Raw genomic sequence first — 55,790 nt, 5'->3', positions numbered from 1 at the left:
CGGCCTGCCGGATGGCGATCAATGCGACGCCGTTCCTACTGCCTCTGCTGTTCCAGCTCGGCTTCGGCCTGAGCTCGATTGCCGCCGGCACCTATCTGCTCGTCTATTTCCTCGGCAATTTCAGCATGAAGGCGGTGACGACGCCGCTGCTGCGCTTCTTCGGCTTTCGCACCGTGCTTGGGGTTAACGGGCTGATCGCGGCGCTTTCGATCGTCGCCTGCGGTTTCCTCTCGCCGGAGACGCCGCCGTTTTTCATCCACGCGCTGCTTTTTCTCGCCGGCCTTTCGCGGTCGATGGAATTCACCGCGTTGAACACGCTCGCCTTCGCCGATATCGGCCCGGCGCAGCGAAGCTCGGCCTCGACGCTGTCGAGCATGCTGCAGCAGGTATCGATGCTGCTCGGCGTGGCAGTGGCGGCGGCCGTGCTCAACATCGCCTCGGCTCTCAGGGGCGCCGACAATCCCGTCCTTGCCGATTTCCGCTGGGCTTTCATCGTGGTCGGCGTGATCGGCGTCGTCTCGTCGCTGCGCTTCCTGCAATTGCCGGCGGAGGCGGGAGCCGAAGTATCAGGCCATCGGAAATTCCAGAAAAGTTAGCTTGCTGCGGAACCAATCGGGCCGCTCGGCGTTTATGCATCTCATTTCAGGTTCTTCGTTTCCCTATCTCCTTCAACGGCTTCCATGGGATCCTCCCCAGGCCAGGGTCATGTTCTGAAAATGCCGGATTCCCGACATCCTTCTTCCGCGCCGCCTGCAACAAGAGCGAGGGATGACCGCTGTTTACCCCAGGCGGCCAATACAATACGACATTGCCATGCGGACGACTCGGACGCTTGCGGGCGGTCGTCGCTGCGAGAGAACGCCGGGAGACCGAATGAATAATTCTAGCGGCGATGCGGATGCCCTGATCCACATCCTCTATATCGACGACGACGAGGGGCTTGCCCTGCTGATGCAGAAGAACCTGCTCCGGCGCGGCTTTTCGGTCGAGTGGGCCGAGAGCGGCGCTGCCGGCCTTGCGAGACTCGGCGAAGGCGGGATCGACGCCGTCGTGCTCGATCATGTCCTGGCCGGCGAAACCGGCCTCGATATCCTGCCCTGCATCACGGCGATGACGGATCATCCGCCGGTCATCTATGCGACAGGTTCGGACGATACCAGCATCGCGGTCGCGGCATTGAAGGCCGGCGCCGACGATTACATGCTCAAGGGGATCTCAGCCGATTATTTCGACCTGCTCGCCGCCGCCCTCGAACAGGCGTTGGAGCGGGCGCGTTTCCGCCGCGAGACGGCGCAGGCGCAGGAGGTGATCCGCCAGCAGCGCGACCTTGCCGAAATGCTGCTTGCCGAAGTCAATCACCGTATCGCCAACAGCCTCGGCCTCGTCGGCGCGCTGATCCGCATGCAGTCCTCGATGACCACGGACCAGGTGGCGATCGACGCGCTGCACGAAACGCAGATGCGTATCAACGCCATCGCCAGTGTGCACCGCCGGCTCTACACCAACCGTCAGGTCGGCTCTGTGCAGGTCGACGAATATCTGGACAGCCTGCTCACCGAACTCGAAACCTCGATGCGTGACGACAAGCGGCCGCACCGAATCGTGCTCACCGCGCAGCCGGTCAATCTGGCGACAGACAAGGTGATCACGCTCGGGCTGATCGTCAGCGAGCTCGTCACCAATGCCTTCAAATATGCTTATCCGGACAGCGTGCCGGGCGAGATCCGCGTCATCGTCGACCAGACGGACGACGCATTGCGTGTCGTCGTCGAGGATGACGGCGCCGGTTTCGACCCGTCGAGTCCGGCCAGGGGAACCGGCCTCGGCACACGCATTCTGACGGCAATGGCCGCCAGCCTGAAATCGGATTTCGCCTATGACCCCGGCCACGACGGAACCAAGGCGACGCTGGTGTTTTCGTTGCATGAGGTGAAGTAGGAAGTGCAGCGTAGGGTGTGCCGTGTGGCCCCTCATCCGCCCTACGGGCGCCGATCGGGGTCGAGCCACTGGTCTCGACCCGTCCTTCGGACCCCCGAGGGGAGAAGGGGGAATCGAGACGTTGCCGCGAATCTCTTCTCCCCAGCGGGGAGAAGGTGGCGGCAGCCGGATCAGGGGGCTACCGGCACGGTGTTATCCCTTTTCCTACAATAATTTACCGAAGCTGCATCATCAAGCCTAACGCTAGGGAAGAGGAAATATGACGACCATCCGCACGCCACGCGAAGTCTATGATTTCTGGTTCGTGAGATGCGGCCGGGAGCTGTGGTTCCGCGCGACGCCTGACCTCGATGCGGAGATCAGCACGGTCTTTCGCGATACCCATCTGGCCCTTGCCGCGCATGTTGGCGCCGAATGGCGGGCGGATGCGGAGAGCCGGCTGGCGGCCGTCATCGTGCTCGACCAGTTTCCCCGCAACATCTATCGCGGCACGCCGCTCGCCGTTGCGACCGATGGGCTGGCGCTTCGGGAAGCCAAGCTCGCGCTGGCATCGGGCGCCGATCAGGCGGTCGAAGCCGCATGCCGTACCTTCTTCTACATGCCGTTCGAACATGCCGAGGACCTTGGCGAGCAGGAGCGATCGGTAGAACTGTTCACCGCGCTCGGCGATGCGGAATATCGCGATTATGCAATCCGCCACCGCGACGTGATCGCCGCCTACGGCCGCTTTCCGCACCGCAATGCCATGCTTGGACGCGAGTCGACGGCGGTGGAGCGCGACTATCTCTCCAGGCCTGATGCCGGTTTCTGAGGGTTTCCAGGGAGCTTCCGCCTTTCTGTCGCCTTTGTTTACGATGACAAGCTGGCATTCTATTCCGATGACAACCTTTCCCGGAGGCGCTTTTGCGGCTGAGACCGATCCTGCTTCGCACCATTCTTCTGCTGACGCTGGCGGTTGCCGGCGCGCATTTCAAGGGTGCTGCGGCCTTGGCGCAGGAGCCGCAGGCACCGGCGTCCGCGCAGGCGCCGCTTGCCGATACGCCGCTCGACCAGGCGACGAAGGAGATCGACAAGGCGAAGGTCCAGTTGACGGCGCTTCAGGACGGCGTCAAGCAGAATGCCGACAATGACGATGCCCTGGTCGGGCTTGCGACCAAGGCCGATGAGCTCAGCCGCGCCGTCATCACCATATCGGTCAATCTCAGGCCGCGTTTCGACCAGATCAAGAACCGGCTTGCCGAGATCGGCGATCCACCGAAGGACGGGCAGCCGCCGGAGGCCGAGATCGTCACCCAGGAGCGTAACGCGCTCGCCGCCGAGCGCGCGCAGATCAACGCGCTGACGGGCGACGCCGAAAACCTGTCGATCACGGTGACGAAGCTCGTCAACGAGATCACCGAGATGCGGCGGCGGCTGTTTGCCGATACGCTGCTCAGGCGTACCGAGATTTCGGTCTCGGTGCTCGACGATGCCGGCAGCGCCTTTGTGCACGAGGCCAGCGAATTCTCGCAGGCCCTGTCGAGCTGGGCCACCTTCGTCTGGAAATTCAAGCGTTTCCCGATGTTTGCCGCGATCTTCCTGTCGCTTGCCGCGGCGCTGATTCTGCTCTCCGGCAGCTACCGGCTGTTCGGCTCCTACCTGCAGCGCGACGAGGCTGTCGAGAACCCGTCCTATATCGGCCGGCTGTCGATCGCCTTCTGGTCGACACTGATCCGCACCCTGGCGCTCTCGGTGCTGCTCGTCACCTCGTTCTTTTTCCTTAACGGGTTCAATGTGCTGAGGCCCGACATCGCACCTGTCATCGGCGCGCTGTTCGGGGCGATCGGGCTCGTCTATTTCGTCGGCCGCTTCGTCAATGCCATCTTCGCACCGCACGAACCGCGCTGGCGCCTCGTTCGGCTTTCCAATCTCGGCGCGCGCTCGATCGGCTACTGCTTGCTGGCGATGGCGATCGTCAACGCGCTTGATTATCTGTTCGGCACGATCGGCGAGGCGATGGGCTCGCCGCTGGTGCTGACCGTGGTCAGAAGCCTGATCGCCGCGCTGATCATCGGTCTGATCCTGATCGCGGTCTCCTTCGGCAAGCCGATGCTGGCAAAGAACGGCGATCCCGATGCGCCGGGAAGGCATTGGCCGCGCGGCATGGCGATCATCCTGCGGGTCGTCGGCGCCGGCCTCATCCTCACCGCGCTGACCGGCTATGTCGGGCTCGCGCGCTTCGTCGCCACGCAGCTCATCATCACCGGCGCCGTCGTCGTCACCATGTATATCGGCCTACTCTCCGGCAAGGCGATATCAAGGCAGGAAAGCTTCGGCGACACCTTCTTCGCAAGCTTCCTGACGCGCCGTTTCAAGCTCGGGCCGGTGGCGATCGACCAGGCCGGCCTGCTTGTCGGTCTTGCCATCTATGCGGTGGCGCTTCTCGTCGGCATCCCGCTGATCCTGCTGATGTGGGGCTTCCATGTGCAGGACCTGCAGATTCTTGCCTATAGGCTATTCACCGAGGTCAGGCTCGGCGGTATCAGCATCTCGCTGCTCGGCATCTGCACCGGCATTCTCTTGTTTGCCGGCGTCTACCTGCTGACGCGCTGGCTGCAGCGCTGGCTCGACGGCAATGTAATGGCCAGAAGCCATGTCGATCTCGGCGTGCGCAATTCGGTCAAGACGGGCATCGGCTATCTCGGCGTCGGCATCGCGGCGATCATCGGCGTTTCGGCGGCCGGCATCGATCTGTCGAGCTTCGCGCTCGTCGCCTCCGCACTTTCGGTCGGTATCGGTTTCGGCCTGCAGAACATCGTCTCCAACTTCGTCTCCGGCCTGATCCTGCTCGTCGAACGGCCATTCAAGGTCGGCGACCATGTCGTTTCCGGCACGGCTGAAGGCATCGTCAAACGCATTTCGGTGCGCGCCACGGAGATCGAGACCTTCCGCAAGCAGTCGATCATCGTGCCGAATTCGGAGTTGATCAACGGCCTCGTCGGCAACTGGACACACCGCAACAAGATCGGTCGCTCGGAAATTCCGGTTTCCGTCGCCTACAACGCCGATCCGCAGCAGGTGATGGACATCCTACTGGAACTGACGGCCAAGATACCGCTCGTCATGCGCAATCCCGAGCCGCATGTCGAATTCCTGCGCTTCGGGCCCTATTCGCTGGATTTCGAGCTGCGTTTCTTCCTCGCCGACATGGGCGATGGCATGGCGGTGCGCAACAATCTCAGGATCGAGATCCTTAAGCGTTTCAGAGCCGAGGGCATCGAGATCCCGCTGCCACAGACCGATCTTACCATCCATCGAGAGGCTCGTCCCGCGCTTGCCGATGCGGGCAGGGATCAACCCAACGAGCAGGAAAACTCTGCGGACACACCCATGGAGGAGGAAGAGCAGCCGGTGCGGCAATTGCGCAGCAAAACGGCAGACGGCAATCGGAAAGGCTGAACGGGTCATTCAGCCATCATTCACAGCTATATGTGCATGATCTCCACTATCGGGATCGCTGCCGGGGGCAGCACCGATCGTTCGAGGGGAGGGCGCGCCAGCGCCGCCGCACATGATGGCAAGATTTGCCGCCGTTCTGCTTGTCCCGCTGCTTGCCGCACCCGCGGCTGAAGCGGCATCCATCACCAACACCGATCCAGCCGCCGTCGTGCTTGTMATCACCGAGAGCGGCCAGCGCGTCGAGGTTGTGGTCGATGCCGGCGCTTCGGAAAACCTCTGTGCTTCCGGCTGCTTCATGACGACGCCCGACGGCGACCGCATCGGGCTCGACGGCGGCGAGACGATCGACATCGTCAAGGGCTCGGCCGTCGTCAAGTAGCGCCTGTCCTGATTAATGCGCTCAAGCTTCTCCGGGATTGGGAACAGTTTCCGGCCGGGCAATAACCGGGCGCGTCAGCCGCATGATGGCGAAAAATGCGGCAACGGCGACGGTGCTGAGCAGTGCAGCGATCGACAGTGACCACGATGCGCCGAGATTGCCCATCAGGAAAGCGAGCGCGAACGGCGCCAACGAGGAGACGACGAGACGCACCGACATGATTTGTCCTTGCCGCCGGCCGTAGCCATCGCTTCCGAAGAGCGCGAGCGGCAAGGTTCCGTAGACGATGCTGTTAAGCCCCGAGCCGAGGCCGAAGACGACGGCGAAGACCAGCGCACCGGGCACCGAGGGTGCGGTCGCGATCAGGATGACAAGGGCTGTCGGCAGCAGGATGGCGCAGATGATCGCGAGCATCACTTGCGACAAGCTCTCGCCAAAGACCATGTTGATGAGGCGGCTCAGCACCTGTGACGGGCCGAAGAGCGTTCCGACCACCACTGCCATGGCGCCGAGGCCGAGGGCCGACATCACAGGCACCATGTGAACCAGAAGCGCCGAGTTCACGAAGCTTTCCAAAGCAAAGCCCGTCACCATCAGGATAAAGGCCGGCCTGCGCACCGACGGCGGAAGGCTCGGCTCGACGCGTTTTGCAGCCTCGTCTCCGGTCCGTCTCCTGGTTTGGCTGACGCCACGGGAGAGCCAGGCATGAATGGGAAGGCAGACAACGAGATTGATCGCGGCGAAGATCAGATAGACGTTCTGCCATGAGAGATGCGCATGCAGCGCCGTGGTGATCGGCCAGAAAAGGGTTGAGGCGAAGCCGGCGATCAGGGTCAGATAAGTGATGCTGCGCTGGGCGACCTGCGGCCTGATCTGCACGAGCAGGGCGAAGGCTGCGCCATATTGCACCAGGTTCGAGGCGATCTCGATGCCGATCAATGCCGTGACGAAAGCGATCTTTCCCTGCGCGAAGGCGCAGGCGACGAGGGCGGCGGCGGCAATCGCCGAGCCCGACGTCATGATCCTGCCTGCTCCGAAGCGATCGATCCACGTGCCCATGAGAGGTGCGGCCAGACCGCCGATCAGTAGGGCCGCAGAGAGCGCGCCGAAGATCCATTCCGATGACCAGCCCAGATCACGGGCCATGTCGGGGGCGAGGATGCTGAAGCTGTAATAGAGCGATCCATATCCGATGATCTGCGTCAGCCCGAGCGCGGCGATGGCCGCTACCGGCGGTCGTTCGGTGCTGACGATTGTCATAGGGATCTGAGGCTCACGCGCTGTTCGAGCTTTTCGACTTCTTCCTTCCGCTCGCTGTAGCGGTCGGTCAGATAGTTCGAGGCATCGCGGGTCAGCAGCGTGAACTTCACCAGTTCCTCGCAGACGTCGACGACACGGTCGTAATAGGACGAGGGTTTCATACGGCCGTCCGCGTCGAATTCTTGGAAAGCTCTGGCAACCGAGGACTGATTGGGAATTGCGATCATCCGCATCCATCGGCCAAGGATGCGGAGCTGGCTTACCGCATTGAAGGACTGGGAACCGCCAGAGACCTGCATCACCGCCAGCGTCTTGCCTTGCGTCGGACGGACCGAGCCGACCGACAATGGAATCCAGTCGATCTGCGCTTTCATGATGCCGGTCATCGCGCCATGACGTTCGGGGCTGACCCACACCTGGCCTTCAGACCATGCGGACCATTCGCGCAGCTCCTGAACTTTTGGGTGGCTCGCCGGCGCCGCATCAGGCAGCGGCAGACCTTCCGGGTTGAAGATGCGCACTTCGCAGCCGAAATATTCGAGCAGCCGCGCCRCCTCCTGTGCGAGGAAGCGGCTATAGGACACTGCTCGCAGCGAGCCATAGAGGATCAGGATGCGCGGCTTGTGCGTCGAGAACGCCGGCCTGAGCGCGTCCATATCCGGTTGACGCAGATRCATCGGCGATATGGCCGGCAGATCAGACAATGCGCTTGCGTCCGGCATCGAGCACCTGCTCGCCGTCTTCCTTGGTGAAGGCGCCCTGATGCGTTTCCGGCAGGATTTCGAGGACAAGTTCCGACGGCCGCGACAGGCGCGTGCCGAGCGGCGTGATGACGAAGGGTCGGTTGATCAGGATCGGGTCTTTCAGCATCGCGTCGAGCAATTGCTCGTCGGTAAGATCAGGGTTGTCGAGGCCGAGCTCCGCATAGGGCGTATCCTTCTGGCGAATGGCATCGCGAACGCTCAAACCTGCATCCGCAATCACCTTGCTTAGCTGCTCGCGCGACGGCGGGTTTTTCAGATATTCGATAACGTTGGGCTCAATGCCGGCGTTGTGGATCATCGCAAGCGTGTTGCGCGAGGTGCCGCATTCGGGGTTGTGATAGATCGTAACATCTATGGTCATGAGGCGGATTCCGTCTTGGTGAGGGTTTCAGGATCGCGGGCTTCCCTCAGCAGCCATCCCGCAAGCATCAGCGCCAGCAAGGCGCCGAGGACTTCAGCGGCGATAAAGCCCGGTAGATCGATCGGGCGGATGCCGGAAAAGGTGTGCGTCAGCGATCGAGCAATCGCGACGGCGGGATTGGCAAAGGACGTGGAGGCGGTGAACCAGTAGGCGGCGGTGATATAAAGGCCGACCAGCCATGCCACGGCATCGGCGCGAAAGCGCACACCGGCTAAGATGACGAAGACGAGGCCGAAGGTTGCCGTCACTTCAGAGAGCCATTGCGCGCCGCCGGTGCGCACGGTTTCCGAAGCCTGCAGCACGGGAAGGGCGAACATCGCATGAGCGAGCATCGTTCCGGCAATGCCGCCGACGATTTGCGCGGCGATATAGGCGGGAACGGAGGAGGCAGGCAGTTCGCGCCGGAGCGCAAACACCAGCGACACGACCGGATTGAAATGAGCCCCGGAAATCGGGCCCAAGATCGTGATCAGGACGACGAGGATTGCCCCCGTTGCCAGCGTATTGCCGAGCAGCGCAAGCGCCGTATCGTCCGTCAGGCTATCCGCCATGATGCCCGAGCCGACGACGGTTGCTACGAGCAGCAGCGTGCCGAACGCTTCGGCGACCAGTCGTCGAGACGGGGGGAACACCGGCGCGCTCATGCCGGCAGGCTCCGGACCATCAGGGCGGCCGATGCCGGGCACAGGCTTGCGGCCTGCCGCGTCGTCAGGATCTCGGCCGGCGCTTCATCGCGAGCGATCGGACGAAAGCCGAGCGATTGAAAGAAGGGGGCGGCTGTTTCTGTCAACAGATAGGCGGCAGTTGCGCCTTTCCTTTGGGCCTGATCGAGCAGGCCAAGGGTGATCGCATGGCCGAAGCCAAAGCCTTGCTGATCGGACAGCACGACAATGGAACGCAGGAGTACAGTCTCGCCATAGAGTTCCAGCCCGCCGAAGCCGACCGTCTCGCCGCCACGTGAAAACCGATAGAAGCTTCGGCCGGCGTCTGTGAGGTCATCGACCGGAAGCCCGGCGCCTGCGAGAGCGCCGCGAAGTCTGTCGTCGTGCCCTTCCAAGGCCTGCTGGTTCAAATCGAAACCCATCAGCTCGCCTTGGACTGTTTGATGCTGGCGCCTTCCATAGTGCCGATCTGGCGCAGGTGCGATTCCAGGGCGAGCTTGTCGATCGAGGAAAGAGGCAGGCTCAAAAAGGCGCTGATCCGGTTTTTGAGGAAGCGGGCGGCCTGCGCGAAAGCGCGGCCTTTGTCGACTTCGCTGCCGTCGACGACAGCGGGATCCTCGACGCCCCAATGGGCGGTCATCGGATGACCGATCCAGACGGGACAAGCCTCGCCGGCAGCGCTGTCGCAAACCGTAAAGATGAAGTCCATCTCCGGAGCGCCCGGCTCGGCGAATTCGTCCCAGCTCTTTGAGCGGAAGCCGACTGTTGGGTAGCCCTGCGCCGCAAGCTCCTTCAGCGCATAGGGATTGACTTCACCCTTCGGCTGGCTGCCGGCCGAATAGGCCTTGAATCGACCCTTGCCTTCGGTCTCCAGGATGGATTCCGCCAAGATCGAGCGGGATGAATTGGCGGTGCAGAGAAAAAGCACGTTGTAAACGCGGTCTGTGGTCATTGCAGTTCCTCCTTGGTTGCAGGTGCACAGCATGCGGCGACGGCAGCAGCCGGCGCGCAGATCTCAGGGTTCCCGCCGCAGCAGTCCTCCATCAGGAAACGGATCAGATCGCCGAGCGCCTCGTAATTGGCGGTGTAGATGATCGAGCGGGATTCGCGCTGCTGCGTAATCAGGCCCGACCGTTCCAGCTCTTTCAGATGGAAGGAGATATTAGAGGGCGAGACCTCCGCCTTCTCAGCGATCGCGCCTGCCGCCATACCGTCGGGACCCGAAACCACGAGCATGCGAACGATGTGAAGGCGGGTTTCCTGCGAGAGCGCGCCGAATGCGATGAGGGCTTGACGTTGATCCATATTTCAATAATCCTTGAATCATTGAAACGAGGATTAGCGCAAATGAACGTCATCGACAACAGCAAAATTCAAGAGAACGACATCGATCTCGGCCTGCTGCTCAGTGTGCTTACCGGCGCCAAGGATTCTCCGCTGATTTTCTATTATGACGGCAAGGCGGTGAAGCCTGGCTATCATGTCACCGAGGTCAAGGCGGGCCAATTCTCGGCGTTGGATTGCGGCGCCAATCCAGAAGCGTGGGCGGAAATCTTCATCCAGCTCTGGGATATCGAGGAAGGCGACCGCACGCGTATGCCGGCCGGCAAGTTCCAAGCAATCATCCGCAAGGTTTCCGATTATGTGCAACTGGATGGTTCGGCGAAGCTGACCTTCGAAGTCAGCGACGGCGTGCGGCCAATGCAGCTTTATTGCGCGGCGATGCCGATTCTTCGCGCCGGCGCCGTCCATGTTACGCTTTCGCCGCGGCCGGCGAGCTGCAAGCCGCGCGATCGCTGGCTGGCACAGGAAAACAGCAAGGCGGCGGCCTGCTGTGGGCCGCAAGCGGCAACGAGCGGCTGCTGCGCTTGAGGACACAGGAGATCGCGCGGCAGGGCAGGGTGGCGGCGAGATCAGAATCATATTGACTGACCACCAGTCAGTCATAGGTGCATTTCCTGCAGGCGCTGGGTTTGCCGTCAGGCATTGATTGAGGGCTGGGTATCCCACCATCTGAGCACCCGCATCGCCCGGAGCGTCACCCACCGCGAGGGCTTGCCTTGCCCATCATCGACCTCGAACCACACCCGACCTGCGGGGCTGTCGTCGAGCGGCCAACTGCCGTCCTGCAAGCGTCTGGAACGAAGGTGGTCAATTGCCTCGCCGAGGCGCGGATCGGGGTCGGTGCCGGCCAGGATTGCGCTGGAGCGGAAATAATCGAGCGCGCGCAAAATGTCGTAGCGCCAGCGGTTCGGATGCAGGAGGCGCAGGAAGCGCTTGTCGGCCGGCTCGCCGGTGCCAAGGCGGCGGAAGAGGTTGCGGGCCAGCAGAAACTCCTCACCCGTCCTGCGCGCCTCTCGAGACCGATGCGTGCCGCCGGTCGCTCTCTGGTATTCCAGCAATCCTTCCAGCACGTTGATGGTGCTGGCGAAAGACGAGCGGACGGAGCCGTTGATCCGCTCGCAGTTCCAGCCGCCGTCGTCGAGACGCTCGCCGGCCAGCGTGTCGACGATGGGCGAGACGTCGATCCCAAAATAGGCGCCGTCGGCAACGGTGCGGCCGTTGATGCACTCCTCGACTTCGCCTTCCCAATAGGGTTGGCCGCCCTCTTCCCAACGGGCGTTGGCGCCGATCAATTCGACGGTGCGCCTGGCGCAGCCGCAGGCGGGATCGAGACCGAACTCCCGCAATTGCGACAGCGAGAAGGTTGTGGCCGTCCACGGCTGGCCATGCTCCTTCCACTCGCGCGGGTCGAAATCGGCGGGCAGGAAGGCGCCGCCTGCCCATTGCCCGTCCTCGTCCTGGCAGGAGAACAGCCTGGCGCCCCAGCCCTCGGTCTCGATTTTGGTTCGCTCGGCCATCCATTCCCGCTCCGGGGCGTCAAGCAGGTCGCGCATCACCTGCCACCGGATCGACGGGTCGGAGTCGAGAAGCCATTCGATCACCGGGTCGGATTGGATCATGGGGCGAACCTGTCGGCGAGTGGGGGTGGATGGTTTGTTATAATCGCTTCGGCCAAGCGGTGCCACCCGAAGGGGTGCGCGGGAAATCGTCTAAATCCGACATGGTCGCGGCAAGCGCTGGCGCTTGCCATGTTGCGGCCGGACTAGGCCAGGGAAGGCACGAAGTTGAAGATCGAAATCCCTCGGGTCGACCTATAATGCGACGGTTGTCGGCGAAAGCGCGTTCGATGCCGAGAATGCGCGCTTCGCGCCTGATTTCTTAATCATATCCGCAAAGAAATCGGAGGCGACCCCATCGGGCCGCCTCTTCATTTATATCTGGGCGCGCCGATTAATAATTATTCAAATCAATTGATGTATCAGTTTGATCCGGGGACAGATTTTACATCAAAGGTTTGCTATGGCGTTTCTAGGTATTTCGGGGATGCAATATTCCGGGGAAATGTTTGCCGGTGCGCGTATTATTGTCGCGGAAGATTCCAACGTATTCACCTCGATGATCAGCAAACGCCTCAAGGAGCTGTTCGACATCGATGTCGAGATCTGCCGCAGCTTCGAGGATCTGCAGGTTTCCTACGACAAGTCTTCCGATCCGATCACGCTTGCGATCTCGAACATCAATCTGCCCGGCGCCGAAAACGGCGAGGCGCTCGAATATCTGGTCGATCTCTCCATACCCACAATCGTCTTCACCGGCACTTTCCATGAAAAGATGCGCGACAAGCTGATGGCCAAGGATATCGTCGACTATATCCTCAAGGACAATATCTTCGCCGTTGATCTGCTGGCGGAATCGATCTGCCGCTTCCTCACCAATCATCGCCACCACGTGCTGATCGTCGACGATAGTGCGACTGCGCGCGCCCTGCTGTCGAGCCGGCTGAAGCGCTACAATTTCCGTGTCAGCGTCGCCGAGAGCGGCGGCAAGGCGCTGGAAATCCTGAAGGCCAACCGCGATATCGGCCTTGTCATCACCGACTACAATATGCCCGACATCGACGGCTTCGAGCTGACGCGGCGCATCCGCGCCAATATCGGCTCGCACGAGCTGCGCATCATCGGGGTTTCCTCCTCTTCGAACCGGCTGCTTTCGGCACGATTCCTGAAGGCCGGCGGCAATGATTTCATGCTGCGTCCCTTCATCGACGAAGAGTTCTACTGCCGCGTCAACCAGAACCTCGATACGCTGCTGCAGATTCAATCGATGCGCAAGGAGCGGGCGGTTGCCTGACGGCTCTTCCAGTATCGGTATCGCCAGGGGGCCGGATATCACGGTCGGGGACAGTCGCAGAATTTCTGCAATTACAGGTAATGTCGCCGTTATTTGTCCCCTTCACGCGCACACGCCTCTCGGTTATCGTCCMCGCCGGGGAAAGGGCCGAGTCGAGCCCATCGGACGCATCGGGGAGTAGGGGCTGTGGCTTTTCAAGCGGATTTCCAGCGAGATGGCTTCGGGCTGCGCTCCGGCGGGCTCAAGATACTTCTGGTTGAAGATTCCCGGATGTTTTCCGCCGTTCTCTGTCACCGGTTCCAGACAGAGCTCGGCCTTGCGGTCAAATCCTGCCCGTCTCTCAAGGCACTTCGCAAGGAACTTGCCGACGACGGTCACGGCTACACCATGGCCGTCGTCGATCTCAACCTGCCGGATTCGCCCTATGGTGAAGCGCTCGACTGCACGATCGAGCACGACATCCCGGCGATCGTCTTCACCGCGACATTCGATCTCAACACGCGCAACAAGATTATGGAGCGCAACGTCATCGATTACGTGCTGAAGGACAATGAATTCGCACTCGACAATCTGGTTGCCACCGTCCGGCGGGCGATCTCCAACCGCAAGACGCGGGTGCTGGTCGTCGACGATGTCGTCTCGGCGCGCCAGGTGCTCGTCGACCTGCTGAAGGCACAGCAATATCTCGTCGTCGAGGCAAATTCGGGGCTTGAGGCGCTGGCAGCGCTCGAGGCCTACAGCGATATCGAACTCGTCGTCACCGATCACCACATGCCCGATATGAGCGGCTACGAGCTGACGCGGCGCATCCGCCATCGTTTCGGTTCGGACAGGCTGCGAGTCATCGGCGTTTCCTCCTCCAACGACCGCATGCTTTCGGCGAGTTTCCTCAAGGCCGGCGCCAGCGATTTCGTTTACCGGCCCTTCGTTGCCGAGGAACTGCAATGCCGCATCGCCAACAACGCCGAAACGCTGGCGCAGATGCGGCAGCTGAGGGCGGCGGCGGCCTGCGACTACCTGACTGGTCTCTATAACCGCCGCTATTTCTACGACAATGGCCCGAAGCTGGTGAATGAGTGCCTGCGGCTGAAGGTGCCGAGTTCCGTCGCCATTCTCGATATCGACCATTTCAAACGGCTGAACGACACCTATGGCCACGAGATCGGCGACAAGGTACTGAAGGCTGTCGCAAACAGGCTGTTTACGATCTTCGAGGGCAGCGACAATCTTCTGTCGCGGCTCGGGGGCGAGGAATTCGCCATCCTCTTTCCGCAGATGGATTCCGCTGCCGCCACCAAGCTCTGCGACGAGATCCGCTCGGACATTTCGCGACTGAAGGTCACGGCCGACGACGAGGAACTGGGCGTTACGATTTCGATCGGCATTGCCGAGATCGGCGGTTACGAGACCTTTGAGAATTACCTCAACGCTGCCGACCAGTTCCTCTACATGGCCAAGCACAGGGGCCGCAACCAGGTCTATTCCGACGCCAGGATGACGGAAGAGGCGGCGCAGTAGGCCGCCTCTAGTCACCCGCCATCATCCTCGGCCTTGTTGCCGAGGATCTGCTGAGTATCAGCCGGTGGTAGATGCTCGGGGCAAGCCCGAGCATGACGTCGTTGATATCTCAGGCCGCAACCGCCTGGCGTGCGGTCGCCATGGTCATCTTGCGCTCGGCGCGCTCCTGCTGCGGCGAGCGATGGTAGAGTTCCCGATAACACTTGGAGAAATGCGAGGCCGAGACGAAGCCGCAGGCGACGGCGACCTCGACGACTGGCATCGAGGACTGCACCAGGAGGTGGCGCGCACGGTCGAGGCGGATTTCCAGATAGTAGCGGGCCGGTGAGCGGCCCATCTCCTGGCGGAACAGCCGCTCGATCTGGCGGCGGGAGAGGCCGGCGCCATCGGCGATCTCGATCAGCGACAGCGGCTCGGCGAGATTGCCTTCCATCAGCTCGATGATCGACAGCACCTTGGCGTTCTGAACGCCGAGGCGAGCGCGCAGCGGCAGGCGCTGGCGATCGTGCGGGTTGCGCACGCGGTCGGTCAGATGCTGCTCGCAGATACGGTTGACAAGGCTTTCGCCGAAATCTTCGCCGACGAGGTTCAGCATCATGTCGAGCGAGGCGGTGCCGCCGGCGCAGGTGTAGAGATTGCCGTCGATCTCGTAGAGATCGGCATAGACCTCCGCCTGCGGGAAGGCTTCCGAAAAGCCCGGCAGGTTTTCCCAGTGGATGGCGCAGCGCTTGCCGTTCAGGAGGCCGGCCTGGGCAAGCACATGCGCGCCCGTACAGAGGCTGCCGACGGCAACGCCGCGATTGTAGCATTCACGCAACCAGGCATTGACCGACTTGTTGTTGAACTGCTCGACATCGATGCCGGAACAGACAAGCACCATGCCCGGCCGATTTTCGCCGCCGAGATGACGGCGTTCCTCGGCAAGCGAGGAATTGGCCTCGACGCCGATGCCGCAGGAAGAATAGACCTTTTCTCCATCGACGGAGGTCAGCCGCCAGGTATAGGCCTGATAGCCGAGCATGCGATTGGCGATGCGCAAGGTGTCCACGGCCGCCGAAAAGGGCAGCATGGTGAATTGCGGTACCATAAAGAAGACTACCGAACGCTTCTTGATCTGCATCCTGTTCATAGCGAAATCCATGCTCGAGGGGCGATGACACATTCGTTGCGCGGAATGCGTCGCGCCGATGTCCTGAAAGCGACACTGGCATGGAAAAATGCGGCCGGGAAGAGCAAATATGCGACATCGCCCGCGATTTGGCTGGTCAAACTACCGGAATGGCCGCGGATAGGGCAGATGACGGGCTGATAGGCGACTGAAATTCAACGCTGAAAACAGGTCGAAAACACGGGGTCAAGAGACGAAAAAGGCGGCGTTGCACAACGCAGACGCCGCCCTTATTTTGGGAGGAATGTCGCATTCATTACATGGTCCGGTGTTTGCTGTCGTCCGTGCTCGGCCAGCCGATGTCCTTGCGAATGTCGAAGGGCATGGCTTCGATTTCGCGGGCCGTCTGCCAGCGCGTCCAGGCGAGCACGAGCTTACGGGCATAATGTGCCAGATCGAAGCGGCTTTCACTGGAGGTGAGGGACTTACCACCACCGCGATAGGTGAGCGTGGTCATTTTCCGGTTCCTTTCTTGGGTCAGGGGCATGGTCGTCAATGGGAGGTTCGTCCATGTCCATGATCCCAATATGGGCTTTGACAACTCATCATTCAAACGAATAGAACTTATGGATAGCATCAGAGATATTGAATGATCGCGGTGCGCCCGGCGGTCGGTGGCGACACCATTGTCGTCTGTTCCCGACCTTAATCCCCGGGCTTTCCGCGCACGGGGACAGTAAAGCCGCAGCTGAGCATGATGCCGAAAACCGAGCGGCTTTCGGCTCTATTTTTTGATTTAAATCCGGGTTCAGATTTTTAGCCCGGCCGGCCGCGAATCATCCGCATCTAATGCGCGGCGGTCGGCGTGATGATGCCAAGATTGCCAAGCCCGCTGACGACCAGTTGGACTGCGACTGCGGTCAGCAGAATGCCGAAGACGACCTCCGAGACGATCAGACTGGCAGGCTTCATGCGCTTGGCGAGCGCGTCGATGTTGGTAAACACCACATAGTCCAACGCAGCGACGATCAGGATCAGGCCTATGACGAGTAACGCGCTGGCAATCGAGACGACTTCGCCAGAGGCGATGATGACGACGGTGATGCCGACAGGATTGAGCAGGTAAGGGACCGCAAGTGGAAAGACGGCGATCTTTTCGGGATCGACGGGAAGCTCCGTTTCCTCATGCGGCTTCTCTGTTGGTCCTGATGCCATCTTGATCGCGATAAGCGCGAGGATGATACCGCCGGCGACGGCGACTGCGCCACCCGTGATATGGAGAAGCCGCATCAGCAAAGCGCCAGTGGCAAAAAGGATCAAGGCTGTTACCACTGCGACCAAAACCATCTGGCGGCCGATGCGCGCCTTGGTTTCGGTATCGAAAGCATGGGTCTTCTCCAGAAACGGCACCAGGGCGATCTTCGGCCCCAGGCCGACCAGAAGCAGCAGGAGAAGTTTTCCGACGAGTGCGGCATCGATGACTGTGAAATCCATGGAACGTACCCTCTAAAATTTGTGACCTGGAAATCGAGGTCCTCCCCACTCATGGGAGGGCAGGCGACGAAGAGAACCAAACGAGCTGGCAGTTTTTCTGCCGGATCGCTCAGCGCGGGCACACGTCCCAGAAGCCCGTCGTCTTGGCGGGCGAGGTGTAGTACCAGCATTGACCGGACTGCGGCGGCGTGCCCGCCAGTGAAACGGCGGCAGCTCCGGCGACGAAGCCGATGGCAGCACCTGCGGCGATTGCCGTACCCGGGCGCCAGTAGCGGCGAGGGGCGACGACCACGACGCCGCGCCGGACGGGCGGCCGAACGGCAGGGCGGGTGCTTCCGACTGCAGCGCATCCGCGCGGTCCGCAGGCCGCGGCACCACAGCCTCTCGGGCCGCATGCCGCTACGCCGCGACGGGCTTCGGCCGCCGTGGGAACGAGGACGGGTGCGCAGACCGTCATGATGACGGCAAGTGTCGCAAGCATGTGCGTAGGAATGACCAGGATCTTCATTTCATTTCTTCCTATTGCTCTCGTCTGTGTTCATTTCCTCGAAGATTCCGCCCTCAGGCCGGGTTTGCGGCTGCGGCTGCGTTGTGTGCTGCGAGCGTCTGCTGGGCAGCGGCTGCGACAGCGTCGTCCTTGCCGCCCGAGACCTGAACCGTGGGCACGGCGAGCTTGATGCCGTTTTCGTTGAACGCCTGATGGATCATCCGCAGAGCCCGACGCTTCAGCGTGAACTGCTGGCCGGGAAGGGTCATGACCTTCATGCGCAGAAGCAGGCCCGAGTCCCCCAGGCTATCGATCCCCTGCATCTTCAGCGGCTCGATCRTCGTCGGCTTGAACTCCGGATCCTCGAACAGCTCCAGGCCGATCTTCTTGATGATCTTGCGGGCCTTGTCGATGTCGGAATCGTAGGTGATGGTGATCGTCATCTTCTCGATCACCCAGTCGCGGCTCATGTTCTGCACAGCACCGAGCTCGCTGAAGGGGACGATGTAGACCGCACCGCGATGGTGCCTGAGCTTGATGGATCGCAAGCTGAACGACTCGACGGTGCCCTTGTAGCTGCCGCTCTGGATATATTCTCCGACCCTGAAGGCGTCGTCGAGCAGGTAGAACATCCCGCTGATGACGTCCTTCACCACCGTCTGCGCCCCGAAGCCGATGGCGACGCCAACCACCCCTGCACCTGCGATCAACGGTCCGATTTCGACCCCCAGCGATGAGAGGGCCATCATGATCGCAATGGCAACGAAGAGGATCATGAGGAAATTGCGAAGGATCGGCAGCAGGGTTCTGATACGAGTGCGCCGCCGCTCCCGTTCGCTGCCGACTTCAAGGACGGCCTCGGTGTCGCCTAACTTGCGATCGATCAGGACTTTCACGACGTTCCAGGCGAGGTCGAGKACCAGGAGAATAATCCCGGCGCTCAGGAGTCCACGCACGAGGCGCAGGGCCGGCGAATCCTGCATTGTCATCTGCGTCAGCCTGATGCCCAGGGCGTCTGCGAGCAGAACGATCGCTCCGACGATCAGCGCCGCCCTTATGCCACGCTCCACGATCACCGAGACGACGGTGCTTCTTTGGTGGTCGTCCTCTTCGGCGGCGGAAGAGCGCAGGATATTGTTGACCGACGCCTTGGTGAGGGCGATGGCGCCGGGCAGTGCGGCACAGACCACGGCGATCCAAAACAGCTTCATGGCTCCGACAACCCACAGCAGCCAGACGCCGGCGAAGTAGACCGTCCAGAGCCAGTTCCGCGCCCGCAGGCCGATCCGGTTGGCCTGGCCTGCAGACAATTCGGACGGACGTCTCCAGACGGCTTCGATGCCGATGACGAGGAGCACGAGGCCGAGGCAATAGGCCACGAGTTGCCGGGCCGGGTCGGAAAAGCCGAGCGTGCCGAGCAGTCGGATCGTCACCCAGCCAAAGGCATACCAGCCGACCAGGTAACCGAGGCGTTTTGCCCAATGGGCGGCGGCATCCCTAGTGATCGGCACGACACGAAACCGATTTTCGTCCTCGGCCTTTGGTGCCAAAAACACCTCGAAAAGAGCGCTCGCCAGACGGAATATGACGATCGCGAAGAGGTATCCCACGACCATTTCCCTGATAACAGGCGGCCATTGGAACATCAGGAAGAAGCCGATGCTGCCGAGGCCGAAGGAAAGGACGTAACATGCCGCCCACAGGAGCCTCGCGGCCAGTGCGATCATCCTCTCGCGAACCGTGGCAAAGGGCGCGCGCGCCATCCATGAGCGCCAGCCGGCGCTGATCCACCAGAACAGCCATTGCGCGGCCAGCCCGACGGCGACGAAGGCGGCGACCAGGAAGATCGGCCGCGTCCCGCCATTCGCCTGGATGTCCCGTTCGAGCACGGCCCCGCCTCGCATCGTCTCCAGGGGAAAGGACTGGATGGCGCCGAGAAGACTTKAGGCATGGGCACGGAATCGCATCGTGAATTCCGAGAATGAAGGGTCTGCGTTCCGGGTTTCCAAGGGCGGTTCCGCCGCGGTCTTGGCTGCTTCCGACTGCTGCTGCAGGAAGCGTTGGACGTCAGGATCCGAGAACATGCCGATAAAGCGCTGGACACTCTCTGGCTGTGGGCTCGCAGGCGTCACGCTCTGCGCCACAGCAATCGAGGCACAAAGGAGAACGGAAGCCAGGGCAACCGCCGTGAGAAGTGGTTTAAACATGCGGATCTTGCAAAGTAGTGGCATTGTTTATCCTGATCTCTGTGAACGTCAGTTTGCCGGTTCCTGAACCATCATTGCCTGCACGACTCCTTCGATCGGCCTGCGGCGGTGCACTCGGATGCCTTCGGCTGCGTCCCCACAGGACCCGCGAGGCCGCTGACCTGGCCGGCATAATTATTTCTGGTATCCGCATCGACGACGGCGACCGGGGCGGCAAGGATCAGGCCGGCTGCGCTGCCCGCCGCCGCCGCCGTGCTCGTCGTCGCGGCAAGGATCTTGTCGCCGAGCCCGACCTTGCTGTCGGTCAGTGTCTGGCCGTCGGAAATCCGTGCGCCGATCAGCTGAACGACCTCGGGCGATTCCGCGAACTTTCCGTGGTTCAGACTGTCGCCCGCCTTGACCTTGGTGAGGTCGATCACCGTGATCTGGCTGTCGGCTAGTTCCGTCTTGAAGGGGGCCTGCTCGGGATCGATGGCGCCGAGTCTGGCGACGTCGCCCCATACCCTGCGGGATACCGCGAGCGCGCGGTCGTCTCGCGAAACGAACAAGGTGAACTTCGGGTGCTGCTTGCCCATGTCGATGATCTGCTGGCGGAAGACATCGACATCCACGTCGGGCGAGGCCAGCATGACATTCTCGAACTTTGCGGGAAGGCGGCCGTTGCGGATCGCCATTTGGCGAAGCGCTTCCAGCGCCAGCCAGTTCCCCATGGAATGCGCAAGGATCGAGACTTCTTTCACCTCTGGATCCCTGGCGAGATACTGGAAGAGCGTCTCCAACGCGTTGCGCGTGTAGTTGGTGCTCTCCCTGTCATAGCCATATGCAAGCAGACTGCCGCGCGACGGCCATGTCACCAGCACCGGCGCACTATGGACGCCGGAATCCTTGACGATCTGGGCGAAGCGATAGACGGAGTCTTCGAAACGGTTGTTGAAGCCGTGGATGAACACGAGCACGCTGCGGTCGTGGCTCCTCCTGACTGAGGCGCTCAGCCATTTCTTGGCGTCGTCGCGCGTGATCTCATCGGCTTTCAAGGTTGCGAAGTCTGTTGCCGGGTTGGAAGGAAGCCTCCTCGGCCAGGCGACTTCGCCGATCTTGCGGACGTTTGCAGGGGGGATGGATACGGTGATGTCGGCAAAGGCCGGGGCGAGTGCGCGCTCGCCGGTGAACATCTCGCCTTGTATCGTGGAGCGGCTGCGCGTCGTGGCCACGAGCATGTCGACTTTGGTGGAGTTCGGCGAGCTATCGGCAACAGGGATGAGCACGTTCTTCGCGTGGCCACCACATCCGGATAATGCGCAGAGCAACAAGAGGGCCGAGATCCATTTCAGACCTGGGGAAGTGCCTRGTTGAATTCGGCCATCGCGACATCTTGTGCTCACTGCTGTTCCTCGTAGCCACGTCAAGTTTGAGCAGGCCTCGACGCCGCGCGCCGCGGCAGTCGAAGTCGGCACTGAGGCGAGACTATGCGAAGATGAGATGCCTTACCCGTATGATCGGGTATGTTACGGTCGGGGAGGCAGCATCAGCGGGGTTGCAGATCCGAGGTGTCGGCGGTCGACGCCATTGCATTCGGATCGGGCACGGTCATTCCCGCCTTGCGAAGTCCTTCGATCAGACGGTCGCGATCTTCAGGCTGCATGTTGCGCATTGCGAGTTCCGTTACAACGTTCGGCAGGAAGTCAGGTCGCATGCTGACAAACACCTGTCCTTCCCGCCGGGCGTCGTCCATCATGCCTGCCTCCGCACAGATGATGGCGGCGACAACATGGAAGAGAGGGAACTTCTGCATGTTCGCCTGTCTGATCTCCAGCACGGCGGTGTGGTTGTCGCGGAGCATGTAGGCGGCCAAGGCTCGCGTTCCATGGTAGAAGCCGCCACTTCCTGGATTCAGAGCAATGGCCTGGTCCAGAAGGTCTGCTCCGCGCTGCCACTGGCCAGCGATCGCAAGCCGGGTTCCGAACTCGCCCATCAGTTCGGTGTCGTTGGGGTTGGTGGCGAGCGCCAGCTCGCCGACGCGAAGTGATTCAGCAAGCTGCCTGTCGAAGAACAGCGCCGTCATCAGCGCTTGAAGTCCGCGCGTATTGTTCGGATCGATCTGCGTTGCGCGCCTGGCGGCATCGAGTGCACGCTGTATGGCTGTATCCTGGCCTGCTGTCGGATTGAACTTGTACCGATCCTCATCGAGATAGACGATCGACAGCATCGCCCAAGCGGTCGCGTATTTCGGAAACCGCGCCAGTGCGGCCTCGAGGCAATCCCGGACGCGCGCATGCGCTTCGACGCTCAGCTCCGAGCGATAGGCATAGAAGCGCAGAGTGCACTCATACGCACCGAGGTCGTCCGGCGGCGGACTGGCGGAGTCGATCTGTGCCATGACTCCGTAGGGTTGGGCGATGGCGGTTGCGACCTTTCTGGCGACATCCGTCTGGATCGCAAACAGGTCCCCCGATGCGAGATCATTGTCATAATTCTCCGACCAGAGGATCTCGCCGTCCGACGTATCAAGCAATCTGGCCGTCACACGAAGGCGCTTTCCCGACATGCGGACACCGCCGGCAAGGAGATAGCGTGCACCGAATTCGGCCCGGATCTTCGATGCGCCCACATCCGCGGGGAGTGACTTGGACGTTTCGCGACCGAAGACCTTAATCTCCTTGAACCGTGGCAGGATGGTCATCAGCTCCTCGGTCAGGCCGGCAGTGTAGAGCTGCGCCTCCGGCCCTTCGCCGAGATTGGCAAAGGGGGCAACCACGAGGGCCGGGCGATCGGGCAATAGGTTTGCGGCGCGTTCGAGCGACGGATCGGTAGATCGCGCCCCGATCCAATATAGCGAAATAGCCACTGCAGCGAGCGCAGCAGCACCCGGCCACAAGACCCGCCTTGCGCGCCACCAGCGTCCGGAACGGACCTCAGTGGCCGATGTCTCGCCAGCGTCTTCGCCTACAATGTCGACTAACGCCGGACAGGACCAGGTGAAGGTTGGAACATATCCTCCTTTGGGAATGTCGATCCTGACCGGATCTTGCTGCCCGGCGACGAGATAATAGCGCTCAAGCGACCGCCGCAGCCGTCCGGCCTCGATCCTGACCACCGGATCGTCCTGGGTGAAGCCGGGATCCCGGCCGAACACCTCGATCGCGATCGAATAGGCTTTGATCCGGTTGCCCCGGCCCTCGAGGGTTTCCGAGATGACATAGCGGAGAAACGTGGCGGCGCGACCGACGCCTGGAAATTCAGGGCTGGAGACGACACGTTCCAGCTGCTCCCTGATCTCGTCGGCTTGAGGCACCAGCCCTGAAGAAATGAGCGCTGCAGACCCCTCTGCTGGTATCCACGTCTGCATGTCTGCCCCAATCCCCCGTTGAGTCACATCACTGCCAGACCGTATGTTACGGTAACATACTCCACGAACTGATCGTCGTCCACGAAGATTGAGCCGGGCACACGTTGCAGAGGCAGCGTTCCAAATGCCGTTAAGGAGTGAACCATGGACGAAGGCACGACCGCAGTCCGTCGGCAATTTCCAGCCAGGATCGAGGCGATCGATGATCTGTCTGCCCGCAGTGAGGACTTTCGGGAAATCTGCAGGGACTTTGCCGACGCCCAATCGGCGTTGCTAAAATGGAACGTCTCAACCGATCCGAAGCGCGACGAACGCGTCGTCGAATATCAGGAATTGATCGCAGAACTCTCCAAGGAGATAGAGGGCGCTCTCGACGCCTCGGTAGCGCCACCCGCTCGCTGATGCGCGCGACTAAAGCGCGTCGCAATCTTCCAGATTCGCTCCTGGCGCTTTGGGTCTTTATTTCCAACGCATGTCGTCATCGCAAAACCGCTGCACAGTTTTGAGCGACATGCTTTAGGCCGATGGCAAGCCATCGCGAGGTGTATGTTACGGTTACCTACTTGCGTTCCATCTCCCGGTAACGACCATCGCGACAGACGTCCAGCGCTGAACTTTGCGCGCTGAAACTTTGCGCTTCCACGAAACGAAACGCCTCCGAAGGATATTGCCGTGGTTTCCGAAAACTTGGACGAGCCTGCCATTTCCGCAACGCCTCCGAATCCACTCCGCAGGATAGCACTCATCATCGTCCTGCTGGCGCTCGCCCTGTTCGTTCTCTCCGTCTTCATGGAGCGGCGTACGCCGTCGACATCGCAGGCCCAGGTCCAAGCCTATATCGTCGGCATCGCGCCCGAAGTCACCGGCCGGGTCGTGGAAGTCGGCGTCGTCGACAACTCGCGGGTCGAGGCCGATCAGGTTCTCTTTCGTATCGATCCCGAGCGCTATGAACTCGCGGTCAGTGAGGCCGAGGCGAGCCTTGCAAGTGTCGGCCAGTCAATGGGCGCGTCAACGGCTGCTGTCGATGCGGCGCAGGCAAAGCTCGTAACGGCCCAAGTCGATCGGGACAATCTTCGCGAACAAGCTGCGCGCGCCGCAGAGCTGCAAAAGAGGGGCGTGTATTCCAAAGCGCGCGCTGATTCAACCAAATCGGCTTTCGGTCAGTCAGAGGCGGCCGTCACCGGTGCTGAGGCTGAGCTGGCCAAGGCCAAGGAGCAGCTCGGGCCGAGCGGAAATGACAATCCGCAGCTCCGGGCAGCTCTGGCAGCGCTCGAAAAGGCACGACTCGATCTGGTGCGGACCACCGTTCAGGCACCTTCGGCCGGGGTCGTGACCAACCTTCAGCTCACCATCGGCAAGGTGGTCTCAGCCGGCCAGCCGGCGATGACCTTCATCGACGCCGGCACCATCTGGATCAGCGCGGCATTCAAGGAGAACAGCCTGGAGAAGGTCGCCGTCGGCAACAGAGCGGAAATCCTTTTCGACGCGCTTCCCGGTCGACTGTTTCCAGCGACCGTCGAGAGTGTGGGCTTTGGCGTATCGCAAGGCAGCACGGACCCGAACACCGGATTGCCGACGATCAGAAGCGATACCGGCTGGGTCCAGGAGCCGCAGCGGTTTCCGGTCCGCCTCATCATCGACGAGGCGCAGCGGCCCAAGGGCGGCGTACGCTACGGCTCGCAGGCGACCGTCGTCATCTACACCGGCGACAACCCGGTCACCAATGCCTGGGGATCACTCTGGATCCGCATCATGTCGGTGCTGACCTATGTCCGCTGAGAGGAGCCCCGCGGTCGAGGAGCAGAAACGCAAGGGGCTGCGGGTTGCGTTCGCGGTCTCGATCGGCTTCACGCTGGCAGTCTATGCGGGGGCCATCGTGCCCTTCCTCGGTCCGCTCTTTGYCGCCCAGTTTCTGCTCGGTAGTTCGCGGCCCATGCCGCTTGCGAAGACGGTTGGCGCGGCGATGGTCATGCTGATCGCCGGGATCGCGATGATGGTTCTGACCGACGTCCTCGGCGAGCGTCCCGCACCCTTCCTTCTCGTCCTGGGGTTGACCTATTTTGTGTGTTTTGCCGCGCAGTCGACGGGAAAGGGAGGGCCGGCCGTCTTTCTCGTGCTCGTCGTCGCGATTATCGTGCCTCTGCTCGGCATCCTCAACAAGGAACTCGCCAACTCCATCCTGTCCATCCTGGTCACCGGGGTGTTGTCGGGCGCGGCTCTGATGTGGCTTGCACATGCAGTCTTTCCCGAGCCGTTCTCCCACCAGATCGAGGCGGCGCCGATCGACGAGCGGCCGCCGGCCTTGGGTCGGGCACTGGCCAACACGGTTATCCTTCTGGGCTCCGTCGTGATCTGCCTGACGAGCGACAACCTGACCGCTGCGGCGGTCATTCCGATAACCGTGGCGTCGCTGCTCGGGCAGCTCGACGTTGCCGCGAGCGCGCGGGCGGCGATCGGGCTCGTGCTCGTCAACCTCTTCGGCGGCGTGCTCGCCTCCGTTGCGTATGCCGCGCTATCACTGCGCCCCAATCTTTTCTCGATCTTCCTCATCGTTCTCATCGTGGTCCTCCTCATCGGAGGGCGCGCGGCCGCCCGCTCGAAGGACGCACCGATATTTGCCGGCGCTCTGACGACCTTCCTGATTTTGTTCGGCCTCGGGGTCTCGCCTCTGCCCGGCAGCGCCGCGGAATCCTTCGCCACCCGCATCGTCTATGTCGCAGCAGCCTTGATCTACGCGCTGCTGTTTGCCGTCATCCTGTGGCCGCGGACGGGGGAAACGAAGAGGATATCGGCATGACCCAGGCGTTCTCTGAGAGCACCTTATCTTGAAGACGTCGGCTGCCTTGAGTCGCGCGATGTTCTTGGCATTAGCCGCTTCGGCGACTTCAGTTGACGCCACCCAGAGAACAGAAGACTTCATCAATGTCCGCAAGCACTGCGAACTCGTCCATCTGTGGAAGGATCCACCCGACCCCAATGGCTTCAGCGAATGCATGAAGGAAAGGCGCTATCGCCTCCATTTCTCGCCGACCTGCCAGACCGGGAGCCGCAGGGCGCAGTGCTACGACCTGCAGCGCTGACTGCCGATGCGTTAGCATCAGGTCTTTGCTTTCAACCCGGCACGGAGGAACTGCCGCCCGTTACCAAGACACTCATTGTTCCCTCCTTTGGGAAGGCTGCCCATCAGGTTGCAGCCTTGATACATTGCGGCTGCGGTAGTCGTTGCGTTGCACGAGCATTGCGAGCGTACGATTGGAAAATGCGGGATTTCCGGTCACTTCCGGGCCGAGCCACGGCGGGCAGGGAGGTTGGTCGCTTTCGTTGGCAAGCTCGATTTCTGCGACAACCAATCCGTCGTGGACGCCACTGTAGACGTCCACCTCCCAAAGGCAGCCACGATGGTTCACCTCATAGCGGGTCTTATCCACCACACTCGTTGCATAGGCGATCATTTCCAGGGCTTCGGCATAGGGAATCTCATATTCGAACTCCTCGCGCCGCAGGCGCCCGGTTCGGAGTTTAATCGTCAGGACGCCGCGTGCGTTATCGATGATCCTGACCCGCACGAAGCGGTTTTTCCTAACCAGCAGGTAGCCTTGGCAAAATGCGGCTCCTTTGGAGGCGTGATCCTGCCAGCTATCGTTTACGACGAGGAATTTTCGCTCAATCTCCGCGGTCATCTTGCCCTCCTTTGTCGTTCCGAACGACGACGAACCTGGATGGCGATGCTTGACGGACTTCCCACCAGGCTCCGCTGTCCGAACTTTAATATCGAGTAGGCAGGGATGCAGCCTCCCTCCCGCTGGATCGTGCCGTTGATCGTCATATGCCGGACAAAACATCCGGGACGAAGGTTGCTAGAGCATGATGCCGAAAAGTGTGAAGCGGTTTTCGGGCGACATCATGCTCTATTTCTTTGATTTAGATGCGGATTCAGATTTCAGGCCGAGTCGGCCTAAAATCATCCGCATCTAGTGCTTCAGATCGAGGATCTGTCCCGACGCCCTGAGCTCCTCCAGTGTTTTACCGAGGCAACTTCCACCGATCGGTTCGCCCAAGGCCTTGGCGGTCCCGCCGACAGATATCGTTCCGGCAAGCTTGCTCGGATTGACATAGGTGGCCACGCCATCCGCCTCCAATCTCGTGAGATAGAAGATCTGGTACAGGCCTTTATATTCGCAGGCTACGGCGATCGGAAATTGATCGAACGGCCCGGCCGCTTGCGCTCGCGAAACGGATATGCCGGCCAAGGGAAGAATGCAGGCAATGGCGATAGACAGCACACGGATCGATGGATAGATCATCACACACTCCTGTTGATTGATAACATCACCGCGCCGGACAGCCGGTGCTGTTCCGGGCGGGYCTTCCTCCTGAAATTGCGGTGTCGTCCCCGCACGGCTTCGATTATTGCATCTGCTCGGCGACCACATCCGGCACAAAATGCCGGATGCTTTTGTCTTCGACATAGTCAGCGGGCCGCTTTTGACGTTTCCCAAGGTCCGGTGCGTTGAACTTCATCGTTTCGTACGGAATCGACTTCAGGATGTGCGAGATGCAGTTGATGCGCGCGCGCTTCTTGTCGTCTGACGGCACGATCCACCATGGGGCGTGCTGGCGGTCCGTCGCCCGGATCATCTCGTCGTAAGCAACCGTATAATCCCACCACCGTTGGTACGACTCGACATCCATCGGGCTGAGCTTCCACTGCCGCAGCGGATCCTCGATCCGCCGCCTGAAGCGCCGATCCTGTTCCTTCTCGCCGACCGTCAGGAAGTACTTCAGCAGGGTGATGCCGCTTTCGACGATCGAGGCTTCAAAACCGGGAGCCAACTCAAGAAAGCGCCGGGCCTTTTTCTCGGAGCAGAATCCCATCACCCGGTCGACGCCAGGGCGATTGTACCAACTGCGATCGAATATGACGATTTCGCCCGCAGCGGGCATATGTGCGAAGTAGCGCTGCATGTACATTTGCGTCTTTTCGCGATCGGTCGGGGCCGGCAGCGCGACCACGCGAAAGACCCGTGGACTGACGCGCTCGGTAATGCGCTTAATCATCCCGCCTTTGCCGGCAGCATCCCGGCCCTCGAAGATGATCACGACGCGAGCGCCCGATTTTTTCACCCAGGACTGCAGATGCGCGAGCTCGACCTGAAGCTTTACGATTTCCTTGTCGTAGTTCCAGGACTTCTTGCCTTTCTTTTCGTCTACTTCTGTGTCGTCGTCCTGCCGTTTGTTCATCATTTCCTCCATGACCCTTTACTGATGACCTCCGGCCAAAGGCCGGTCGCTTCCTTCCCCCAGGCGCGCGGCACGCAGCGCGTCCTCCGTGTCGCCAAAGAACTTTCCGGCTCCGATGCCGTCGACGACGCCGGCGCGGCCAAGCAGCTCCGTGACCTCGGCGTTCAGGTGAGCGACGCCGAAGACGATGCCCCGCCCGGAGAGGTTTGCCCGCACGGCATCAAGTGCTGCGGCCCCGGTGCTGTCGATATGCGCAATGGCGCTGGCGTCGAGGATGAACCAGCGTGTTTCGGCCGGCAGGCCGTCAGCGACGGTGCGCAACCGGATCCGGACATAATCGGCGTTGTAAAACAGCAGATTGCCCTGGACGAGACATATGGCGATGCCCGGAATGCCCCGGGCCTCCGGAAAGCGCTGCATGTCGTAGAAGCCATCGCGTCCAGCAATGCGGCCGAGAAGCGTGTCTTTCGGAAACATCGTCTTGCGCAGGAGATAGATCAGGGTTGCGGCGATCGCGACGATGACGCCGTTCAGGACTCCGAAGCTGATGGCTCCGAACATGGCGATCAAGGCGAAGACGAACTCCGCGCGGCTGATGTGCCATATCTTTCTCAACTCGCTGACGTCGATCAGGCTGATTGCGGCTGCCGCCAGGATCGCCGCCAGGGCAGGGATCGGCAGGATGCGCAGGGCGCCATTCAAGAACAGCAGCGTCGCCATCAGGGTCACGGCGGAAACGAGACCGGCTGCCTGCGATCTGCCGCCGACTGCAAGATTGATCGCTGTACGCGAGTCGGACACGGCGATGGGAAATGAACCAAACAGGCCGGGGGCGATGTTCGCCGCGCCCAGCCCGATCAGTTCCTGGTTGGCGTCGACCTCCTCGCCGGAGCGCGCGCCGAAGCTTCGTGCAGAAACGATACTCGAGCCAAAACTGATCAGAAAGACGGCTGCCGACCCAAGGACGATCCTGTCCATGGGCATTTGAGAGAATGCATGGAGGGAGAATGACGGCAGCCCGGTGGGGAGATCGCCAACGACGCGGATGCCTGCGGCTTCAAAGTTGAAGATGGCGGAGAGAATGACTGAAACGACGACGACGACGACGGGTCCCGGTACAGGCAGCCGTGTGGCTTTCACGATCCACAACAGTGCGAACATGGCGAGACCGAACAGCAATGTCGGCCAATGGATCAAGGCACTCTTGCGAATGATCTCGGCAATCGGCGGCAGGAGTCCGTCGGACTCGATACGCACCCCGGTAAAGCGGCCGATCTGCCCGACAAGGATGGAGATGGATACGCCGGCAAAGAAGCCGACCAGAATCGGGCGGGACAGAAAGCTTGCGAGGACGCCCAGCCGGAGCAGCCGTGCTGCAAAATAGAAGGCTCCGACGCCGAGCGCCAGGGCAGACGCGATCGCAACCGGATCGGCTGATGTGCCGGCAGGTTGCGCGGCGATGACAGTTCYTATGACCGCCGCGAGAACCGCCATGGTCCCGGCGTCCGACCCGACCACCAATAGCCGCGACGGCCCGAACAGAGCGTAGGCAACGGGCGCGACGATACTCGCATATATCCCGGTTTCCGGGGGGAGGCCGGCGATTGCGGGATAAGCGATCGCACTCGGCAGGCCGACAGCTGCAATCGACAGCCCCGCAGGAATATCGCTTCGCAGCCAGTCCGCGCGAAATCCCTCCAGGCCCCTGAATATCGGCATATGAAAACGTTGAAGCATGCCACTCCCCCCGGAAATTCATTCATCTGCTGAAGCGAACTCAGGCTACCAGTGGGTAGCCTCCGATCGCTCCAGACTGGGCGCAGATTGGCCTTTGACGAAGATGGTCTTGCCAAGCAGCATCAGCCGAAGGGTTGACCGCGGGCGCTGATGCGCCGGCCGAAACCATGGCTGACGAACCGCATAGTTGCGCAGCGGCCTAGCCGACTGGTGCCTCCCAATTCAGGAAGAAGCCGATGTCGCCCGGCATGCCGCCTGGAAAACTGATGACCATCGCTTTCAGCTTGTAGCCRTGAGGCCGGGCGACTTCGACGAAAAGATCATATATTTCCTTGGCTTTTCCTTGAAGCGTCGTCGGCCACTCTGGCCGGGCACTGTTGATCGCGCGGCCGCTATCCGTGCAGAAGCTCGACGGAAAGCTATAGACCATGGCCTCGGATTTGCCGTCGGCGGCTGCCTTCATGACGACGCGCCTGATAATGTCACGTTCCTTGTCGCCGACGTGTTTGCGGAAGAAGTCATCGACGAACTCCGCGTGTTTTTTTGCTTCACGCGCTTTGACTTTGTCATCACGCTGCATTTCTACCAGCTGCAGTTCCAAAGCTTTCTGTCTCAATTCTTCCGCGCTAAGCATCTGAGCATTTGACTTTTCACTTTCAGCCATAACGTTGCCTCCCAGTGGCCGAAGGCCAAGACCGAAAACTACAGCATCGATAAGTCAAACTAGACAGTATGATACTGTAGGTTCTGGTAACCTACGGCCTGGCCGATATTTTAGCCGTCAGCCGCGCCCTTGCGGTGACTGATAATTGGCGTGCCATATCGCCTTCAAAGGAGGCAGTGGTCCATGCCCGTGACTTCGTGATCAAGCGGCCCGCGGTCGATTTTAGCCAGCGCGCTGAACTCCGCTTTTGTAAGCGTGTTACTGTAACATACGTCCCAGATCAGCCCCGCGACTACGCTTGGAGCTGTCTTTGCTATAAATTTGGAGCAAAAGACGGCTTGGCCGATGTTTAGCTATCAATCCTTCTCCGCTCGGAGGAGGATGCGGCACGAGCGAAGATACAATAGTCGACAGCCTACACACCATGTCTGACCGCAAGGAGGATTTGAGATGGCTAGACCTCACGCATTGTTACTCGCCACGGGCCTGTTCCTGCCTTTTGCAGGCTTCCCGTTTTCGCCACATCCGACGCCGATCGCCGCCGCGCAGGAGCCGACCGCTTCCAGTCCCGCCGCGGCGGCGGAAGACGACGCGCCGGCGCCGCTGAGTGAGGACGAACTCGAAATCCTGGTGGCGCGGATTGCACTTTATCCGGACGAACTGGTCGCGCTCGTCACGTCGGCGTCGCTCTATCCGCTGCAGGTCGTGGAAGCAGCCCGGTTTCTCGAAACCTTGAAGAAGCAGCCCGAACTCAAGCCGAAGACGACGTGGGACGGCAGCATCGTATCGCTGCTGAACTATCCCCAGATCGTCACGATGATGAGCGAGGATCTGGACTGGACGCAGTCGCTCGGAGAGGCGCTCTCCGTCCAGCAGAAGGACGTTCTGATCGCCATACAGCAACTGCGCGACAAAGCGGTCGCCGACGGCATCATCAAGACCGACGACAAGATCAAGGTCAGCCAGGAGAACGACAACGTCGTGATCGTCTCCGCCAGTCCTGAGAAGATCTACGTTCCGCAGTACGCGCCGGAGATGCTGTATGAACCAAACTATGCGGCTGAGCCTATCGGTTACTATTCAGAGCCGTATCCGAACTACTACTATCCGACCGCCACCTTTTTTGCGGGCGTGGTGACGGGAGCGGTGTGGGCCGCTGCCGTCGACTGGAACCGCTGGGGCGTATGGGGCGGGCGCTGGAACGGCAACGTCGATATCGACTGCAACAATTGCCTCAACAACATCAACGGCAAAGTGAATATCAACGACGTCGACTGGAAGAATGTCGATCGCAGCAAGATCGGGTTCGACGGTGCGCAGTTCAACAAGATGGACCGCAGCTCCTTCCGGAGCAGTATCGAGGCGAATCCCGGCAACAGGGTCGGAGCTAGAGGCAACGACCGTGCGAACACGATCCGCGACCAGCCAGGCAAAATCAGTGTCAACGACGTCCGGAAGAGCAAGATCGATGCGGACAGGATCAGTGCTGCCCGCAACAAGGCAGGCAATACGGGAGCGGCTCCTGGAGGCGGGAAGGCAGCGCAGGCCGCGCAGAACCGCAGGCCCGACGCGAGGACGACGAACAGAGCTGGCGAAAAGGCAAGGTCCGGGGGCAACGCCAAACGTCCGGTCGCAAAGGCGAAGCCAGCGGCCCGGGTCGACAACCGGCCCAGAAAGCCATCAGCCCTCGGTCAGGTCGACAGCGGCAGGCGCGCGCAGATGCAGTCCAACCGCGGCAGACAGGCCATGGCCGGGAGCAATCGCGGCGGCGGTAGAGAAATGCGCGGCGGTGGCGGCGGCCGCGGTGGCGGTGGCGGTGGCGGTGGCCGCGGTGGCGGTGGCGGTGGCCGCGGCGGCGGTCGTCGGTGACCGAAAGAAGGAGGAAAGTCATGACCAAGTCAGTCAGAAACATGCTTCTGGGTTCTGTGTTCGCTCTTGCGGCTCTCGCCACCAATCCGGTTCCGACATCTGCGGCAGAGCCATCCGATGCGACCGTCATCTCGGGCTTCGCTTCGCAGAGCGATCCCCCGGAATTCGAGACGCCGGAACAAGCCGTCGACGCCTTCAAGGCGGCCTTGTCGGCTGATGATTTCGACAAGTTCGCGGCGCTGCTGGGAATTGATGCGGCGAAAGCGAAGGCGGGCGAAGGCGTGATGGACACCTACGCGCAGATCCGGGACGGCACGAAGAAGAAGATCGTCGTGAAGGACGTCGATGGCCGCAAGATCATTGAGATCGGCGACAAATTATGGCCTCTGCCATTTCCGATCGCGAAGGGCGACGATGGCAAATGGGGCTTCGACACCTATGCCGGGTTCGAGGAGATCATCGATCGTCGCGTCGGCGAGAACGAATTGCAGACCATCGACACGATGCGGGCCTATGTCGACGCCCAAAAGGAATATTCTTCCGCCGACCACGACGATGACGGCGTCCTGGAATATGCCCAGAAACTGATCAGCAGCGACGGCAAAACTGACGGTCTCTACTGGTCGCCTGATCTGGGCGAGGGTGACAGCCCGGCGGGCAACGCCCTCGAAGACAATGCGGCGCTTGATAAAGCGAAGGCCGGCGAGGGCTATTACGGCTATCGCTACAGGATTATCGAAAGCCAGGGGCCGAACATCGCGGGCGGAAAGTTCGATTACGTGATCAACGGCAACATGATCGCAGGATTCGCACTGATCGCCTGGCCGATCCGATATGGCGAAACCGGCGTGCACACGTTCGAAGTGAATGCTAACGGCACGGTCTACCAGGCCGATCTCGGTCGGGAGACCGAAAAAATAGCCGCTGGCATCAGGAGCTTCAACCCGGATGACAACTGGGAAGTGACTGAAGATTGAACACGGTCGCTCGTGCTTGGAACCAAGTCCGCTCCACGTCGTTGCCGCTTCGTATCTGACAATGATGCAAAGGAGGAAACGATGATTTCCGCAGAGCAGATCCGTGAACATATGGAAGTWCGGGCTGCCGACGGCACCCATGTCGGCACAGTCGATCATCTCGACGGCCCCACGCGCATCAAGCTGACGAAAACCGACTCGGGGGATGGCAGGCACCACTTGATCCCGCTCGATTGGGTCGACCACGTGGACGCCCACGTCCACCTGTCGAAGAACGCCAGGGATGTCCGAAGCCAGTGGGCCACCATCAACTGACAGCCAGGAGGCCGCGGCTTGCGGCCGCAGCCTCCTTGGAACAGGATGAACAGAGCATGATGTCGTCCGAAAACCGCTCACACTTTTCGGCATCATGCTCTTAAAGGAGCCTGCCATGTCGAAGCAATTGAAGAGGGGCGATGAGGTCAGCTGGAATACCAGCCAGGGAAAGACCGAGGGCAGGGTGGTCAAAAAGCAGAGCAGTCCGACGAAGATCAAAGGCTATAGCGTGAAGGCATCGAAGGCCGAGCCGCAATATATCGTCGAGAGCGACACGTCGGGAAAGCGTGCCGCCCACAAACCTGGCGAGCTCAAGAAGCTTTGACGCCGGCGGCCGTCCTGTTCGAGCAAAGGAGATCGATATGCCAGCCAAGTCCAAGGCCCAACAGAAGGCGGCAGGTGCCGCACTTTCGGCCAAGCGTGGCGAGACGCCCAAGAGCGAACTCAAAGGCGCCTCGAAACAAATGGTAGAATCCATGAGCGAGAAACAGCTTGAGGAGTTCGCATCGACCAAGACCAAGGGTAAGCCCCAGCACGTCTCGAAATGAGAGATGTCGAACCGCCGGCGTGCAACCGCAAACCTTATGTCGTCATCGACTTCATGGAGAAGTCCGCCACGTCATGCGTGTTGGAAAGCGCGTTCATGATCGCGCGCGCCGACGCTTCAGGGTCGTTGGCGAGCCATCGCAGCTCGAACGTCACCTCGGCGCTGCCATCGGCCGTTCGTTGGAGTGACAGGAAGCCTACATGGCATGTGAGCGGGTTCAGAACTTCCGATAGCTTCGGGATATTGCCGTTCGAGGCGCGGACGACAAGCGTTGCCTTCTGTTCGCAGCGCAGCCATGTGTCCAGCCGCTTCAACGGCGACAGGACGACAAAGCCAATCGCCGTCGCCACGATGCCGGTCAGGATCTGACCGCCCCCGAAACAGAGGCCCACCACCGTCATGAACCACAGGGTCGCCGCCGTCGTGACCCCGGTCAGCATATCGCCGCGTTTCAGGATCGCTCCGCCGCCGATGAAGCCCACGCCCGTCAGGACGCCGAGCGGAAAGCGCAGCACGTCCATCTGCGTGAACGAGCCGGGCGTCTTTCCGTATACCGACAGAAGAAGGTTTGCCTGGATCATCGCCAGACAGGCGGCAAGCGCCACCAGGATCGTGGTCCTGAAGCCTGCCGCGTGACCGCCGCGCTCGCGATCAAGGCCGATGAGGCCGCCGGCAACCAATGTCAGCGTGATCCGCGTGCCGATATCCCACCAAGTTGGCGTCAGCGGCATGGCATCCGTCAGGAACGAAGGCATGTTTTGGTCCAGACTTTGTCCTGGCCCTCTCGCTGCTCGCCGGGCATTTGCTCCTCCTCGACCGCGTTTACCAGAGTGTATCCGATGCGCCACGGCGCACCGTGGTATAAACGCCATGCGGCGCAGGACGTTCCTAATGCTCGCAAGCTGGAGGCGTGACAGGAAAAGCGGCCGTCGATGGCCTCGATTGGCGGTTCGTCTGCAGTCGGTGTATGGTTCCAACAGAGGTCTGGGCAATCGCCCATCAGCTACGAGACCGCATCACGCTAAAACGGAGTCCGAGATTGGCCGTCGCTTTCACCAAGGAAGAGAGTTTCGAAACCGCTTCGGAAACCCTGCTGCCCGATCGTCCGATTTCGGCGCATCCGAACCTTGTCACGCAAGCGGGGTTGAACGCTCTGGAGCTGCACTTCCAGCAGGCCCGCGAGACCTATGATGCGGCGAGCACCATCGACGACGTGAACGAACGGCGGCGGCAGACAGCCAATCCTTTGCGTGATCTTCGCTATTTAGCGGCAAGACTTCGCACTGCCCAGCTCATGCCTGACCATACGTCAATCGACATCGTCGCCTTCGGCAGCACGGTGACTTTCCGCCGTGACGACGGGCGCGTGCAGACCTATCGAATCGTCGGGGAGGACGAAGCCGATCCCAAGACGGGATCGATTTCCTACGTCTCCCCGGTGGCGCGGTTGCTGATGGGCAAGGCTGTCGGCGATGTGGTGGAGACAGGCGGCCAGGAACTGGAGATCATTGCCATCACATAAGAGAGCGATATTTGCGAACCGTCACTCATTATTTTGGTACCGTTTGGTACTTTATTTATTGAACCTTTACCATCCGTGGCTAGAACGATGACATTCCATCATCGAAAGTCATGCTCATGGTTAGCGCAATTTCCAGTTCTGCATCCACCATTTCGAGTTCAGCCGTTTCAACCTCGTCTTCCAGTTCGTCGGATCAACTTGCCTCTCTCGAGGCGCAGCTTGCCGAAAAGAAGGCAGCCCTGTCGGAAACCCAGGACGATCAAGAGAAGGCCACGATCGAAAAATCTATCGATACGCTGGAGGCGAAGATCGCCAAGCTCGAAGCGAGCGAGAGCAGCCAAACTCAGGCGTCTGCTGCATCGAAGCCTGCCGGTGACGCTCCGAAAGAACTTTCCGGCGAAAGCGAGCGTATCGGCACGACGAATTTTGACGAGACCAGTGAGTTCGGCAGCCGCATGGCCTACGTCTGATAAAAGCGACCCGGTCACTGGGATGAAGCTGCATTTTTGAGTGATRCATCAAAGACGGCGCTGGGCCACGGTGACGACTTCGCGCGTCAGATCCGCCAGGCGGTCGGCGGCGAGGCGATTTATCTGCCAGTAGAGCGGGACATCGAGCGGCGTGTCGGGCACCAGCTCGACCAGCCGTCCGGATGCAAGGTGCTCGCGGGTCAGCTGTGTCGGGTTCATTCCCCATCCCATGCCCGAAAGGCTCGCTTCGACGAAGCTCTGCGGCGACGGCAGCCAGTGGGTGGGATAATCGAGATCGCGTCCGAACGTTCGCCTGATCCAACTGCTCTGCAGCCTGTCCTTCTGATTGAAGGTCAGCGCCGGAGCGTTGCGGATCGCCTCTGATGTCACGCCCTGTGGAAAATGGCGCGCGACGAAATCGGGCGTTGCCGTGGCGTGGTAACGCAGAACCCCAAGGGCAAAACGCCGACATCCGCGGACCGGCTTTTCCAGGCTGGTGACGGCTGCGATCACCCGCCCGTGCTGCAGCCATTCGGCGGTGTGGTCCTGATCGTCGACGGCGATATTCAGCAGATAGGAAGAACTCCTGGCGAAATTCGACATAGCCTCGACGAACCATGTCCCGAGGCTGTCGGCATTCGTCGCGATTTGAAGCGTGACCCTTTGGCGGGGTTCGTCGGGATCGACGAGAGCCGGCAGCTGCCCGAAGAGTTCGGCTTCGAGCATGCCGACATTTTCCATATGGCGGCAGAGCCATTCTCCCTTTTCCGTTGCCGTGCACGGCGTGCCTCTGACGATGAGGACGACGCCGAGACGCTCCTCGAGCTGCTTCACGCGTTGGGAAATGGCCGAAGGCGTCACGTTCAGCACGGTCGCGGCTCTTTCGAAGCTGCCTGTCTGAACAATGGTTGCGACGGCGCGAACAGCGGGATAGTCGAGCATAGATTAGTTTCGCTTAATCAGAGTAAGTCAAATTAATTAGCCTAATTCCCGCAATGGGGATAGCGCAACCTCACCGAAATGGGGCGTTGGCCGAAGCGATGAATTTTTCGATCTATGGAACCGGCCTGATGATGGGCCTCAGCCTGATTGTCGCCATCGGTGCGCAGAACGCCTTCATCCTCCGCCAGGGCTTGCGCAACGAACATGTCTTCGCCGTCTGCCTCGCATGCGCGGTATCGGATGCCGCGCTAATCGTGCTTGGCGTGACCAGCCTCCAGCAAATCGCCAGGTTCATGCCCTGGCTCGATCCTGTCATGCGCTACGGCGGAGCCGTATTTCTGGTCTGGTACGGGGCAAGAAGCCTCTATTCCGCCTTGCGGTCGTCCGCCGCTCTCACGGCTGGGGAAGCCAAAACGTCGAGCTTCCGGCAGACGCTCGCGACTTGCCTCGCGCTCACCTGGCTCAATCCGCACGTTTATCTCGACACGGTCGTGCTGCTCGGCACGATATCGACCCGATATCCGGGAGAGCAGGCTTCTTTTGCGGCAGGGGCGGTGACGGGTTCCTTCCTGTTCTTCTTTTCGCTCGGATATGGCGCAAAGCGGCTGCGTCCGATCTTCTCGAAACCCTCATCCTGGCGCGTCCTGGAAACGCTCGTCGCTTTCACGATGTGGATCATCGCCTTCAAATTGCTGGGCGGGATGTGATCGCGGTTCGACCGGCTTATCATCCGCTGCAGCGCAGGTCGAGCGGCGACGTTGCGAGTTGACCGGCATCGATCTGCCCAGATTATGAGCGGATTCAAAGGGATGAAGCGTCTCTACCGCGTCCCATCGCACGCGCGGCGCTTCGGGACGGTCAACTCTAGCTCGCGCTGGCAATCTGCCAGCAGATGTGGCGGAAAGCGCCTTAACTCCCGGAGCGCATGCTCATGGTTGGCATCCCTGCGCCTCTGCGCCTTGAACGCGGAAAGGGCTTGTACGATATTCCAGATGCTTGTTTGAGACATGTCGGGCCTCCTTGGCTGCATTTAGCTGCCGACACGCGAAATATCGGGTTCAATTGACATTCAATCAAACAAAATGATATCGGGTTATAAATCAGAAAAATTGAAAGATGCGACGATGAGCATACCCTTTCGCCGTCCCATTCCGCTGCTCGACAACGATGTATTGCGCACCTTTGTTGCCATCGCCGAGACGGGCAATTTTTCGACCGCCGCAGAGGCAGTCTTCCGCACGCCATCGGCGGTGTCGATGCAGATCAAGAAGCTTGAAGAACAACTGGGGGCAACGCTGTTTCTGCGCGACGCCCGCTCGGTATCGCTGACGCGCCACGGCGAGATGTTGCTGTCCTATGCCCGTAACATCCTGGCGCTGTCGAACGAAGCGGTGTCGCGGTTTATCATGCCGGAGCTTAGCGGCGTCGTGCGGCTCGGCGCGCCGGAGGATATCGGCGAACGGCTGCTGCCGAGCATTCTGAAGAGTTTTGCCGAGAGCTATCCCGGCATCATGGTTGACGTGACGATCGACATGAGCATGGGGCTGAAGAAGCGCATGGAAGAGCAACGGCTCGACCTCGCGTTGATCAACTGTGCGACACGGCCGTTCCCGACTGGCGGAGAGGTCGTGTTCCGCGAGCGACTGGTCTGGGCCGGGGCCAAGTGCGGCTCGGCGCATCGCCGCGACCCCCTGCCGATCTCGATCTGGGAGGATGGCTGCATCTGGCGCCAGGAAGCGCTCTCGCAGCTCGAACGCAACAAGCGGCATTATCGCGTCGCTTATCTCAGCGGTCACACGATGGCGCAGCGCGCCGCAGTGCTTTCCGATCTCGCCATCGCGCCGTTGCCGCTGTCCTATGTCAACGAGGACATGGCGATCCTCGGGCCTCAGGAAGGGCTGCCGGAACTCGGCGCCTTCGATATCCGCCTGCTGACCGCCTCGCAGGTGTCGGGCCCGATCGAGACGGTGGCCGACAGCATTCGCGGCGCCTTTGCCGAGAGAGCGAAGGCGGTCGCCGCCTGAAGCGCCGACTTAGCCAGTGAACCTTTTGGTTTGTCGCGCGTTATCGGCGCGGACGGCAATTGTCGCCGTTCGGGGTTGATTTCAAACAAGGATATCCGAGATGACGACAACGGCCAAAATTGCCGCAGCCTTGATGGTTCTTCTTGCCCTTTCCTCCTGCGGCAACACGATCCGCGGTATAGGAAAAGATACGGCAAATAYTGTAAACGCCACGCAGGATGCCGGCCGCTCGGTCGACCGCGCCGCGAAGAAGTAACGACGGTTCAAATTCCTTCCGGGATTGGCAGATTAGGTGCTGACCGGGGTCGGATCATCCTAACGGATGACCGGGGGATAAATCTTTTCCAGCCCGCCGGATCGGTCGAGACCGGTCCGGAAGGCCTGGTAGGCGGGATGCTGGCTGGAGCGGGCGGTTTCCATCAGTCGGATCTGTAACCGGTCCGGCGCCTGGGTTCCGAGCCAAATTCCCAGATTTTCGAGCTTCAGCGAGTTGAGGAAACGCGATCCGGCGGCAAGATCGAGATGGCGGCGCAGTCCGTCGAGCAGGTTGTCGTCCTGGGCGGCATTTTCCATCAGCAGCGCCAAATACGACTTGTCGGTCTCCGAAAGCGCGGCGAGCTTTTCCGCAACGGTATCGCGGTCGGGAAAGGGAACATTGCCTGTCATCGAATCGTCCATGCTAGCTCGTGTCTTGTCGTTATAAGCTCGCCTTGACCTTCTCGGCTACATCGACTGGCACCCATTTGGTCCACAGACCCTCGTAATTGCGAAGGAAATAGATTGCGGCATCCTCGTTGCTTTCGCGGTTTTCGTCCTGCCAGGCGAGCACCTGGTTGATCGTCTTGTTGTCCCATTTGCGGGTCTTGAGATAGGTCGTGACAGGTCCGGCGCGGCTGGCGAAGGACCGGGTCATCAGCGTGAAGGCGCGCGAGACCGGATAGGAATTGACCTCGGGCCTGGCGCAGCCGGCAACGGCGGTGCAGCGGTCCCATTCGCTCTTGTTATGGCCGACGCCGAAGCTCAGGCGCGTCATGTCATATTTGCCGAGGATGGCGGTCGGCGCCCAGTAATAACCGAGCCAGCCGACCTTGTTTTCGAAGGCGCGGGCAATCGAGGCRTCAAGCTGTTCGGGGCTGCCGGTTTCGACAAGCTCGAAGCTCTTCTTGTCGGCGGCAAGCGCCTTGAACAGGTTGGTGGTTGATATCTGGCAGCTCCAGTCGGCGGGACAGTTGTAAACTGCGCCCTTCGACGGGTCGTCCTCGGCGGGGAAGAGTTCGGGATGTTTCAGCGCGCCTTCGACCGAGCGGATGTCGGGGTGGGCGTCGGCGATGAATTTCGGGATCCACCAGCCCTCGACGGCGCCGTCAGCCAGGATTTCGGCCCCCTGCACCAACCGGCCGCTGTTGACGGCTTGATCGAGCAGACCCCTGACAGAATTGATCCAGTATTCCGAGGCGATGTCGGGGGTGCCTTTCTCATTCATCGAGGCGAAGGTCGGCAGGGTGTCGCCATCGACAATGGTGACGGAACAGCCGTATCCCTTTTCCAGGATGATCTTGTCGAAGCTCGCCGCAATGCCTGCCGAGGCCCATTTCATCTCGGCGATCGAAACGCTGCCGCATTCGGCGGCTTCAGCCAGCTCGACGGTAGAAAGAGCCGCGGCAAAGACGGCCGGAATCAGAAGCGTCTTCATCGTCATTCCCCGAATTCTTCTTAGGCGGACGCGCAGGCTCTGAAATCAACCGACAAATATCTCCGGCACCCGAAGAGAAAACGCTTGCCGGGCGATACAGCAACAGGCTTTCCGGTTCACGGGCACCGTCCGTCCTTGCGGCTCCGGCAACTCATCGCAGGCCATGTTCAACAATGGCGCATTGTGATGGAGCCTACGCGTTCGCTCGCAGAAATCAACCATCTTCTGCTCATGGTTGCGTGACTAAATTATTGAATTCGAAGAATTTATGTGAGGATCCCAAAGATCGACCTCGGACGAAATGCACGCTCTTCGCGATCGGCGGTGGATCTTCGGCAGAAATTTCGACGAGAATATCAAAAAAGATCAAAATTAACATTTGCGTAAGCCTTCAATAACTCTCCGGTAAGAATGTGCCGTTATCAGTTGGGGCGTGGCAGCAATGACCGCCGCTTCTCCGGTTCAGGTAGTGCGTACCGGAGAAAGCGAGCTTCGCCGTGTAAGGGCGAAGACGCCTGAGTTTTCGGCAAACCGCGCAGAGCCAAGGCCATGCGCGGTTTTCGCGTTTGCGTGGGAACTTGCCCAAGCCAAGTCTTGGCCCGGGCCAAGCTTGACCCGAGGTTGCCGCCCATTGTAGGCCTCGCCTGAACGAGAGGCGGATGTGAGCCACCATGGCAAGAGCGATCATGCTGCAGGGAACCGGCTCGGATGTCGGCAAGACGGTACTGGTTGCGGGCCTTTGCCGGTTGGCGGCCAATCGCGGGCTGACTGTCCGGCCGTTCAAGCCACAGAACATGTCGAACAATGCAGCGGTCGCGGATGATGGCGGCGAGATCGGTCGCGCGCAGTGGCTGCAGTCGCTGGCCGCGCGCGCGCCATCCTCGGTGCACATGAACCCGGTGCTGCTCAAGCCGCAATCGGAAAATGGCAGCCAGATCATCGTGCAGGGCAAGGTGTTCGGACAGGCGAAAGGACGGGACTACCAGCGGCTGAAGCCTCAGTTGCTCGGCGCCGTGCTCGAAAGTTTCGAAAAAGTGGCTGCGGGTGCCGACCTCGTTATCGTCGAGGGCGCCGGATCGCCGGCCGAGATCAATCTCAGGGCCGGCGATATCGCCAATATGGGCTTTGCGACGCGGGCCGGCGTGCCGGTCGTGCTTGTCGGCGATATCGACCGCGGCGGCGTCATCGCTTCGCTGGTCGGCACGCATACGATCCTCGACAGTGCCGACCGGGCGATGATCTCGGGCTATATCATCAACAAGTTCCGCGGCGACGTCTCATTGTTTGACGACGGTATCCGCGCCATCGAAGGTTTTACCGGCTGGCCGTGTTTCGGCATCGTGCCCTGGCTGAGGGGTGCTGCGCAGCTGCCGGCCGAGGATTCAGTCGTGCTCGAACGGCTGGCGAGGGGCGGAACGGCCGCGCTGAAGATCGCCGTGCCGGTGCTGCCGCGCATCGCCAATTTCGACGATCTCGATCCGCTGCGCGCCGAGCCCGATGTCGAGCTGGTCTTCGTAAGGTCCGGCGAACGCCTGCCTGAGGATGCGGCGCTCATTATCCTTCCCGGCTCGAAATCGACCATATCGGATCTCGACAATTTCAGGGCTCAGGGCTGGGACCGCGATCTCCAGGCGCATGTCAGGCGCGGAGGCCGAGTGATCGGCATCTGCGGCGGCTACCAGATGCTCGGCCGCATGGTGCGCGACCCGCTCGGCATCGAGGGCGGGACACTGGAGACGCCGGGGCTTGGGCTTCTCGATGTCGAAACCGACATGGCGCCGGAGAAGACCGTGCGCAACAGCGCTGCCCGCTCGACCGAATATGACGCGCCGCTTGCCGGCTACCAGATCCATCTTGGCATCACCCGCGGCCCGGATTGCGATCGGCCTTCGGCGATCGTCGATGGAGCACCTGACGGTGCGCTTTCGGCCGACGGCCGGATCATGGGCACCTACCTGCACGGGTTGTTTGCCAGCGACGCCTACCGCGCCCGTCTGCTTCAAAGCTTCGGGCTCTCAGGCGAAGGCGGAAACTACCGCGAAAGCGTCGACCGGGCGCTCGACGAGGTCGCGAACGGCCTGGAGAAACATCTCGATCCGCGCTGGCTTGCCGGGCTGCTCGGCTAGAGCGGTTCAGCTCTTCAGGAAAGCGTAGAACGGTTCCAAGATGTTGCGATATGGCGCACGCCTGACAGAGGCGAAGCCTGCCCTCGACGCGTCCGAGCGCGCGGATAATATCGCCGTTGAAGTCGTCGATGCGGACGTTCCGTCTGGGTATGGAACGTTTTCGGGCGGCAGATGTTGAATCGTCGGCTTTTGCGAAGAGGCTTATCCCTGCCTCAAAAACTGCGCCGCACGACTATCCCGATAGTCGGCCTCAAATCGCAAAGGCCAAGGGCGAATTGATCTGACGCGAGGCGAGCCCATGAAAATGTTAATGATGATCATCGTCGGAGCAATGATAGCGTCTGTCCTAGGCATCCTGGTAATCAAGCCATTCGATCGAGGCGGCAATAAGAGCGATACGCCGCCGCCAGTCATCCAACAGCCGGAGCCGAAGTGACCGCACTGCAGGTCAAATCTATCGGGGAGGAACTTGCGCCCATCGGCTGCCATTCACTCTTGCCAAATTAGTTGACTGAGTCCATTAATTGTGGCGCGGACGATTGAGAGCGATGAAACCATGAGCGTATTGGAGAGATTTTCACTGGCGGGTCAGGTGGCGCTGGTGACTGGCGGCGGCCGAGGTCTGGGTTTCGAGATGGCGAGCGCCCTTGCCGAGGCCGGTGCGCATGTCATCGTCACCGGGCGCACGACGGCGACGCTAGAAGATGCCGTCAGGACCATCCGGGCTGCGGGCGGCACGGCGGAGGCGGCCGTGTTCGATATCGCCGACCGCGGGGCCCAGCGTGCTGTGATGGCCGAGATCGACAAGATCCACGGCCGTCTTGATATTCTGATCAACAATGTCGGCGCCCGCGACAGGCGGCCGTTGGCCGAATTCGACGATGAGGCCGTCTTAGAGCTGCTGCTCACCGATCTGGCCGCGGCGATAACGCTTTCGCGGGACGCCAGCGTGCTGATGAAGCGGCGCAATTATGGCCGCCTGATCGCGGTCACCTCGATCAGCGGCCATGTCGTCATGCCCGGCGACTGCGTTTATCCGGCCGCCAAGCAGGGTCTGACCGGCCTGATGCGCGCCATGGCGGTCGAATTCGGCCCGCACGGCATCACCAGCAACGCGATTGCGCCCGGCTGGTTCGCCACCGAGACGAACGCCGCGATGGCGGCGAACGAGGAGTTGATGCCCTTCGTGCGCCAGCGCATCCCGGTCCAGCGCTGGGGACGCCCTGACGAAATCGCCGGCGCGGCGCTGTTTCTCGCAAGCGCCGCCGCCTCCTTCGTCAACGGCCATGTGCTGACGGTCGACGGCGGCATGACGGTCACGATGTAAGCGGAGATGCCCTGAGGCGCCGTGCCGCCGGCGCGCCTTTTCGCCTCTTCCGATCGGCCGAAGCTTGATGTCGAGATGTTACGTGCGCCTGACAGGTGGGCTGAGTTCGCGTACGAGCTGCTGCAGGCTGCGCTGGTCTTCCGCTCCCGTCTTGTCGTAGATGGCGGCCAGTTGCGATTTGACGGTGCCGTCGGCAACGCCCTGTGCATTTGCGATCTCGGATCGCGTCATGCCTTCGGACACGTAGCCGACCACGCGCCGTTCGGCAGGCGTGAGGGCAAAAAGGGCCGCAACGGCCTCGACGGCCGACTGGATCACCGTTCCCGCCGCGGCGAGGAAGATCGCCGCAGCCGCCCGGCTTTCGAAGCGTCCCCTTTCTGTGCGCCGCTGCAGCGGCAGAACGTGAGCGACGGCGGGACGCTCGGCCGAGGCTAGCGGAACATCGATGCCGGCGGCCGCGAGACTGATTTCGTCGCGCGCGCCAAGCGCCACGGCGTTGGAAAGGGCGGCACCTGCATAACTGTAGCGAGCGGCCAGACGGCCTGAAAGCGAGTGGACCACGTGCTGCTCGCGCAGCCGTGCTTCGGCGGCTTCATTGGCGAAGAGGATCGTCATGTCTTCTGCAACGATGAAGACCGCATGATCGAGGGCGTCGATGACCTCCCTGAGGACGGCGGCTTCGGCGCGCTCCATCTCGAACATGTCGTGGATCGTCACGGCACGGCGGATATGCGGACCGAGCAGACCGACGATGTCGAAGACGCGTCGTTCGCTCGGTTCGTATTGCACTGAAATGTTGATCGTCCCGACACGGGTCGGGCGCTTCAGCACGGCCATGTCGATCGAGTTTAGAACCCCATATCTGGCATGAAAGTTCTGGTATAGCGCACCGCTCTTCCAGACGGCTTCGCCATCGGGTCCATAGAGGGAAAACATCCGCTCCAGCGTATCCGGCTGATCGATCTCCATTCGGTGGAGAAGGTGGAAGAACGGGACGTCCTTCGCATGCTCGACGAGGGTGCGGATGGCCTCTCCGTCATCGCAGGCGATCTGGGCCAGCCGTGCGGACCGCGTGGTGGTGTCGAAGACGGCAAGCGTGGTTAGAAAACCATTCACCTGACCATTGATCAGACGAAGAGCGTTTGACCACGCATCCTCCCGGGCCACGCAATCATAAATAGCGCCAATAATTTCCGACAGCTGCTGTTCCATGATCACAATCCTGCATCAGCCCGGCCAGCCCGGTCAATTGTCGCCGGCCATGGTGCCTTCATTTCCGGGATTTGCGGAAGATTTCATCCCCCACGCGGGAGATGTTTCAGCGTGCGGATTTTTTACAACGCACTGCCGGCCGGAATCCAATCGGCTTGGACAACCAGAAATTGGAGGCAATCTTTATGAAAGCGACAAAAGCGCCAATCGCGGCGCTTCTCATTATGACAGCTCTTCCGGCTGCAGCGCTCGGCGCCGGCCTGCCGGAACAGGTCCGGGAGGCCAATGCGCGCTTCCGGGACGTCAACCAGGCCGTCAAGGAAGGCTATTCGCCGATCCCATGCACCAGCGGCATAGATGGAGGTGCGATGGGCATCCACTATGTCAGTGCCGACCTCATCAAGGATGAGGCCATTGATCTCTCCAAGCCGGAGGCTGTGATGTACGAGCCTGACGAACACGGCAAGATGAAACTCGTCGCTGTCGAATACATCACGACGAAAGGTCCCGCCAATCTCGGCGGCCAGCTGTTCAGTTTCACCAACGCACCGAACCGCTACGGCCTTCCGGCTTTCTACGAGCTGCACGTCTGGGCATGGAAGAACAATCCGAAGGGACCGTTCGCCGACATGAACCCTGACGTCAGCTGCCGGCATGCGCACGGTTGATGAAGCGCTGCGTCATTCAAGGCATCATGAAAGGATAAAACAATGCCGCAATTCGTTGTCGAACGAAACATTCCAGGTCTCGGGGACATGGACAAGGAAACCCTGCGCGAGATCTCGGCGAAATCCAACGCCGTCGTAGCTTCCCTCGGCGAACCCTATACGTGGATCACCAGCTATGTGACCGGGGACAAGATGTACTGCGTTCATGAGGCCGAGAGTGCGGAAGCGGTCTATCGGCACGCGGAAAAGGGTGGTTTCCCGGCGGACCGGGTGACGGAGATCACCACGCTCATCGGCCCACATTCGGCGCGCTAGGATGTCGGAACCGGCCGGCGAACGAGTCGCCGACCGGTTCTCCGGGTTGCGATCTTGCCATCGGCACGCGCAAATTCATGGGGATCACAATGAACGAGAAGTTCTTGTCCGGCGCGGTCGAGCTGCGACTGCGCAAAGTGATGGTGCTGCTTACCTCTCCGCTGCGCGCCCTTATCGTCTGGCGGAGCAGGCGATCGGTAGCAAATCGGCTTGGCGCCTTGCCAGATCACATGCTGAAAGACATTGCCGTGTCGAGGGGCGAAATACCCTTCGTCGCCTCACAGGATGCAGACTGGAGCAGGTTCCGCTAGCGTGTCGTGGCGGGCGTCCGCATCGGGCGTAAAACCTCGCAATGCCTCGATACCGGTATCAATCTCTCTGCCATCTGCCCCGCGGTCGTCGTGGCCGAGCTCGATGGCTAGAAACATCGGTTTGGCCGGGCTATCACTGGATGTCGTGGCGACCCGGTTCGGCATTGCCGCCCATTTGCCCGATTTGCCATCATAAGATTGTGGCGGCTCATGTGGAGGTTCGGAAATTAGCAATCATATTCAGTGGCTTATAGAACATGGAATTACAGCTGAGCATATTGCCGAGCTGATAGCCGGATTGTGCGATCGGTTGATCGCGGATGGCTTTCCGATTTGGCGGGGAAGCATTTCAATGCCGTCTATTCATCCCATGTATGGCGGCGTCTCGGCCAATTTCGTGCGCGGCGGTGTGACCACGATCGAGAATGCCGAATATGGCACTGCGGGAGTGCTGAATTTCGAGAAGACTCCGATCTATTTTCTTTTGGGCCGTGGCGAAACGTCAGGTCGCTGGAACATCGCTAAGGGTGAGGGTGTCGATGACTACCCGCAGCTTGCGGAATTCGCGCATGGCGGCGGCACGGATCACCTGGTCAGCCTGCTGGAATTCCCGAAGGAGGCTGCGCTGCGTGGAGTCAGTCTGTCTCTCACAAGCGATAGGCCGGGCGGATTTTCTGATGATCAACTGGCGATCGTCGCGAAGCTTTTCCCAGCGCTGGGGCTGGCTTGTTATCGTATTGCGGCATCGAAAACCGCATCGGATATCCTTGCCGTCTATACAGGCGCCAAGACAAGTGCACGCATCCTTGCAGGCGATATTCAGAGGGGAAAGGGAGGGGCGATCAATGCTGCGATCCTGCTTGCGGACCTGAGAAACTTCACTGCGTTGACCGAGGTTTATCAGCCGGGCGAAATCGCCGGGTTTCTGAATGAACATTTCGAGCTGATCGGCTGGCATGTCGAGGAAAATTCGGGCGAGATCCTCAAGTTCATGGGCGATAGTGTGCTGGCGATCTTTCCGACCGATGCTGAAGATCCGCAAAAGGCCTGCATGGCCGCACTGGCTTCGGCAAGGAATATTCTAGAAGCCAACAAGGTGCTGAATGGTCAGCGGAGGAATGATGGAGGTCCTGACATCGGCGTCGATGTCGTGCTGCATCTCGGCGAGGTCTTCTACGGAAATATCGGCGCACGCGGCAGGCTTGATTTCACGGTTATCGGCAGCGCCGTCAACGAGGCTTCGCGCCTCGAAAAACTCTGCAGCACGCTCGGACACCACCTTCTGATGTCGGAAAGCTTCGCGCGGACCTCTGCCGTCGCCAACGAATGTCTGGGATCTTTCGAATTGCGCGGGGTTTCAAAAGCGGTAAACGTGTTCAAGCTCGCCGACGCGGTATCCTGAAGCGTCGATCCGGTCGGCGCGATGACGGATCAGATCTCGCCTGAGACCTCGCGGCGGCGGCGGTCGAGTTCTTCGCTGTAGCGGCGCAGCGTATAGCTTTCGCTGAGCTGGCCGATCACCTTGCGTTCGATCAGGTTGTTGACGACGGCGAGTGCTTCGCTTTCGCTCTTGTCGAAGATCGCCGCCGCCTGCCTGGCATTCATCTGCGGCTGCAGGAAATCATTGCGGTAGTGGATGAAATCGGCAAGCGTCTTGCCCTCGTCCTGCGCGTCGGTCGGGTTGGCGTAGATCTCCGGCACCAGCACGAGGCCCGCATATTTGTCGCTCTCCTCGACGAGGATGACGCGCTGGGTTGAGCCGATCGGGAAGGCCTGCTTGAATTCCTCCAGAGAGATGCCGGCTCTTGCTGTCTTGACGTCGGCGCGCATCAGCTTGTTGACCGTCAGGTTGCGGATCCAGCCGACGTCATGGGCGCTGCGGATGCTTTCGCCGCGCAGATGAAAGCGCCATGTGGCGAAGGAGTAGCCGAAGGTCGAGCGCACGACGAGCGAGGAGGTGATGACGGCGGCGAGCACGAGCGCCGTGATCGGAAAATCACCGGTGATTTCGAGCGCCAGGAAGGTCATCGTCAGCGGCCCGCCAATGACGGCAACGGCAAGCGAACTCATGCCGACCACCGCATAGATGACGGGCGTCAGCGTCGCATCGGCGAAATAGGGGCCGCAATAGGCAAAGAGCTTGCCGAGCAGGGYGCCCATGAACAGCGAGGCGAAGAACAACCCACCCCTGAAGMCGGAGCCGATCGAGATCGCCGAGGCGAAGGATTTCAAGAGGAAGAGGCCGATCAGCGTCGGGATTGCCACCTCACGGGAAAGGTTGAGATGCAGCGCGCCGTGGCCGGCCGAGAGCACCTGCGGCGAGATCATCGCCAAGAGGCCGACGATGATGCCACCGAGTGCCGGGCGGAAGGGTGGGGCGATCGAACTCTTGCGCGCCAGTTCTTCGACAAAGGCGACGCCCTGCATGATCAGGATGCCGACACCGGCGCAGAAAGCACCGAGCAGCAGCGCCGGGATATAGTCGGCCGGCACGACCGAGCCGAAGCTGCCGATATCGATGGTGAAATCGCTGCCGGCGAGTAACCTTGCGATCAGGGTGGAGACAAGGGCGGAGACGACGACAGGCGTCAGCGAGACGATCGTATAGGTGCCGATGATCAGCTCGAAGGCATAGAAAGCACCGGTCAGCGGCGCGTTAAAGGCGGCGGCGATGGCGCCCGCCGCGCCGCAGCCAACGAGGGTGCGCAGGTCCGAGCGGCGAAGCTGCAGCTTCAGGCCGAATTTCGAGGCGAGGCCGGCGGCAAGCTGGGTATAGCCGGCCTCCAGGCCGACCGAGGCGCCGAAACCGTTGGAGATCAGGTTCTGCACGGCAACGATGATGCTGTCGGTCAGAGACAGGCGGCCGCCATGCAGCGCATTGGCCTCGATCGGGTCGACCATCGGCTTCTTGCGCCGTTTCGCCAGCACGAAAAGCAGCAGGCCGAGCAGGGCGCCGCCGATGACGGGGGCGGTGAGCAGCAGCATCTTGCTCTCGATCTCGGACGAGCTCAGTCGTTCGCTGTCGGCAATGCCGAAGACCAACTGATGCAGCTCATTGGAGACGTAGCTCATGCCGGTGACGGCGAGACCCGAGATGATGCCGACGACGGCGCCCGCCAGCGACAGGCCAACCTCGCTACGGCGGGTCAGCGCCCGCAGGCGTCCCGGATCGAAGAAAACACGCAGCGCGCGGAAACGGCGCCGATCCAATTTCATAAGCATGGCAAGACAACTAGGCAGGGAGAGGCCCGGTCAAGGGCGAAGGCGCAGTCCGCTTGCGACGCAATTGCGGCGAAAACCCGGCGGGCGGGATAAATATTTGTGACGTAAGTCTCTGATAAATGACGATGTTTTAGGTAGAGTAAGTCGTGTTGGAGCAGGCATACCGGCCGGCCGTCAATTGGTCGACCGCCAAGGCCGGTTGACTTCACCCCTGCGCTTGCCTAACCATCCCGATAACGGATGGTCGACTGACCATCCTGACATAACGGATGGTTCCGGATCGGTGTTACGCCCTTCCGGATGAAAAGGGAATGTGACGGGGCGGACCCAAGCCGGGCGCCTTCATCACAGCCGACCCCGCGACTGTAGAGCGGTCAGGGTCTTCCATCCGGCATCAAGCCCTTCCGGCTCGGAGCCTGCAATCGTGCGGGCGGGCTGGACAGGCGATATGCCGGAAAAGCCACTGGATATGCATGGTGATCAACCGGGGTCGGACGCCTCTCAAGTCTACGAATCGTCCACCTTTTCACTGATGCGGCCGGGAAGGCGAGGATGATCCGCTGGCACGATCAGGGCGACCGGTTTCCGGTCTGCCCCGATCGCGGCCGATAACTGCGAGCCAGGAGACCTGCCATGCGTGCCGGGCGAGAAGCCCACACCTGGGCACTATGCCCGTTGCCAGCACGGAGGTTGTCTTGGCTGAACGATTGAATTCGGCGCGGCCTGGTGCGGCGCGACGGGGAGGTGCTTTCCTCTCCTCCCTCATTCCTGTGCTTGTCACAGGAATCCAGTGTGCCCAAGTCCTTGGGTACGGAAAACTGTGGGTCTTTCGTTGTTGCGCTTCACTTGCGCTCAGCACATTCGCGGCTTTGCCGCTCATCCCCTCAACCGTCTGCCGCCACCTTCTCCCCGCTGGGGAGAAGCGGTATGCCGCAACGGCTCGGTCTTTCTCATCCCGCAGAGGTCAGAGAGACGACCTTGGACTAAGGCTTGCTCGCTCTTCTCCCCAGCGGGGAGAAGGTGGCCCGAAGGGTCGGATGAGGGGGGCCACACGGCGTGCCCTATCTGATCAGCGGACCGTTTGCACATGATCGCCGCCGCCTCCAACACCGTCTTCATCCTCGGCGGCGCACGCTCCGGCAAATCCCGTTTCGCCGAAGACCTCGTAACGGCGACTGGGCTTGATCGCCACTACCTTGCCACGGGGCGGGCATGGGATGAGGAGATGCAGGCGCGCATCTCTCAGCACAAGACCGATCGCGGTCCGTCCTGGACGACGCATGAAGAGCCGCTCGACCTCGTCGGCAAGCTTACCGCCATCGACCGCAAGGAGCGCATCGTCCTCATCGACTGCCTGACGCTCTGGGTCACCAATCTGATGATGGAGGAGCGGAACATGGCGGCGGAATTTGCCGTTCTTGCCAATTTCCTGCCCGCCGCGAAGGCGCGGCTCGTTTTCGTTTCCAACGAGGTCGGCCTCGGCATCGTGCCCGACAATCGCATGGCGCGGGATTTTCGCGATCATGCCGGCCGGCTGCACCAATCGATAGCGGCGAAGGCCGCCGAAGTTTATTTCATCGCGGCAGGCCTGTCGCTGAAAATGAAGGGTTAAGTCCATGAACCAGCAGAAGATTCCCGCAACCGTCATCACCGGATTCCTCGGCGCCGGCAAGACGACGATGATCCGCAACCTGCTCACCAATGCCGGCGGCAAGAAGATCGCGTTGATCATCAACGAATTCGGCGATCTCGGCGTCGACGGCGACGTGCTGAAGGGCTGCGGTGCGGAGAATTGCACCGAGGACGACATCATCGAACTCACCAACGGCTGCATTTGCTGCACTGTTGCGGATGATTTCATTCCGACGATGACGAAGCTGCTCGAGCGCGAGCAGCGGCCCGACCATATCGTCATCGAGACTTCTGGCCTTGCTTTGCCGCAGCCGCTGGTCGCCGCCTTCAACTGGCCCGACATTCGCACCCAGGTGACCGTCGACGGCGTCATCACGGTGGTCGATAGCGCTGCCGTTGCCGCCGGCCGCTTCGCCGACGACCATGATGCGGTCGATGCGCGCCGCGCCGAAGATGAATCGCTCGATCACGAAAGCCCGATCGAGGAGCTGTTCGAGGATCAGCTGACCTGCGCCGACCTCATCGTGCTCAACAAGACAGACCTGATCGATGCTGCCGGGCTTATCAGGGTGCGAGACGAGGTCGCCTCCCGCACGGTGCGCAAGCCCATGATGATCGAGGCGAGGAACGGCGAGGTGTCGGCCGGCATCCTGCTCGGCCTCGGCATCGGCACGGAGGACGATGTCGCCAATCGCAAGTCGCATCACGAGCTGGAGCATGAAGACGGTGCGCCGCACGACCATGACGAATTCGACAGCTTCGTCGTCGATCTCGGACCCATTGCCGATCCCGCCGGCTTCGTCGAAGCGCTGAAGGGTATCATTGCTGCCCATGACGTGCTGCGCCTCAAGGGTTTCGTCGACGTCTCGGGCAAGCCGATGCGCCTGCAGCTCCAGGCCGTCGGCAGCCGTATCGACCATTATTTCGACCGTGCGTGGGGCGCGAGCGAAAAGCGCGCCACGCGCCTTGTCGTCATCGGCCTGCACGAAATGGATCAGGACACGGTGAGGGCGGCGATCGAAGCGCTGGCGTAACCCGATGCATCTGCTTCTGGCTCAACAGGGAACGATCAGCGACGGCGAGGAGGCAATCGACCTCGGGCAGACGCCGGGCGATATCCTGTTCCTGTCGGCTGCCGACAGCGAGCTTGCTGCGATCGCGGCCGCCCATCGCGATCGCGGGGCGGGGCCTTCGCTCCGGCTCGCCAGCTTGATGAGCCTGAAGCATCCGATGTCGGTCGATACCTATGTCGAGCGCACGGCGCGGCATGCGAAGCTGATTATCGTCCGCGCACTCGGCGGCGCCAGCTATTTCCACTACGCGCTGGAAGCGCTGCATGCGGCGGCTGCCCGCGCCGGTGCGCTGATCGCCGTGCTGCCGGGCGATGCCAGGCCGGATGCGGGGCTGGTGCCTTTCTCCAATGTTGATCTCGACGATCTCAACGCGCTCTGGGCCTATCTGATCGAGGGCGGCGATGCCAACGCGCAGGCTTTTCTCGACCATGCCGGGGCGATGCTGTCGGGAGCCGAGAAGCCGGCGCCCGCGGTGCCTTTGATGAAGGCAGGTATTTGGTGGCCGGGGCGGGGGCTGATCGGGGTCGAGGAGTGGCGGCGGGTTACCGATTCCCTCTTCTCCCCAGCGGGGAGAAGATGCCCGGCAGGGCAGATGAGGGGGGCGAGCGACGGAGGGAGCGAGCAGCAGGATTGGGACGCCAGAGTTTGTCGAGTCACCCCCTCATCCGACCCTTCGGGCCACCGACCAGGGTTGAGCCACGGGTCTCAACCCGTCCTTCGGACCCCCGCTGGGGAGAAGAGGGAGCAAGCCGAGAAGCCGACAGTCGCCATTTCCTTCTACCGCGCCCTCGTCCAAAGCGGCGAGACCGGGCCGATCGAAGCTCTCATCGAGGCGCTGACGTTACTCGGCCTCCGCCCGCTGCCGGTCTTTGCCTATAGTCTCAAGGATCCTGTCTCCACCGGCATTCTCGAAAGCGTATTTTCGGCGTTGAAACCCGACGTTGTCATCAACACGACGGGCTTTGCGGTCTCGGCACCGGGTGCGGACCGGCAGCCGACGGTGCTGGAGGCGAATGAGGCGATCGTGCTGCAGGCGATCCTGTCGGCCTCGTCGAGGGAGGTATGGGCAGCTTCCTCGCAAGGCTTGTCTGCACGCGATCTCGGCATGAACGTGGCACTGCCTGAAGTCGATGGCCGGGTGCTGGCGCGGGCGGTCTCCTTCAAGACGGCGGCGCGCTACGATGCGCTGGTCGAGACGAATATCGTCGCCAGCCAGGCCGATGCCGGCCGGGTGCGCTATACGGCGGAGCTGGCCGCCAATTGGGCGCGGCTGCGGAAGACTTCCGCCGGCGACCGACGCATCGCGCTCGTCATGGCAAATTATCCGAACCGGGACGGTCGGCTCGGCAACGGCGTCGGCTTGGATACGCCGGCCGGCACCATCGAGGTGCTGAAGGCTATGCGATCGGCGGGGTATCCGGTCGCCGAGATTCCCGCCGACGGCGATGCGCTGATCCGGCATCTGATGGAAGGGCCGACCAATTCCGGTTCCGACGGAAAGATCATACGCGAGACGCTTTCCCTGAGTCTGTACAACAGCTTCCTGGAATCTCTTCCCAATAAGATTCAGGATGAGGTGAGGGCCCGCTGGGGCGATCCCGAAGATGATCCGTATTTTCGCGAAGGCGTCTTCGCCCTGTCTTTTGCGCGCTTCGGCGAAATGCTCGTCGGCATCCAGCCAGCACGCGGTTACAATATCGATCCGAAAGAGAGTTATCATTCGCCGGATCTCGTGCCGCCGCACGGTTATCTCGCCTTCTACGCTTTCCTGCGCCGCGAATTCGGCGCCCATGCCGTCATCCATATGGGCAAGCACGGCAATCTCGAATGGCTGCCGGGCAAGGCGCTGGCGCTGTCGGAAAGCTGCTATCCCGAGGCGATCCTCGGGCCGCTGCCGCATCTCTATCCCTTCATCGTCAACGATCCGGGCGAGGGCACGCAGGCCAAGCGCCGCAGTGCAGCCGTCATCATCGATCACCTGACGCCGCCGCTGACGCGGGCCGAGAGCTACGGGCCACTCAAGGATCTGGAGGCGCTGGTCGACGAATATTACGAAGCATCCGGCGGCGATCCCCGCCGCATCCGGCTGCTCAGCCGCCAAATCCTTGAGCTCGTCGCCGATATCGGCCTCGACCGGGATGCGGGCATTGCCAAGGGCGAAAGCGAGGGCGAGGCGCTGAAGAAGCTCGACGCCTATCTCTGCGACCTCAAAGAAATGCAGATCCGCGATGGGTTGCATGTGTTCGGTGTGTCGCCCGAAGGACGGCTCTTGACGGACCTGACCGTGGCGCTGGCGCGGGTGCCGCGCGGGCTTGGCGAGGGTGGGGATGCGAGTTTGCAGCGGGCGATTGCTGGGGATGCATTCGGAAACCCCTCCCCAACCCCTCCCCACAAGGGGGAGGGACTTGCTGGGCGCACCGTCTCGACATCAGTTTTGGTCGCAGAGGTTGCCGCAAGCGCAGCGGTAAGCCCCTCCCACCTGTGGGGAGGAGTTGGGGAGGGGTCTTCTTTCGATCCCCTCGACACCGACATGGCCGCCGTCTGGACCGGCCCGCGTCTTGATATCYTCGCAGATATTCTCGATGCCCCCTGGCGAACCAACGGAGACACCGTTGAGCGTATCGAACTGCTGGCGGCGAAATTCGTTTCCGGAGAGATCGAATGCCCCGGGAACTGGAAGGCTACGC

General features: G+C 61.1%; 57 protein-coding genes, 1 pseudogene and 1 riboswitch (1 of these 59 running past the window's edge). Of the genes and pseudogenes, 31 read left to right on the top strand and 27 right to left on the bottom strand.

Going from position 1 to position 55,790, the window contains the following annotated elements; genetic code table 11:
* The 5 genes from AC1ECN_RS15020 to AC1ECN_RS15000 all read left to right on the top strand — a co-directional run.
* A protein-coding gene (locus tag AC1ECN_RS15020; protein ID WP_130661767.1) for an MFS transporter crosses the window boundary here: on the top strand, positions 1 to 596 show its final stretch. The gene continues 850 nt to the left of window position 1, outside the view; only the last 596 of its 1,446 coding nucleotides appear in the window; its start codon lies beyond the left edge, outside the window; it ends in the stop codon at positions 594 to 596.
* A gap of 277 nt (positions 597 to 873) precedes the next feature.
* Positions 874 to 1,938, top strand: coding sequence for a sensor histidine kinase (locus AC1ECN_RS15015; RefSeq protein WP_130661766.1), 1,065 nt, complete (start codon positions 874 to 876; stop codon positions 1,936 to 1,938).
* Between the two features lie 259 nt (positions 1,939 to 2,197).
* The gene (locus tag AC1ECN_RS15010; protein ID WP_027689142.1) at positions 2,198 to 2,749 is read left to right on the top strand and encodes a DUF924 family protein; all 552 of its coding nucleotides are present in this window, start codon (positions 2,198 to 2,200) and stop codon (positions 2,747 to 2,749) included.
* 92 nt (positions 2,750 to 2,841) lie between these two features.
* On the top strand, positions 2,842 to 5,376 hold the full coding sequence (locus tag AC1ECN_RS15005) for a mechanosensitive ion channel family protein (RefSeq protein WP_130661764.1): 2,535 nt from the start codon (positions 2,842 to 2,844) through the stop codon (positions 5,374 to 5,376).
* A 112-nt stretch (positions 5,377 to 5,488) separates the two neighbouring features.
* The gene (locus AC1ECN_RS15000) at positions 5,489 to 5,755 is read left to right on the top strand and encodes a hypothetical protein (protein ID WP_017994411.1); all 267 of its coding nucleotides are present in this window, start codon (positions 5,489 to 5,491) and stop codon (positions 5,753 to 5,755) included.
* 21 nt (positions 5,756 to 5,776) lie between these two features.
* Here the strand turns inward: AC1ECN_RS15000 and arsK are convergent, their stop codons facing one another.
* From arsK to AC1ECN_RS14965, 7 genes are read right to left on the bottom strand one after another with little or no spacing between them, the layout of a single operon-like run.
* Entirely contained in the window at positions 5,777 to 7,015 is a 1,239-nt protein-coding gene (arsK, locus tag AC1ECN_RS14995) for an arsenite efflux MFS transporter ArsK (protein WP_130672719.1), read from the bottom strand.
* Positions 7,012 to 7,737, bottom strand: coding sequence for an arsenical resistance protein ArsH (gene arsH, locus AC1ECN_RS14990; RefSeq protein ID WP_477953419.1), 726 nt, complete (start codon positions 7,735 to 7,737; stop codon positions 7,012 to 7,014). The genes arsK and arsH overlap by 4 nt, the downstream gene beginning before the upstream one ends.
* Positions 7,712 to 8,140: an arsenate reductase (glutaredoxin) gene (arsC, locus tag AC1ECN_RS14985; RefSeq protein ID WP_130661762.1), complete on the bottom strand. Its 429-nt coding sequence runs from the start codon at positions 8,138 to 8,140 to the stop codon at positions 7,712 to 7,714. The genes arsH and arsC overlap by 26 nt, the downstream gene beginning before the upstream one ends.
* Positions 8,137 to 8,844 carry an aquaporin gene (locus AC1ECN_RS14980; protein ID WP_024322128.1) on the bottom strand — a complete coding sequence of 236 codons (708 nt, stop codon included), beginning with the start codon at positions 8,842 to 8,844 and terminating at the stop codon, positions 8,137 to 8,139. Before AC1ECN_RS14980 ends, arsC begins: the two co-directional genes overlap by 4 nt.
* Entirely contained in the window at positions 8,841 to 9,284 is a 444-nt protein-coding gene (gene arsN2 / locus AC1ECN_RS14975; protein ID WP_018074546.1) for an arsenic resistance N-acetyltransferase ArsN2, read from the bottom strand. The genes AC1ECN_RS14980 and arsN2 overlap by 4 nt, the downstream gene beginning before the upstream one ends.
* Positions 9,284 to 9,814, bottom strand: a complete 531-nt coding sequence (locus AC1ECN_RS14970) for an arsenate reductase ArsC (RefSeq protein ID WP_130661761.1) — start codon at positions 9,812 to 9,814, stop codon at positions 9,284 to 9,286. The genes arsN2 and AC1ECN_RS14970 overlap by 1 nt, the downstream gene beginning before the upstream one ends.
* Positions 9,811 to 10,167: an ArsR/SmtB family transcription factor gene (locus AC1ECN_RS14965; RefSeq protein WP_130655735.1), complete on the bottom strand. Its 357-nt coding sequence runs from the start codon at positions 10,165 to 10,167 to the stop codon at positions 9,811 to 9,813. The genes AC1ECN_RS14970 and AC1ECN_RS14965 overlap by 4 nt, the downstream gene beginning before the upstream one ends.
* A 42-nt stretch (positions 10,168 to 10,209) precedes the next feature.
* Between AC1ECN_RS14965 and AC1ECN_RS14960 the strand changes: the two genes are divergently transcribed.
* Positions 10,210 to 10,734: a DUF6428 family protein gene (locus tag AC1ECN_RS14960; protein ID WP_130672718.1), complete on the top strand. Its 525-nt coding sequence runs from the start codon at positions 10,210 to 10,212 to the stop codon at positions 10,732 to 10,734.
* Positions 10,735 to 10,841: 107 nt separating this feature from the next.
* Here the strand turns inward: AC1ECN_RS14960 and AC1ECN_RS14955 are convergent, their stop codons facing one another.
* On the bottom strand, positions 10,842 to 11,825 hold the full coding sequence (locus tag AC1ECN_RS14955; protein WP_018074550.1) for a hypothetical protein: 984 nt from the start codon (positions 11,823 to 11,825) through the stop codon (positions 10,842 to 10,844).
* Positions 11,826 to 12,225: 400 nt separating this feature from the next.
* On the opposite strand from AC1ECN_RS14955, the gene AC1ECN_RS14950 reads away from it, so the two are divergent.
* Positions 12,226 to 13,056: a response regulator gene (locus AC1ECN_RS14950; RefSeq protein WP_024322123.1), complete on the top strand. Its 831-nt coding sequence runs from the start codon at positions 12,226 to 12,228 to the stop codon at positions 13,054 to 13,056.
* Positions 13,057 to 13,242: 186 nt separating this feature from the next.
* Positions 13,243 to 14,574: a diguanylate cyclase gene (locus AC1ECN_RS14945; protein ID WP_130672717.1), complete on the top strand. Its 1,332-nt coding sequence runs from the start codon at positions 13,243 to 13,245 to the stop codon at positions 14,572 to 14,574.
* A 109-nt stretch (positions 14,575 to 14,683) separates the two neighbouring features.
* On the opposite strand, the gene AC1ECN_RS14940 is transcribed toward AC1ECN_RS14945, so the two are convergent.
* The 7 genes from AC1ECN_RS14940 to AC1ECN_RS14910 all read right to left on the bottom strand — a co-directional run bounded on the left by AC1ECN_RS14940 (position 14,684) and on the right by AC1ECN_RS14910 (position 23,216).
* Positions 14,684 to 15,703 carry a GlxA family transcriptional regulator gene (locus AC1ECN_RS14940; RefSeq protein WP_003540607.1) on the bottom strand — a complete coding sequence of 340 codons (1,020 nt, stop codon included), beginning with the start codon at positions 15,701 to 15,703 and terminating at the stop codon, positions 14,684 to 14,686.
* A 295-nt stretch (positions 15,704 to 15,998) separates the two neighbouring features.
* On the bottom strand, positions 15,999 to 16,199 hold the full coding sequence (locus AC1ECN_RS14935) for a hypothetical protein (RefSeq protein ID WP_024322122.1): 201 nt from the start codon (positions 16,197 to 16,199) through the stop codon (positions 15,999 to 16,001).
* Between the two features lie 329 nt (positions 16,200 to 16,528).
* Positions 16,529 to 17,176, bottom strand: coding sequence for a MarC family protein (locus tag AC1ECN_RS14930; protein WP_018074556.1), 648 nt, complete (start codon positions 17,174 to 17,176; stop codon positions 16,529 to 16,531).
* Between the two features lie 109 nt (positions 17,177 to 17,285).
* Positions 17,286 to 17,684 (bottom strand): hypothetical protein, encoded by a 399-nt coding sequence (locus AC1ECN_RS14925; RefSeq protein ID WP_018074557.1) that lies wholly within the window; start codon positions 17,682 to 17,684, stop codon positions 17,286 to 17,288.
* Positions 17,685 to 17,737: 53 nt separating this feature from the next.
* Entirely contained in the window at positions 17,738 to 19,894 is a 2,157-nt protein-coding gene (locus AC1ECN_RS14920) for a mechanosensitive ion channel family protein (protein ID WP_477953413.1), read from the bottom strand.
* 47 nt (positions 19,895 to 19,941) lie between these two features.
* Positions 19,942 to 21,252, bottom strand: coding sequence for an alpha/beta hydrolase (locus AC1ECN_RS14915; RefSeq protein WP_477953411.1), 1,311 nt, complete (start codon positions 21,250 to 21,252; stop codon positions 19,942 to 19,944).
* 143 nt (positions 21,253 to 21,395) lie between these two features.
* Positions 21,396 to 23,216, bottom strand: a complete 1,821-nt coding sequence (locus AC1ECN_RS14910) for an adenylate cyclase (RefSeq protein ID WP_130672714.1) — start codon at positions 23,214 to 23,216, stop codon at positions 21,396 to 21,398.
* A gap of 144 nt (positions 23,217 to 23,360) precedes the next feature.
* Here AC1ECN_RS14910 and AC1ECN_RS14905 point away from each other — a divergent pair, with 144 nt between their 5' ends.
* The 4 genes from AC1ECN_RS14905 to AC1ECN_RS14890 all read left to right on the top strand — a co-directional run bounded on the left by AC1ECN_RS14905 (position 23,361) and on the right by AC1ECN_RS14890 (position 26,296).
* Positions 23,361 to 23,618: a hypothetical protein gene (locus AC1ECN_RS14905; RefSeq protein WP_018480848.1), complete on the top strand. Its 258-nt coding sequence runs from the start codon at positions 23,361 to 23,363 to the stop codon at positions 23,616 to 23,618.
* Between the two features lie 270 nt (positions 23,619 to 23,888).
* Complete coding sequence (locus AC1ECN_RS14900; protein ID WP_130672713.1) at positions 23,889 to 24,995, top strand: HlyD family secretion protein; 1,107 nt, start codon at positions 23,889 to 23,891, stop codon at positions 24,993 to 24,995.
* On the top strand, positions 24,985 to 26,013 hold the full coding sequence (locus tag AC1ECN_RS14895; RefSeq protein WP_477953408.1) for a DUF2955 domain-containing protein: 1,029 nt from the start codon (positions 24,985 to 24,987) through the stop codon (positions 26,011 to 26,013). Before AC1ECN_RS14900 ends, AC1ECN_RS14895 begins: the two co-directional genes overlap by 11 nt.
* 28 nt (positions 26,014 to 26,041) lie before the next feature.
* Entirely contained in the window at positions 26,042 to 26,296 is a 255-nt protein-coding gene (locus AC1ECN_RS14890) for a hypothetical protein (protein ID WP_245002675.1), read from the top strand.
* 72 nt (positions 26,297 to 26,368) lie between these two features.
* Here AC1ECN_RS14890 and AC1ECN_RS14885 read toward each other — a convergent pair whose 3' ends face one another.
* The 5 genes from AC1ECN_RS14885 to AC1ECN_RS14865 all read right to left on the bottom strand — a co-directional run bounded on the left by AC1ECN_RS14885 (position 26,369) and on the right by AC1ECN_RS14865 (position 30,858).
* Complete coding sequence (locus tag AC1ECN_RS14885) at positions 26,369 to 26,896, bottom strand: CYTH domain-containing protein (protein WP_130661755.1); 528 nt, start codon at positions 26,894 to 26,896, stop codon at positions 26,369 to 26,371.
* Positions 26,897 to 27,187: 291 nt separating this feature from the next.
* Positions 27,188 to 27,520, bottom strand: a complete 333-nt coding sequence (locus AC1ECN_RS14880) for a hypothetical protein (protein ID WP_018074566.1) — start codon at positions 27,518 to 27,520, stop codon at positions 27,188 to 27,190.
* Positions 27,521 to 27,623: 103 nt separating this feature from the next.
* A complete protein-coding gene (ppk2, locus tag AC1ECN_RS14875) occupies positions 27,624 to 28,469 on the bottom strand; it encodes a polyphosphate kinase 2 (protein WP_018074567.1) in 846 nt (281 codons plus the stop codon).
* A gap of 6 nt (positions 28,470 to 28,475) precedes the next feature.
* Positions 28,476 to 30,194: a SulP family inorganic anion transporter gene (locus AC1ECN_RS14870; protein ID WP_477953405.1), complete on the bottom strand. Its 1,719-nt coding sequence runs from the start codon at positions 30,192 to 30,194 to the stop codon at positions 28,476 to 28,478.
* A 199-nt stretch (positions 30,195 to 30,393) separates the two neighbouring features.
* The gene (locus AC1ECN_RS14865; RefSeq protein ID WP_024322114.1) at positions 30,394 to 30,858 is read right to left on the bottom strand and encodes a hypothetical protein; all 465 of its coding nucleotides are present in this window, start codon (positions 30,856 to 30,858) and stop codon (positions 30,394 to 30,396) included.
* Positions 30,859 to 31,308: 450 nt separating this feature from the next.
* Between AC1ECN_RS14865 and AC1ECN_RS14860 the strand changes: the two genes are divergently transcribed.
* The 5 genes from AC1ECN_RS14860 (at position 31,309) to AC1ECN_RS14840 (ending at position 34,567) form a co-directional block, all read left to right on the top strand.
* Complete coding sequence (locus AC1ECN_RS14860) at positions 31,309 to 32,727, top strand: DUF3300 domain-containing protein (protein ID WP_130672712.1); 1,419 nt, start codon at positions 31,309 to 31,311, stop codon at positions 32,725 to 32,727.
* A gap of 20 nt (positions 32,728 to 32,747) precedes the next feature.
* On the top strand, positions 32,748 to 33,704 hold the full coding sequence (locus AC1ECN_RS14855) for a DUF2950 domain-containing protein (protein WP_024322112.1): 957 nt from the start codon (positions 32,748 to 32,750) through the stop codon (positions 33,702 to 33,704).
* Positions 33,705 to 33,785: 81 nt separating this feature from the next.
* A complete protein-coding gene (locus AC1ECN_RS14850; protein WP_075224903.1) occupies positions 33,786 to 34,019 on the top strand; it encodes a DUF2171 domain-containing protein in 234 nt (77 codons plus the stop codon).
* Between the two features lie 115 nt (positions 34,020 to 34,134).
* Positions 34,135 to 34,344, top strand: a complete 210-nt coding sequence (locus tag AC1ECN_RS14845; protein WP_018074572.1) for a hypervirulence associated TUDOR domain-containing protein — start codon at positions 34,135 to 34,137, stop codon at positions 34,342 to 34,344.
* A gap of 37 nt (positions 34,345 to 34,381) precedes the next feature.
* A complete protein-coding gene (locus AC1ECN_RS14840; protein WP_018074573.1) occupies positions 34,382 to 34,567 on the top strand; it encodes a DUF3008 family protein in 186 nt (61 codons plus the stop codon).
* Between the two features lie 34 nt (positions 34,568 to 34,601).
* On the opposite strand, the gene AC1ECN_RS14835 is transcribed toward AC1ECN_RS14840, so the two are convergent.
* On the bottom strand, positions 34,602 to 35,321 hold the full coding sequence (locus AC1ECN_RS14835) for an MgtC/SapB family protein (protein WP_130672711.1): 720 nt from the start codon (positions 35,319 to 35,321) through the stop codon (positions 34,602 to 34,604).
* Between the two features lie 284 nt (positions 35,322 to 35,605).
* Between AC1ECN_RS14835 and greA the strand changes: the two genes are divergently transcribed.
* Together greA and AC1ECN_RS14825 are read left to right on the top strand one after the other, a co-directional pair.
* Positions 35,606 to 36,088, top strand: coding sequence for a transcription elongation factor GreA (greA, locus tag AC1ECN_RS14830; protein WP_130672710.1), 483 nt, complete (start codon positions 35,606 to 35,608; stop codon positions 36,086 to 36,088).
* Positions 36,089 to 36,198: 110 nt separating this feature from the next.
* Positions 36,199 to 36,558 carry a hypothetical protein gene (locus tag AC1ECN_RS14825; RefSeq protein ID WP_130672709.1) on the top strand — a complete coding sequence of 120 codons (360 nt, stop codon included), beginning with the start codon at positions 36,199 to 36,201 and terminating at the stop codon, positions 36,556 to 36,558.
* 48 nt (positions 36,559 to 36,606) lie between these two features.
* Here the strand turns inward: AC1ECN_RS14825 and AC1ECN_RS14820 are convergent, their stop codons facing one another.
* Positions 36,607 to 37,500: a LysR family transcriptional regulator ArgP gene (locus AC1ECN_RS14820; protein ID WP_130672708.1), complete on the bottom strand. Its 894-nt coding sequence runs from the start codon at positions 37,498 to 37,500 to the stop codon at positions 36,607 to 36,609.
* A 98-nt stretch (positions 37,501 to 37,598) separates the two neighbouring features.
* Here AC1ECN_RS14820 and AC1ECN_RS14815 point away from each other — a divergent pair, with 98 nt between their 5' ends.
* A complete protein-coding gene (locus tag AC1ECN_RS14815) occupies positions 37,599 to 38,207 on the top strand; it encodes a LysE/ArgO family amino acid transporter (protein WP_075224927.1) in 609 nt (202 codons plus the stop codon).
* 113 nt (positions 38,208 to 38,320) lie between these two features.
* Here the strand turns inward: AC1ECN_RS14815 and AC1ECN_RS14810 are convergent, their stop codons facing one another.
* Positions 38,321 to 38,509: a hypothetical protein gene (locus tag AC1ECN_RS14810; protein ID WP_018074579.1), complete on the bottom strand. Its 189-nt coding sequence runs from the start codon at positions 38,507 to 38,509 to the stop codon at positions 38,321 to 38,323.
* Positions 38,510 to 38,582: 73 nt separating this feature from the next.
* On the opposite strand from AC1ECN_RS14810, the gene AC1ECN_RS14805 reads away from it, so the two are divergent.
* A complete protein-coding gene (locus AC1ECN_RS14805; RefSeq protein WP_197727410.1) occupies positions 38,583 to 39,524 on the top strand; it encodes a LysR family transcriptional regulator in 942 nt (313 codons plus the stop codon).
* Positions 39,525 to 39,624: 100 nt separating this feature from the next.
* Positions 39,625 to 39,780, top strand: coding sequence for an entericidin domain-containing protein (locus AC1ECN_RS14800; protein WP_477953399.1), 156 nt, complete (start codon positions 39,625 to 39,627; stop codon positions 39,778 to 39,780).
* A gap of 59 nt (positions 39,781 to 39,839) precedes the next feature.
* Here AC1ECN_RS14800 and AC1ECN_RS14795 read toward each other — a convergent pair whose 3' ends face one another.
* Together AC1ECN_RS14795 and AC1ECN_RS14790 are read right to left on the bottom strand one after the other, a co-directional pair.
* Complete coding sequence (locus tag AC1ECN_RS14795) at positions 39,840 to 40,202, bottom strand: hypothetical protein (protein WP_018074581.1); 363 nt, start codon at positions 40,200 to 40,202, stop codon at positions 39,840 to 39,842.
* A 19-nt stretch (positions 40,203 to 40,221) separates the two neighbouring features.
* Positions 40,222 to 41,223, bottom strand: a complete 1,002-nt coding sequence (locus tag AC1ECN_RS14790; RefSeq protein WP_197727409.1) for a glycine betaine ABC transporter substrate-binding protein — start codon at positions 41,221 to 41,223, stop codon at positions 40,222 to 40,224.
* Positions 41,224 to 41,888: 665 nt separating this feature from the next.
* Between AC1ECN_RS14790 and AC1ECN_RS14785 the strand changes: the two genes are divergently transcribed.
* Entirely contained in the window at positions 41,889 to 43,343 is a 1,455-nt protein-coding gene (locus AC1ECN_RS14785; RefSeq protein WP_130672706.1) for a cobyric acid synthase, read from the top strand.
* A gap of 556 nt (positions 43,344 to 43,899) precedes the next feature.
* Positions 43,900 to 44,670 carry an SDR family oxidoreductase gene (locus AC1ECN_RS14780; protein ID WP_130672705.1) on the top strand — a complete coding sequence of 257 codons (771 nt, stop codon included), beginning with the start codon at positions 43,900 to 43,902 and terminating at the stop codon, positions 44,668 to 44,670.
* Between the two features lie 78 nt (positions 44,671 to 44,748).
* Here the strand turns inward: AC1ECN_RS14780 and AC1ECN_RS14775 are convergent, their stop codons facing one another.
* Positions 44,749 to 45,882, bottom strand: coding sequence for a helix-turn-helix transcriptional regulator (locus AC1ECN_RS14775; RefSeq protein WP_130672704.1), 1,134 nt, complete (start codon positions 45,880 to 45,882; stop codon positions 44,749 to 44,751).
* Between the two features lie 185 nt (positions 45,883 to 46,067).
* Between AC1ECN_RS14775 and AC1ECN_RS14770 the strand changes: the two genes are divergently transcribed.
* From AC1ECN_RS14770 to AC1ECN_RS14755, 4 genes and pseudogenes are all read left to right on the top strand, one after another.
* Positions 46,068 to 46,550, top strand: a complete 483-nt coding sequence (locus tag AC1ECN_RS14770) for a hypothetical protein (RefSeq protein WP_130672703.1) — start codon at positions 46,068 to 46,070, stop codon at positions 46,548 to 46,550.
* Positions 46,551 to 46,592: 42 nt separating this feature from the next.
* Positions 46,593 to 46,865: a DUF4242 domain-containing protein gene (locus AC1ECN_RS14765; RefSeq protein ID WP_003560176.1), complete on the top strand. Its 273-nt coding sequence runs from the start codon at positions 46,593 to 46,595 to the stop codon at positions 46,863 to 46,865.
* Positions 46,866 to 46,954: 89 nt separating this feature from the next.
* Complete coding sequence (locus AC1ECN_RS14760) at positions 46,955 to 47,176, top strand: DUF1127 domain-containing protein (protein ID WP_130672702.1); 222 nt, start codon at positions 46,955 to 46,957, stop codon at positions 47,174 to 47,176.
* Between the two features lie 140 nt (positions 47,177 to 47,316).
* Positions 47,317 to 48,578, top strand: a pseudogene (locus AC1ECN_RS14755) (adenylate/guanylate cyclase domain-containing protein).
* Positions 48,579 to 48,607: 29 nt separating this feature from the next.
* Here the strand turns inward: AC1ECN_RS14755 and AC1ECN_RS14750 are convergent.
* Complete coding sequence (locus AC1ECN_RS14750) at positions 48,608 to 50,398, bottom strand: chloride channel protein (protein WP_477953394.1); 1,791 nt, start codon at positions 50,396 to 50,398, stop codon at positions 48,608 to 48,610.
* 253 nt (positions 50,399 to 50,651) lie between these two features.
* Positions 50,652 to 51,048: riboswitch (cobalamin riboswitch) on the top strand.
* 437 nt (positions 51,049 to 51,485) lie between these two features.
* Between AC1ECN_RS14750 and cobU the strand changes: the two genes are divergently transcribed.
* The 3 genes from cobU to AC1ECN_RS14735 form a co-directional block, all read left to right on the top strand.
* Positions 51,486 to 52,010, top strand: a complete 525-nt coding sequence (gene cobU, locus AC1ECN_RS14745) for a bifunctional adenosylcobinamide kinase/adenosylcobinamide-phosphate guanylyltransferase (protein ID WP_130672699.1) — start codon at positions 51,486 to 51,488, stop codon at positions 52,008 to 52,010.
* Positions 52,011 to 52,014: 4 nt separating this feature from the next.
* The gene (gene cobW / locus AC1ECN_RS14740; protein WP_130672698.1) at positions 52,015 to 53,064 is read left to right on the top strand and encodes a cobalamin biosynthesis protein CobW; all 1,050 of its coding nucleotides are present in this window, start codon (positions 52,015 to 52,017) and stop codon (positions 53,062 to 53,064) included.
* A 4-nt stretch (positions 53,065 to 53,068) separates the two neighbouring features.
* Positions 53,069 to 55,790 (top strand): cobaltochelatase subunit CobN (locus AC1ECN_RS14735; protein ID WP_477953391.1); only part of this gene is annotated, 2,722 nt, incomplete at its 3' end.

The sequence above is a fragment of the Rhizobium sp. 01N447_2 genome (assembly GCF_056399245.1).
This window is presented reverse-complemented; position numbering and strand designations above follow the sequence as displayed.

Excerpts from the sequence above, each read along its gene's own strand:
- AC1ECN_RS14835 (WP_130672711.1), bottom strand. The coding sequence starts at position 35,321 with ATGCCTTCGTTCCTGACGGATGCCATGCCGCTGACGCCAACTTGGTGG.
- AC1ECN_RS15015 (WP_130661766.1), top strand. The coding sequence starts at position 874 with ATGAATAATTCTAGCGGCGATGCGGATGCCCTGATCCACATCCTCTAT.
- AC1ECN_RS14795 (WP_018074581.1), bottom strand. The coding sequence starts at position 40,202 with ATGGACGATTCGATGACAGGCAATGTTCCCTTTCCCGACCGCGATACC.
- AC1ECN_RS14955 (WP_018074550.1), bottom strand. The coding sequence starts at position 11,825 with ATGATCCAATCCGACCCGGTGATCGAATGGCTTCTCGACTCCGACCCG.
- AC1ECN_RS14820 (WP_130672708.1), bottom strand. The coding sequence starts at position 37,500 with ATGCTCGACTATCCCGCTGTTCGCGCCGTCGCAACCATTGTTCAGACA.
- AC1ECN_RS14965 (WP_130655735.1), bottom strand. The coding sequence starts at position 10,167 with ATGGATCAACGTCAAGCCCTCATCGCATTCGGCGCGCTCTCGCAGGAA.
- arsN2 (WP_018074546.1), bottom strand. The coding sequence starts at position 9,284 with ATGGGTTTCGATTTGAACCAGCAGGCCTTGGAAGGGCACGACGACAGA.
- AC1ECN_RS14785 (WP_130672706.1), top strand. The coding sequence starts at position 41,889 with ATGGCAAGAGCGATCATGCTGCAGGGAACCGGCTCGGATGTCGGCAAG.
- AC1ECN_RS14880 (WP_018074566.1), bottom strand. The coding sequence starts at position 27,520 with ATGATCTATCCATCGATCCGTGTGCTGTCTATCGCCATTGCCTGCATT.
- AC1ECN_RS14960 (WP_130672718.1), top strand. The coding sequence starts at position 10,210 with ATGAACGTCATCGACAACAGCAAAATTCAAGAGAACGACATCGATCTC.
- arsC (WP_130661762.1), bottom strand. The coding sequence starts at position 8,140 with ATGACCATAGATGTTACGATCTATCACAACCCCGAATGCGGCACCTCG.
- AC1ECN_RS14930 (WP_018074556.1), bottom strand. The coding sequence starts at position 17,176 with ATGGATTTCACAGTCATCGATGCCGCACTCGTCGGAAAACTTCTCCTG.
- AC1ECN_RS14935 (WP_024322122.1), bottom strand. The coding sequence starts at position 16,199 with ATGACCACGCTCACCTATCGCGGTGGTGGTAAGTCCCTCACCTCCAGT.
- cobW (WP_130672698.1), top strand. The coding sequence starts at position 52,015 with ATGAACCAGCAGAAGATTCCCGCAACCGTCATCACCGGATTCCTCGGC.
- AC1ECN_RS15010 (WP_027689142.1), top strand. The coding sequence starts at position 2,198 with ATGACGACCATCCGCACGCCACGCGAAGTCTATGATTTCTGGTTCGTG.
- AC1ECN_RS14910 (WP_130672714.1), bottom strand. The coding sequence starts at position 23,216 with ATGCAGACGTGGATACCAGCAGAGGGGTCTGCAGCGCTCATTTCTTCA.
- cobU (WP_130672699.1), top strand. The coding sequence starts at position 51,486 with ATGATCGCCGCCGCCTCCAACACCGTCTTCATCCTCGGCGGCGCACGC.
- AC1ECN_RS14780 (WP_130672705.1), top strand. The coding sequence starts at position 43,900 with ATGAGCGTATTGGAGAGATTTTCACTGGCGGGTCAGGTGGCGCTGGTG.
- AC1ECN_RS14775 (WP_130672704.1), bottom strand. The coding sequence starts at position 45,882 with ATGGAACAGCAGCTGTCGGAAATTATTGGCGCTATTTATGATTGCGTG.
- AC1ECN_RS14760 (WP_130672702.1), top strand. The coding sequence starts at position 46,955 with ATGAACGAGAAGTTCTTGTCCGGCGCGGTCGAGCTGCGACTGCGCAAA.
- arsK (WP_130672719.1), bottom strand. The coding sequence starts at position 7,015 with ATGACAATCGTCAGCACCGAACGACCGCCGGTAGCGGCCATCGCCGCG.
- AC1ECN_RS14925 (WP_018074557.1), bottom strand. The coding sequence starts at position 17,684 with ATGAAGATCCTGGTCATTCCTACGCACATGCTTGCGACACTTGCCGTC.
- AC1ECN_RS14940 (WP_003540607.1), bottom strand. The coding sequence starts at position 15,703 with ATGAACAGGATGCAGATCAAGAAGCGTTCGGTAGTCTTCTTTATGGTA.
- AC1ECN_RS14950 (WP_024322123.1), top strand. The coding sequence starts at position 12,226 with ATGGCGTTTCTAGGTATTTCGGGGATGCAATATTCCGGGGAAATGTTT.
- ppk2 (WP_018074567.1), bottom strand. The coding sequence starts at position 28,469 with ATGGAGGAAATGATGAACAAACGGCAGGACGACGACACAGAAGTAGAC.
- AC1ECN_RS14815 (WP_075224927.1), top strand. The coding sequence starts at position 37,599 with ATGAATTTTTCGATCTATGGAACCGGCCTGATGATGGGCCTCAGCCTG.
- AC1ECN_RS14805 (WP_197727410.1), top strand. The coding sequence starts at position 38,583 with ATGATATCGGGTTATAAATCAGAAAAATTGAAAGATGCGACGATGAGC.
- AC1ECN_RS14840 (WP_018074573.1), top strand. The coding sequence starts at position 34,382 with ATGCCAGCCAAGTCCAAGGCCCAACAGAAGGCGGCAGGTGCCGCACTT.
- AC1ECN_RS14860 (WP_130672712.1), top strand. The coding sequence starts at position 31,309 with ATGGCTAGACCTCACGCATTGTTACTCGCCACGGGCCTGTTCCTGCCT.
- AC1ECN_RS14765 (WP_003560176.1), top strand. The coding sequence starts at position 46,593 with ATGCCGCAATTCGTTGTCGAACGAAACATTCCAGGTCTCGGGGACATG.
- AC1ECN_RS14770 (WP_130672703.1), top strand. The coding sequence starts at position 46,068 with ATGAAAGCGACAAAAGCGCCAATCGCGGCGCTTCTCATTATGACAGCT.
- AC1ECN_RS14885 (WP_130661755.1), bottom strand. The coding sequence starts at position 26,896 with ATGACCGCGGAGATTGAGCGAAAATTCCTCGTCGTAAACGATAGCTGG.
- AC1ECN_RS14980 (WP_024322128.1), bottom strand. The coding sequence starts at position 8,844 with ATGAGCGCGCCGGTGTTCCCCCCGTCTCGACGACTGGTCGCCGAAGCG.
- AC1ECN_RS14810 (WP_018074579.1), bottom strand. The coding sequence starts at position 38,509 with ATGTCTCAAACAAGCATCTGGAATATCGTACAAGCCCTTTCCGCGTTC.
- AC1ECN_RS14825 (WP_130672709.1), top strand. The coding sequence starts at position 36,199 with ATGCTCATGGTTAGCGCAATTTCCAGTTCTGCATCCACCATTTCGAGT.
- AC1ECN_RS14970 (WP_130661761.1), bottom strand. The coding sequence starts at position 9,814 with ATGACCACAGACCGCGTTTACAACGTGCTTTTTCTCTGCACCGCCAAT.
- AC1ECN_RS14905 (WP_018480848.1), top strand. The coding sequence starts at position 23,361 with ATGGACGAAGGCACGACCGCAGTCCGTCGGCAATTTCCAGCCAGGATC.
- AC1ECN_RS14855 (WP_024322112.1), top strand. The coding sequence starts at position 32,748 with ATGACCAAGTCAGTCAGAAACATGCTTCTGGGTTCTGTGTTCGCTCTT.
- AC1ECN_RS14845 (WP_018074572.1), top strand. The coding sequence starts at position 34,135 with ATGTCGAAGCAATTGAAGAGGGGCGATGAGGTCAGCTGGAATACCAGC.